The sequence below is a fragment of the Escherichia sp. MR genome (assembly GCF_005280595.1).
Classification (GTDB): Bacteria; Pseudomonadota; Gammaproteobacteria; order Enterobacterales; family Enterobacteriaceae; genus Escherichia; species Escherichia ruysiae.
Genome location: NZ_SZVK01000002.1, coordinates 115,344 through 173,014 on the forward strand (window position 1 = coordinate 115,344; position 57,671 = coordinate 173,014).

Annotated in this window: 52 protein-coding genes and 3 pseudogenes (2 of these 55 cut by a window edge); 27 read left to right on the plus strand and 28 right to left on the minus strand. The window is 51.7% G+C overall.

Annotated elements, in window-relative coordinates:
* The 3 genes from lptG to ytgA all read right to left on the minus strand — a co-directional run.
* A protein-coding gene (lptG, locus tag FC814_RS01650) for an LPS export ABC transporter permease LptG (RefSeq protein ID WP_010346283.1) crosses the window boundary here: on the minus strand, positions 1–801 show its 5' portion. The gene continues 282 nt to the left of window position 1, outside the view; the window shows 801 of its 1,083 coding nt (coding positions 1–801); its start codon is at positions 799–801; its stop codon lies off the left edge, out of view.
* On the minus strand, positions 801–1,901 hold the full coding sequence (gene lptF, locus FC814_RS01655) for an LPS export ABC transporter permease LptF (protein ID WP_000584137.1): 1,101 nt from the start codon (positions 1,899–1,901) through the stop codon (positions 801–803). The genes lptG and lptF overlap by 1 nt, the downstream gene beginning before the upstream one ends.
* Positions 1,902–1,963: 62 nt before the next feature.
* Positions 1,964–2,014: a protein YtgA gene (gene ytgA / locus FC814_RS23025; protein ID WP_211180521.1), complete on the minus strand. Its 51-nt coding sequence runs from the start codon at positions 2,012–2,014 to the stop codon at positions 1,964–1,966.
* Between the two features lie 153 nt (positions 2,015–2,167).
* Here ytgA and pepA point away from each other — a divergent pair, with 153 nt between their 5' ends.
* From pepA to valS, 3 genes are all read left to right on the plus strand, one after another.
* Positions 2,168–3,679, plus strand: coding sequence for a leucyl aminopeptidase (pepA, locus tag FC814_RS01660; RefSeq protein ID WP_000397144.1), 1,512 nt, complete (start codon positions 2,168–2,170; stop codon positions 3,677–3,679).
* 133 nt (positions 3,680–3,812) lie between these two features.
* Positions 3,813–4,256, plus strand: coding sequence for a DNA polymerase III subunit chi (gene holC / locus FC814_RS01665; RefSeq protein ID WP_000786399.1), 444 nt, complete (start codon positions 3,813–3,815; stop codon positions 4,254–4,256).
* On the plus strand, positions 4,256–7,111 hold the full coding sequence (gene valS, locus FC814_RS01670) for a valine--tRNA ligase (RefSeq protein WP_137325417.1): 2,856 nt from the start codon (positions 4,256–4,258) through the stop codon (positions 7,109–7,111). Before holC ends, valS begins: the two co-directional genes overlap by 1 nt.
* A 46-nt stretch (positions 7,112–7,157) precedes the next feature.
* Here the strand turns inward: valS and FC814_RS01675 are convergent, their stop codons facing one another.
* Entirely contained in the window at positions 7,158–8,345 is a 1,188-nt protein-coding gene (locus FC814_RS01675) for a YjgN family protein (protein WP_137325418.1), read from the minus strand.
* A gap of 192 nt (positions 8,346–8,537) precedes the next feature.
* On the opposite strand from FC814_RS01675, the gene FC814_RS01680 reads away from it, so the two are divergent.
* Positions 8,538–9,041, plus strand: coding sequence for a GNAT family N-acetyltransferase (locus tag FC814_RS01680; RefSeq protein WP_010346276.1), 504 nt, complete (start codon positions 8,538–8,540; stop codon positions 9,039–9,041).
* A 45-nt stretch (positions 9,042–9,086) separates the two neighbouring features.
* Here the strand turns inward: FC814_RS01680 and rraB are convergent, their stop codons facing one another.
* Positions 9,087–9,503, minus strand: coding sequence for a ribonuclease E inhibitor RraB (gene rraB, locus FC814_RS01685; RefSeq protein WP_000002947.1), 417 nt, complete (start codon positions 9,501–9,503; stop codon positions 9,087–9,089).
* A gap of 161 nt (positions 9,504–9,664) precedes the next feature.
* On the opposite strand from rraB, the gene argF reads away from it, so the two are divergent.
* Positions 9,665–10,669 (plus strand): ornithine carbamoyltransferase, encoded by a 1,005-nt coding sequence (gene argF / locus FC814_RS01690; RefSeq protein ID WP_137325419.1) that lies wholly within the window; start codon positions 9,665–9,667, stop codon positions 10,667–10,669.
* A 45-nt stretch (positions 10,670–10,714) separates the two neighbouring features.
* On the opposite strand, the gene tabA is transcribed toward argF, so the two are convergent.
* On the minus strand, positions 10,715–11,167 hold the full coding sequence (tabA, locus tag FC814_RS01695) for a toxin-antitoxin biofilm protein TabA (protein WP_000583474.1): 453 nt from the start codon (positions 11,165–11,167) through the stop codon (positions 10,715–10,717).
* Positions 11,168–11,428: 261 nt separating this feature from the next.
* On the opposite strand from tabA, the gene pyrL reads away from it, so the two are divergent.
* From pyrL to ridA, 4 genes are all read left to right on the plus strand, one after another.
* Entirely contained in the window at positions 11,429–11,563 is a 135-nt protein-coding gene (gene pyrL, locus FC814_RS01700; RefSeq protein WP_001296693.1) for a pyr operon leader peptide, read from the plus strand.
* Between the two features lie 2 nt (positions 11,564–11,565).
* Positions 11,566–12,501 (plus strand): aspartate carbamoyltransferase, encoded by a 936-nt coding sequence (gene pyrB / locus FC814_RS01705; protein ID WP_137325420.1) that lies wholly within the window; start codon positions 11,566–11,568, stop codon positions 12,499–12,501.
* A gap of 12 nt (positions 12,502–12,513) precedes the next feature.
* Positions 12,514–12,975: an aspartate carbamoyltransferase regulatory subunit gene (pyrI, locus tag FC814_RS01710; protein ID WP_000148581.1), complete on the plus strand. Its 462-nt coding sequence runs from the start codon at positions 12,514–12,516 to the stop codon at positions 12,973–12,975.
* 72 nt (positions 12,976–13,047) lie between these two features.
* Entirely contained in the window at positions 13,048–13,434 is a 387-nt protein-coding gene (ridA, locus tag FC814_RS01715) for a 2-iminobutanoate/2-iminopropanoate deaminase (RefSeq protein ID WP_000047539.1), read from the plus strand.
* A gap of 205 nt (positions 13,435–13,639) precedes the next feature.
* Here the strand turns inward: ridA and mgtA are convergent, their stop codons facing one another.
* Together mgtA and mgtL are read right to left on the minus strand one after the other, a co-directional pair.
* Positions 13,640–16,336: a magnesium-translocating P-type ATPase gene (gene mgtA, locus FC814_RS01720; RefSeq protein WP_137325421.1), complete on the minus strand. Its 2,697-nt coding sequence runs from the start codon at positions 16,334–16,336 to the stop codon at positions 13,640–13,642.
* Between the two features lie 140 nt (positions 16,337–16,476).
* Positions 16,477–16,530, minus strand: coding sequence for a mgtA regulatory leader peptide MgtL (mgtL, locus tag FC814_RS01725; RefSeq protein WP_001387276.1), 54 nt, complete (start codon positions 16,528–16,530; stop codon positions 16,477–16,479).
* A gap of 171 nt (positions 16,531–16,701) precedes the next feature.
* On the opposite strand from mgtL, the pseudogene treR reads away from it, so the two are divergent.
* From treR to nrdG, 5 genes and pseudogenes are all read left to right on the plus strand, one after another.
* Positions 16,702–17,652, plus strand: a pseudogene (treR, locus tag FC814_RS01730) (trehalose operon repressor TreR); the annotation flags it as partial.
* Between the two features lie 118 nt (positions 17,653–17,770).
* On the plus strand, positions 17,771–19,192 hold the full coding sequence (gene treB / locus FC814_RS01735) for a PTS trehalose transporter subunit IIBC (protein WP_137325423.1): 1,422 nt from the start codon (positions 17,771–17,773) through the stop codon (positions 19,190–19,192).
* A 49-nt stretch (positions 19,193–19,241) separates the two neighbouring features.
* Complete coding sequence (gene treC / locus FC814_RS01740; RefSeq protein ID WP_000183360.1) at positions 19,242–20,897, plus strand: alpha,alpha-phosphotrehalase; 1,656 nt, start codon at positions 19,242–19,244, stop codon at positions 20,895–20,897.
* Positions 20,898–21,290: 393 nt separating this feature from the next.
* Entirely contained in the window at positions 21,291–23,429 is a 2,139-nt protein-coding gene (gene nrdD, locus FC814_RS01745) for an anaerobic ribonucleoside-triphosphate reductase (protein ID WP_000187801.1), read from the plus strand.
* 186 nt (positions 23,430–23,615) lie between these two features.
* Complete coding sequence (gene nrdG / locus FC814_RS01750) at positions 23,616–24,080, plus strand: anaerobic ribonucleoside-triphosphate reductase-activating protein (protein ID WP_001106233.1); 465 nt, start codon at positions 23,616–23,618, stop codon at positions 24,078–24,080.
* Here nrdG and FC814_RS01755 read toward each other — a convergent pair whose 3' ends face one another.
* From FC814_RS01755 to pmbA, 4 genes are all read right to left on the minus strand, one after another.
* Entirely contained in the window at positions 24,081–24,371 is a 291-nt protein-coding gene (locus FC814_RS01755) for a type II toxin-antitoxin system RelE/ParE family toxin (protein WP_137325424.1), read from the minus strand.
* Positions 24,361–24,603 carry a type II toxin-antitoxin system RelB/DinJ family antitoxin gene (locus FC814_RS01760; RefSeq protein WP_000212715.1) on the minus strand — a complete coding sequence of 81 codons (243 nt, stop codon included), beginning with the start codon at positions 24,601–24,603 and terminating at the stop codon, positions 24,361–24,363. Before FC814_RS01760 ends, FC814_RS01755 begins: the two co-directional genes overlap by 11 nt.
* A 191-nt stretch (positions 24,604–24,794) precedes the next feature.
* Positions 24,795–25,181, minus strand: a complete 387-nt coding sequence (gene cybC, locus FC814_RS01770) for a cytochrome b562 (RefSeq protein ID WP_001232258.1) — start codon at positions 25,179–25,181, stop codon at positions 24,795–24,797.
* Positions 25,182–25,362: 181 nt separating this feature from the next.
* Positions 25,363–26,715 carry a metalloprotease PmbA gene (gene pmbA, locus FC814_RS01775; RefSeq protein WP_001162186.1) on the minus strand — a complete coding sequence of 451 codons (1,353 nt, stop codon included), beginning with the start codon at positions 26,713–26,715 and terminating at the stop codon, positions 25,363–25,365.
* A 93-nt stretch (positions 26,716–26,808) separates the two neighbouring features.
* Between pmbA and yjgA the strand changes: the two genes are divergently transcribed.
* The gene (gene yjgA, locus FC814_RS01780) at positions 26,809–27,360 is read left to right on the plus strand and encodes a ribosome biogenesis factor YjgA (protein ID WP_021551486.1); all 552 of its coding nucleotides are present in this window, start codon (positions 26,809–26,811) and stop codon (positions 27,358–27,360) included.
* 85 nt (positions 27,361–27,445) lie between these two features.
* Here yjgA and mpl read toward each other — a convergent pair whose 3' ends face one another.
* The gene (gene mpl, locus FC814_RS01785) at positions 27,446–28,819 is read right to left on the minus strand and encodes a UDP-N-acetylmuramate:L-alanyl-gamma-D-glutamyl-meso-diaminopimelate ligase (RefSeq protein ID WP_001219777.1); all 1,374 of its coding nucleotides are present in this window, start codon (positions 28,817–28,819) and stop codon (positions 27,446–27,448) included.
* A 175-nt stretch (positions 28,820–28,994) separates the two neighbouring features.
* Between mpl and fbp the strand changes: the two genes are divergently transcribed.
* Positions 28,995–29,993 carry a class 1 fructose-bisphosphatase gene (fbp, locus tag FC814_RS01790; RefSeq protein WP_000853753.1) on the plus strand — a complete coding sequence of 333 codons (999 nt, stop codon included), beginning with the start codon at positions 28,995–28,997 and terminating at the stop codon, positions 29,991–29,993.
* A 32-nt stretch (positions 29,994–30,025) separates the two neighbouring features.
* Here the strand turns inward: fbp and yjfF are convergent, their stop codons facing one another.
* The 4 genes from yjfF to ytfQ form a co-directional block, all read right to left on the minus strand.
* Positions 30,026–31,021 (minus strand): galactofuranose ABC transporter, permease protein YjfF, encoded by a 996-nt coding sequence (yjfF, locus tag FC814_RS01795; protein ID WP_000596004.1) that lies wholly within the window; start codon positions 31,019–31,021, stop codon positions 30,026–30,028.
* On the minus strand, positions 31,008–32,030 hold the full coding sequence (gene ytfT, locus FC814_RS01800; RefSeq protein WP_137325437.1) for a galactofuranose ABC transporter, ATP-binding protein YtfT: 1,023 nt from the start codon (positions 32,028–32,030) through the stop codon (positions 31,008–31,010). The genes yjfF and ytfT overlap by 14 nt, the downstream gene beginning before the upstream one ends.
* A gap of 13 nt (positions 32,031–32,043) precedes the next feature.
* Positions 32,044–33,546 carry a galactofuranose ABC transporter, ATP-binding protein YtfR gene (ytfR, locus tag FC814_RS01805; protein WP_000205843.1) on the minus strand — a complete coding sequence of 501 codons (1,503 nt, stop codon included), beginning with the start codon at positions 33,544–33,546 and terminating at the stop codon, positions 32,044–32,046.
* Between the two features lie 212 nt (positions 33,547–33,758).
* Positions 33,759–34,715, minus strand: coding sequence for a galactofuranose ABC transporter substrate-binding protein YtfQ (ytfQ, locus tag FC814_RS01810; RefSeq protein ID WP_000265953.1), 957 nt, complete (start codon positions 34,713–34,715; stop codon positions 33,759–33,761).
* 308 nt (positions 34,716–35,023) lie between these two features.
* Here ytfQ and ppa point away from each other — a divergent pair, with 308 nt between their 5' ends.
* Positions 35,024–35,554 carry an inorganic diphosphatase gene (gene ppa, locus FC814_RS01815; protein ID WP_000055074.1) on the plus strand — a complete coding sequence of 177 codons (531 nt, stop codon included), beginning with the start codon at positions 35,024–35,026 and terminating at the stop codon, positions 35,552–35,554.
* Positions 35,555–35,632: 78 nt separating this feature from the next.
* On the opposite strand, the gene FC814_RS01820 is transcribed toward ppa, so the two are convergent.
* The 5 genes from FC814_RS01820 to tamA form a co-directional block, all read right to left on the minus strand.
* The gene (locus FC814_RS01820; RefSeq protein ID WP_085461236.1) at positions 35,633–35,983 is read right to left on the minus strand and encodes a type II toxin-antitoxin system ChpB family toxin; all 351 of its coding nucleotides are present in this window, start codon (positions 35,981–35,983) and stop codon (positions 35,633–35,635) included.
* Entirely contained in the window at positions 35,977–36,228 is a 252-nt protein-coding gene (gene chpS, locus FC814_RS01825; RefSeq protein ID WP_001223205.1) for a type II toxin-antitoxin system antitoxin ChpS, read from the minus strand. The genes FC814_RS01820 and chpS overlap by 7 nt, the downstream gene beginning before the upstream one ends.
* A 207-nt stretch (positions 36,229–36,435) precedes the next feature.
* Complete coding sequence (locus FC814_RS01830) at positions 36,436–36,780, minus strand: gamma-glutamylcyclotransferase (RefSeq protein ID WP_001219162.1); 345 nt, start codon at positions 36,778–36,780, stop codon at positions 36,436–36,438.
* Positions 36,781–36,782: 2 nt separating this feature from the next.
* Positions 36,783–40,562 (minus strand): autotransporter assembly complex protein TamB, encoded by a 3,780-nt coding sequence (tamB, locus tag FC814_RS01835; protein ID WP_137325425.1) that lies wholly within the window; start codon positions 40,560–40,562, stop codon positions 36,783–36,785.
* Positions 40,559–42,292: an autotransporter assembly complex protein TamA gene (gene tamA, locus FC814_RS01840; RefSeq protein WP_032226403.1), complete on the minus strand. Its 1,734-nt coding sequence runs from the start codon at positions 42,290–42,292 to the stop codon at positions 40,559–40,561. Before tamA ends, tamB begins: the two co-directional genes overlap by 4 nt.
* A 204-nt stretch (positions 42,293–42,496) precedes the next feature.
* Between tamA and msrA the strand changes: the two genes are divergently transcribed.
* On the plus strand, positions 42,497–43,135 hold the full coding sequence (gene msrA / locus FC814_RS01845) for a peptide-methionine (S)-S-oxide reductase MsrA (protein ID WP_000051459.1): 639 nt from the start codon (positions 42,497–42,499) through the stop codon (positions 43,133–43,135).
* A 187-nt stretch (positions 43,136–43,322) separates the two neighbouring features.
* Positions 43,323–44,666 (plus strand): hemolysin family protein, encoded by a 1,344-nt coding sequence (locus tag FC814_RS01850; protein ID WP_000935031.1) that lies wholly within the window; start codon positions 43,323–43,325, stop codon positions 44,664–44,666.
* A 59-nt stretch (positions 44,667–44,725) separates the two neighbouring features.
* Here the strand turns inward: FC814_RS01850 and FC814_RS01855 are convergent, their stop codons facing one another.
* A complete protein-coding gene (locus FC814_RS01855; RefSeq protein ID WP_000689228.1) occupies positions 44,726–44,932 on the minus strand; it encodes a DUF1107 domain-containing protein in 207 nt (68 codons plus the stop codon).
* Positions 44,933–45,256: 324 nt separating this feature from the next.
* On the opposite strand from FC814_RS01855, the gene FC814_RS01860 reads away from it, so the two are divergent.
* Positions 45,257–45,814 (plus strand): YtfJ family protein, encoded by a 558-nt coding sequence (locus tag FC814_RS01860; protein ID WP_137325426.1) that lies wholly within the window; start codon positions 45,257–45,259, stop codon positions 45,812–45,814.
* Here FC814_RS01860 and cysQ read toward each other — a convergent pair.
* Positions 45,804–46,544, minus strand: a complete 741-nt coding sequence (gene cysQ, locus FC814_RS01865; protein WP_000893402.1) for a 3'(2'),5'-bisphosphate nucleotidase CysQ — start codon at positions 46,542–46,544, stop codon at positions 45,804–45,806. The two genes, FC814_RS01860 and cysQ, sit on opposite strands and share 11 nt — an antisense overlap.
* A gap of 170 nt (positions 46,545–46,714) precedes the next feature.
* On the opposite strand from cysQ, the pseudogene cpdB reads away from it, so the two are divergent.
* Positions 46,715–48,671 (plus strand): annotated as a pseudogene (gene cpdB / locus FC814_RS01870) (2',3'-cyclic-nucleotide 2'-phosphodiesterase).
* A 128-nt stretch (positions 48,672–48,799) separates the two neighbouring features.
* Here the strand turns inward: cpdB and FC814_RS01880 are convergent.
* A complete protein-coding gene (locus tag FC814_RS01880) occupies positions 48,800–49,180 on the minus strand; it encodes a helix-turn-helix domain-containing protein (RefSeq protein ID WP_137325428.1) in 381 nt (126 codons plus the stop codon).
* A gap of 88 nt (positions 49,181–49,268) precedes the next feature.
* Between FC814_RS01880 and qorB the strand changes: the two genes are divergently transcribed.
* The 3 genes from qorB to ytfE all read left to right on the plus strand — a co-directional run bounded on the left by qorB (position 49,269) and on the right by ytfE (position 51,972).
* Positions 49,269–50,129, plus strand: coding sequence for an NAD(P)H:quinone oxidoreductase (gene qorB, locus FC814_RS01885; protein ID WP_137325429.1), 861 nt, complete (start codon positions 49,269–49,271; stop codon positions 50,127–50,129).
* A gap of 107 nt (positions 50,130–50,236) precedes the next feature.
* The gene (locus FC814_RS01890) at positions 50,237–51,202 is read left to right on the plus strand and encodes a DMT family transporter (protein ID WP_024212604.1); all 966 of its coding nucleotides are present in this window, start codon (positions 50,237–50,239) and stop codon (positions 51,200–51,202) included.
* 107 nt (positions 51,203–51,309) lie between these two features.
* On the plus strand, positions 51,310–51,972 hold the full coding sequence (ytfE, locus tag FC814_RS01895; protein WP_000331449.1) for an iron-sulfur cluster repair protein YtfE: 663 nt from the start codon (positions 51,310–51,312) through the stop codon (positions 51,970–51,972).
* 44 nt (positions 51,973–52,016) lie between these two features.
* Here the strand turns inward: ytfE and cycA are convergent, their stop codons facing one another.
* The gene (cycA, locus tag FC814_RS01900) at positions 52,017–53,429 is read right to left on the minus strand and encodes a D-serine/D-alanine/glycine transporter (protein WP_000228360.1); all 1,413 of its coding nucleotides are present in this window, start codon (positions 53,427–53,429) and stop codon (positions 52,017–52,019) included.
* Positions 53,430–53,737: 308 nt separating this feature from the next.
* Positions 53,738–54,358 carry an FKBP-type peptidyl-prolyl cis-trans isomerase gene (gene fklB / locus FC814_RS01905; RefSeq protein ID WP_000211237.1) on the minus strand — a complete coding sequence of 207 codons (621 nt, stop codon included), beginning with the start codon at positions 54,356–54,358 and terminating at the stop codon, positions 53,738–53,740.
* A gap of 217 nt (positions 54,359–54,575) precedes the next feature.
* Between fklB and ytfB the strand changes: the two genes are divergently transcribed.
* Positions 54,576–55,214 (plus strand): cell division protein YtfB, encoded by a 639-nt coding sequence (gene ytfB, locus FC814_RS01910; RefSeq protein ID WP_032226412.1) that lies wholly within the window; start codon positions 54,576–54,578, stop codon positions 55,212–55,214.
* Here ytfB and FC814_RS01915 read toward each other — a convergent pair.
* Positions 55,198–55,845: a TetR/AcrR family transcriptional regulator gene (locus tag FC814_RS01915; RefSeq protein ID WP_010348212.1), complete on the minus strand. Its 648-nt coding sequence runs from the start codon at positions 55,843–55,845 to the stop codon at positions 55,198–55,200. The genes ytfB and FC814_RS01915 overlap by 17 nt on opposite strands.
* A gap of 211 nt (positions 55,846–56,056) precedes the next feature.
* On the opposite strand from FC814_RS01915, the gene FC814_RS01920 reads away from it, so the two are divergent.
* Together FC814_RS01920 and FC814_RS01925 are read left to right on the plus strand one after the other, a co-directional pair.
* Positions 56,057–56,848 (plus strand): 3-ketoacyl-ACP reductase, encoded by a 792-nt coding sequence (locus FC814_RS01920; protein WP_137325430.1) that lies wholly within the window; start codon positions 56,057–56,059, stop codon positions 56,846–56,848.
* A gap of 9 nt (positions 56,849–56,857) precedes the next feature.
* Positions 56,858–57,671, plus strand: a pseudogene (locus tag FC814_RS01925) (sugar phosphate isomerase/epimerase family protein); it runs 29 nt beyond the window's last position.

Sequence of the window (57,671 nt, forward strand, 5' to 3'; positions counted from 1 at the left end):
GTCCTGACCGCTCGACTTCAGATACTTCACATAGTTGTGCAAACCGCTGATGGAGAGTGCATCCGGATCCAGCGCCACCACGCCCAGTTTGTCTGGCGTGAGGTTGGTTTTCCAGGTGCCGCTCACGGTCTGAGAACCGGTGATTTGTTTTGGATTGGTCAGGTCAGATTCATCAACCTGCGACAGACGCCAGACTTTATGTTCAGGATCAAACTTCGCGGAAGCGGCATAGCGTACGGATTGCAGACGACGATTTTCGTTAAAGGCATAAATACTAATACCCCCTAACTCTTCGTCACCTTTAACCCGCTCAATGTAAACAAAGTTGTTGCCATCTTTTGCCCATAAGCCTTGCTGGGTAGAGAGCAACGAGCCGCCGTACATCGCCTGCGCACGGTAGTTACGTGCCATCTGCTCGCCCTGCGGCGCGACCCATTCTCCGATCGCCATCGTCAGCAATACCAGCGGAATGGCGGTTTTCATTACCGACAACGCTACCTGCATACGGGTAAAACCAGAAGCCTGCATCACCACCAGTTCGCTGCGTTGCGCCAACATCCCAAGACCAAGCAACGCACCCAGCAGAGCCGCCATCGGGAAGAAGATTTGCACATCTTTCGGCACGCTCAGCAGGGTATACATTCCTGCGCCTAACGCGTCGTAACTCCCCTGCCCGGCTTTTTTCAGCTGATCGACAAATTTGATAATGCCGGAGAGTGACACCAGCATGAACAGCGTCATCATGATGGTGGTGAAAATAGTTTTACCGATATAGCGGTCAAGTACGCCAAAAGGTTGCATCACACCGCTCCTTTACGCGAAAAACTGGCGCGCAGGCGGCGAACCGGCACCGTATCCCAAAGGTTGAGAACAATCGCCAAAGCCAGATAAATCAGGTTAACGGTCCACATCCACAGCGTCGGATCCAGCTTACCTTTGCCGCCGTTCGATTTCAGGGAGGTCTGGATCAGGAAGAAAAGCAGATACAGCAGCATGGCAGGCAGCATCGACAGTACACGCCCCTGACGCGGGTTAACCACACTCAGCGGTACGACCATCAACGCCATCATAAACACGGTGAATACCAGCGTGATACGCCAGTTTAGCTCCGCACGGGCGCGATCGGTGTCGGTGTTCCACAGTGTACGCATGTCCATCTGGTCGGTATCGTTCGGGTCGAGCGCCACCGCCTGGTGACCAATGATCGCCTGATAATCCTGGAAGTCAGTGATGCGGAAATCACGTAACAGTGCAGTGCCTTCGAAACGCGTTCCCTGATTGAGAGTCACCACCTGAGAGCCATCCCGCAACTGAGTTAAATGTCCGGAATCGGCCACTACCACGGAAGGACGTGCATTACCTTTTGGTCGGATTTGCGCGAGGAACACATCTTTGAAGTCGCTGCCGTCAACGCTTTCGATGAACAGCACCGAGCTGCCATTGGTCGCTTGCTGGAATTGCCCTTGCGCCAGCGCCGCCATGCCTGGGTTAGCTTTCGCTTCTGCCAGCACCTCATCCTGATGACGCGATGACCACGGCCCCGCCCACATGACGTTAACCGCCGCGACAATCGCCGTGAACACCGCGAGAACCATTGCCGCTTTCACCAGAACCGCTTTGCTCAGGCCGCAGGCATGCATTACCGTAATTTCACTTTCGGTATACAGTTTACCCAACGTCATCAGCAGCCCGAGGAACAGGCTTAATGGCAGGATAAGCTGCGCCATTTCCGGCACGCCCAACCCGAGAAGGGAGAGCACCAGGTTCGCCGGAATGTCGCCGTCAACCGCTGCGCCGAGGATCCTCACTAACTTTTGACAGAAGAAGATCAAAAGCAAGATGAAGAGTATCGCCAGCTGGCTTTTGAGCGTCTCCCGAACCAGATATCTTATGATTATCACTTTAAATACGCCCGTAAAAACTCGTCTTTTGCAGGATTTTAGCTTGTTTCATGGCTTAAACGTCATTTATTCTCTTGAGTCGTCGAAATCGTCGCTAAGATAATTATACTCAACGGATTCACCTCTCAGATTTTGTTCTGACGTGCCAATGCCGTAATAACGTTAAGATTAACACGAAGTCATCGCAACAGCGGACATGAGTTACGAAAGCTTGCAATTCTATCTGTAGCCACCGCCGTTGTCTTTAAGATTCAGGAGCGTAGTGCATGGAGTTTAGTGTAAAAAGCGGTAGCCCGGAGAAACAGCGGAGTGCCTGCATCGTCGTGGGCGTCTTCGAACCACGTCGCCTTTCTCCGATTGCAGAACAGCTCGATAAAATCAGCGATGGGTACATCAGCGCCCTGCTACGTCGGGGCGAACTGGAAGGAAAACCGGGGCAGACATTGTTGCTACACCATGTTCCGAATGTACTTTCCGAGCGAATTCTCCTTATTGGTTGCGGCAAAGAACGTGAGCTGGATGAGCGTCAGTACAAGCAGGTTATTCAGAAAACCATTAATACACTGAATGATACTGGCTCAATGGAAGCGGTCTGTTTCCTGACTGAACTGCACGTTAAAGGCCGTAACAACTACTGGAAAGTGCGTCAGGCGGTCGAGACAGCAAAAGAGACGCTCTACAGCTTTGACCAGCTTAAAACGAATAAGAGCGAGCCGCGTCGTCCGCTGCGTAAAATGGTGTTCAACGTGCCGACCCGCCGTGAGCTGACCAGCGGTGAGCGCGCGATCCAGCACGGTCTGGCGATTGCGGCCGGGATCAAAGCCGCGAAAGATCTCGGCAATATGCCGCCGAATATCTGTAACGCCGCTTACCTCGCTTCACAAGCGCGCCAGTTAGCTGACAGCTACAGCAAGAATGTCATCACCCGCGTTATCGGCGAACAGCAAATGAAAGAGCTGGGGATGCACTCCTATCTGGCGGTGGGGCAGGGTTCGCAAAACGAATCGCTGATGTCGGTGATTGAGTACAAAGGCAACGCGTCGGAAGATGCGCGCCCGATTGTGCTGGTGGGTAAAGGTTTAACCTTCGACTCCGGCGGTATATCCATCAAGCCTTCAGAAGGCATGGATGAGATGAAGTACGATATGTGCGGCGCGGCGGCGGTTTACGGCGTGATGCGCATGGTTGCAGAGCTGCAACTGCCGATTAACGTTATCGGCGTACTGGCAGGCTGCGAAAACATGCCTGGCGGTCGTGCCTATCGTCCGGGCGATGTGTTAACCACTATGTCCGGTCAAACCGTAGAAGTGCTGAACACCGACGCCGAAGGCCGTCTGGTGCTGTGCGATGTATTAACTTATGTTGAACGTTTTGAGCCGGAAGCGGTAATTGATGTGGCGACGCTGACCGGTGCCTGCGTGATCGCGCTGGGTCATCACATCACCGGCCTGATGGCGAACCATAATCCGCTGGCCCATGAGCTGATTGCCGCGTCTGAGCAGTCTGGCGACCGCGCATGGCGTTTACCGCTGGGTGACGAGTACCAGGAACAACTGGAATCCAATTTTGCCGATATGGCGAACATTGGCGGACGTCCTGGCGGGGCGATTACCGCAGGTTGCTTCCTGTCGCGCTTTACCCGTAAGTACAACTGGGCGCACCTGGATATCGCGGGAACCGCCTGGCGTTCTGGTAAAGCAAAAGGCGCAACCGGTCGTCCGGTAGCGTTGCTGGCACAGTTCCTGCTGAACCGCGCCGGATTTAACGGCGAAGAGTAAGTTTGCGTTTTACCCTCACCCTAACCCTCTCCCTAAGGGAGAGGGAACCGATCGAGCGCAATAGAAATTCATTGCTCATCTTTCAGGGTGAGGAATGCAGCAATATTTAAATCCACCACAAGAAGCCCCATATATGAAAAACGCAACGTTCTACCTTCTGGACAATGACACCACCGTCGATGGCTTAAGCGCCGTTGAGCAACTGGTGTGTGAAATTGCCGCAGAACGTTGGCGCAGCGGTAAGCGCGTGCTCATCGCCTGTGAAGATGAAAAACAGGCTTACCGGCTGGATGAAGCCCTGTGGGCGCGTCCGGCAGAAAGTTTTGTTCCGCACAATTTAGCGGGAGAAGGACCGCGCGGCGGCGCGCCGGTGGAGATCGCCTGGCCGCAAAAACGTAGCAGCAGCCCGCGCGATATATTGATTAGTCTGCGAACAAGCTTTGCAGATTTTGCCACCGCTTTCACAGAAGTGGTAGACTTCGTTCCTTATGAAGATTCTCTGAAACAACTGGCGCGCGAACGCTATAAAGCCTACCGCGTGGCTGGTTTCAACCTGAATACGGCAACCTGGAAATAATGGAAAAGACATATAACCCACAAGATATCGAACAGCCGCTTTACGAGCACTGGGAAAAGCAGGGCTACTTTAAGCCTAATGGCGATGAAAGCCAGGAAAGTTTCTGCATCATGATCCCGCCGCCGAACGTCACCGGCAGTTTGCATATGGGTCACGCCTTCCAGCAAACCATCATGGATACCATGATCCGCTATCAGCGTATGCAGGGTAAAAATACCCTGTGGCAGGTCGGTACTGACCACGCAGGGATCGCTACCCAGATGGTCGTTGAGCGCAAGATTGCCGCAGAAGAAGGTAAAACCCGTCACGACTACGGCCGCGAAGCTTTCATCGACAAAATTTGGGAATGGAAAGCGGAATCCGGCGGTACGATTACCCGTCAGATGCGCCGTCTCGGCAACTCCGTCGACTGGGAGCGTGAACGCTTCACCATGGACGAAGGCCTGTCCAATGCGGTGAAAGAAGTTTTCGTTCGTCTGTATAAAGAAGATCTGATTTACCGTGGTAAGCGCCTGGTAAACTGGGATCCGAAACTGCGCACCGCTATCTCTGACCTGGAAGTGGAAAACCGCGAATCGAAAGGTTCGATGTGGCATATCCGCTATCCGCTGGCTGACGGCGCGAAAACTGCTGATGGCAAAGATTATCTGGTCGTTGCGACTACCCGTCCGGAAACCCTGCTGGGCGACACCGGCGTGGCTGTTAACCCGGAAGATCCGCGTTACAAAGATCTGATTGGCAAATTTGTCATTCTGCCGCTGGTTAACCGTCGTATTCCGATCGTTGGTGACGAACACGCCGACATGGAAAAAGGCACCGGCTGTGTGAAGATCACTCCGGCGCACGACTTTAACGACTATGAAGTGGGTAAACGTCACGCCCTGCCGATGATCAACATCCTGACCTTTGACGGTGATATCCGTGAAAGCGCCCAGGTGTTCGATACCAAAGGCAACGAATCCGACGTTTATTCCAGCGAAATCCCGGCAGAGTTCCAGAAACTCGAGCGTTTTGCTGCGCGTAAAGCAGTCGTTGCTGCGGTTGACGCGCTCGGCCTGCTGGAAGAAATTAAACCGCACGATTTGACCGTTCCTTACGGCGACCGTGGCGGCGTGGTTATCGAACCGATGCTGACTGACCAGTGGTACGTGCGTGCCGATGTACTGGCGAAACCGGCAGTTGAAGCGGTTGAGAACGGCGATATTCAGTTCGTACCGAAGCAGTACGAAAACATGTACTTCTCCTGGATGCGCGATATTCAGGACTGGTGTATCTCTCGTCAACTGTGGTGGGGTCACCGTATCCCGGCATGGTATGACGAAGCGGGTAACGTTTATGTTGGCCGCAACGAAGACGAAGTGCGTAAAGAAAATAACCTCGGTGCCGACGTTGCCCTGCGTCAGGACGAAGACGTTCTCGACACCTGGTTCTCTTCCGCGCTGTGGACTTTCTCTACGCTCGGCTGGCCGGAAAACACCGACGCCCTGCGTCAGTTCCACCCGACCAGCGTGATGGTTTCTGGCTTCGACATCATCTTCTTCTGGATTGCCCGCATGATCATGATGACCATGCACTTCATCAAAGATGAAAATGGCAAACCGCAGGTGCCGTTCCACACTGTTTACATGACCGGTCTGATTCGTGACGACGAAGGCCAGAAGATGTCTAAATCCAAGGGTAACGTGATTGACCCGCTGGATATGGTCGACGGTATTTCGCTGCCAGAACTGCTGGAAAAACGTACCGGTAATATGATGCAGCCGCAGCTGGCGGACAAAATCCGTAAGCGCACCGAGAAGCAGTTCCCGAACGGCATTGAGCCGCACGGTACTGACGCGCTGCGCTTCACCCTGGCGGCGCTGGCTTCTACCGGTCGTGACATCAACTGGGATATGAAGCGTCTGGAAGGTTACCGTAACTTCTGTAACAAACTGTGGAACGCCAGCCGCTTTGTGCTGATGAACACAGAAGGTCAGGATTGCGGCTTCAACGGTGGCGAAATGACGCTGTCGCTGGCGGATCGCTGGATTCTGGCGGAGTTCAACCAAACCATCAAAGCGTACCGCGAAGCACTGGATAGTTTCCGCTTCGATATCGCCGCAGGCATTCTGTATGAATTCACCTGGAACCAGTTCTGTGACTGGTATCTGGAGCTGACCAAGCCGGTAATGAACGGTGGAACTGAAGCCGAATTGCGCGGTACTCGCCACACGCTGGTTACGGTACTGGAAGGTCTGCTGCGCCTCGCGCATCCGATCATTCCGTTCATCACCGAAACTATCTGGCAGCGTGTGAAAGTGCTTTGCGGCATCACCGCTGACACCATCATGCTGCAGCCGTTCCCGCAGTACGATGCATCTCAGGTTGATGAAGCGGCGCTGGTCGACACCGAGTGGCTGAAACAGGCGATCGTTGCGGTACGTAACATCCGTGCAGAAATGAACATCGCGCCGGGCAAACCGCTGGAGCTGCTGCTGCGTGGTTGCAGCGCGGATGCAGAACGTCGCGTAAATGAAAACCGTGGCTTCCTGCAAACGCTGGCACGTCTGGAAAGCATCACCGTGCTGCCTGCCGATGACAAAGGTCCGGTTTCCGTTACTAAGATCGTCGACGGCGCTGAGCTGCTGATCCCGATGGCTGGACTCATCAACAAAGAAGATGAGCTGGCGCGTCTGGCAAAAGAAGTGGCGAAGATCGAAGGTGAAATCAGCCGTATCGAGAACAAGCTGGCGAACGAAGGCTTTGTCGCACGTGCACCGGAAGCGGTCATCGCGAAAGAGCGTGAGAAGCTGGAAGGTTATGCGGAAGCGAAAGCGAAGCTGATTGAACAACAGGCGGTTATTGCCGCGCTGTAATACGCACAGTGAAAACGAAGGCCGGAGAATGCTCCGGCCTTTTTATTTAGATAAACGGAACATACGGCATAATACCGCGAGATATCCACATTAACGGACCGCTATCCTGCGGTTTTTCATCATTCGCTAACGCCAGTGAATCAAGGTCACCCTGCACATGGGTATTATTGGCAATCCAGCTAATCATCCACATTTTCAGCCAGGGATAAGCCAGTCCACAGGTAATTGAAGAACCCATTAATACCGCAAACATGCGTAAAAGCACACCGAACGTGGAAACGGACGAATGAAAACGAATTGTTCCATTTGCCAGTGTCAGGTTATTCAGAAACAAACTACGTAACGTGACATAGAGATAACTGGCAAAAACAAGAATCGCAACAAAATAAAGGAAATAAGAAGCCATAATCTGCGGGTAATATTGCAATACAAGCTCACCACCAGCATCAGACCTACCCAACATGGTCATCATCATTACCTGCTGAAATACTGGCGCAATCATAATACCAATCACAATGATGAAAGGAACCATGGTTAATATTGCGAGCATACAACCTTTAATGCATTCTTTTACGTTTACCTGAACAGAAAACTTATGAATGCCAAAAGTTGCATTGTTACCCAGCAATGGCATCCATTTACTGTAGGTTATACCATTGACGACACCCAGCCCGATGGCAGAAAGCAAACTTAACGCGACTAAGTTAAAGAATAATCCTCCTATCGATGTCGTCAATTGCGCAATAAGATACAGTGCGAACCAAAACGCTAACGCCAACAAAACAGGCAGACCTAACATAACCCACCATGCACGGAGCATCGAGCAGTTAAAGCCAAAGCGAATGCCATTCAGTGAGGTCATGTTCGCCTGATATTGTAGACTCTTCACTGCCATGCAAGGAATACCGCAGCTCAAGAGAGCAAACAGGAGAAAACCAAGAACAAAGTGCTGGCCTGAAAAACAAGAAATACTGAGAAGATAAACGACAATAATAAGGAACATGCTAACGAAAATGGCACCACCAGTTCCCTTATAACTAAATGGTTGCCCATTGAGTGTCACATGTTGATAAATATAACGACGGCATTTCACCAATGCCCACGGCCCATATATTCCCAGAGTAATAATTGTCAGTAAAAAATTCACAAGACAAATAAGAAAATACTCACCACCTTTGCCTGTAAAAACAAACGCGTGACGAGAATTATCTTTCCCGACGTTTACACCATTCATGAATCATATCCCTAAAATAAATTCCATTCATATAGATAATAATCCCAGTAAATTAATACTGGTACGCCTAGAATACGCTTTCTCAAAGAGATATATGCTTAATATTTTCTGATTTATCTTCTTCTTGCACCGCATAAGCGAGGGTGGTATTAAAGTGAGCTATAAATCATACATTTGAAATTGAGCTATGCTATGAATGTTGTCACTTCTCCCGCGCTCCGTTTGCGCAAACTTACTGCCGCCGATAATCCCGCCATCGCCAGCGTCATCCGCCAGGTATCCGCAGAATACGGTCTTACCGCTGATAAAGGCTACACCGTCGCCGATCCCAATCTCGACGAATTGTATCAAGTGTATAGTCAGCCCAGTCATGCGTATTGGGTAGTTGAATACAATGGCGAAGTGGTGGGTGGCGGCGGGATTGCGCCATTAGCAGGTAGTGAATCGGACATTTGCGAACTGCAAAAGATGTATTTTCTTCCTGCTATTCGCGGTAAAGGACTGGCGAAAAAACTGGCCTTAATGGCGATGGAGCAGGCGCGAGAAATGGGCTTCAAACGCTGCTATCTGGAAACGACCGCTTTTTTAAAAGAAGCGATTGGTTTGTATGAACATTTAGGTTTTCAACATATCGATTACGCACTTGGTTGCACGGGCCATGTCGATTGTGAAGTGCGGATGCTGCGTAAACTCTAAAAAAATGCCCGCTAGTGTGTACTAGCGGGCATTTTAATCAATTAATTAGTGACGAACACCGTCATCATCTTCGTCGACATAATCTTCATCGTCGCCATCTTCGCCGTTAGGATCTTCAAAGTAAGTGCCCCAACCGTCGTATTCAACGTCGAACTTCTCTGCCAGGTTCATCAATTGCTCAACCTGGGCGTCGATAAGATCGGCATTCAACGCGCATTCGCTGAGGATGTCACAGCAAATTACGATATCGCCATCTTCCACTTCCAACTCTTCCGGATCGGTCACTTCGTAACCAAGTTTAAACGCTTCAACCGCTGCTTTTTCCAGGGTTTCCAGATCGTCTGCGGAAAGGTGATGTTCGATGGTGTACAGCGCGTCCGGATCGCTGCCATCTTCCAGTAATTCTTCAATAATCAAACGCGTTTCTTCACGCTGTTCTTCCAGTTGTTCCGGGTTTGCCATGGCTCATTCCTCTTAATGTCCTGCCGATACTCTTATTGTCACACACCACTGACATTGCCTCCACCTTTGTGACAAAGATTTATGTTTTAGGCTTGCAAATGAATAATCATCCATATAAATTGAATTTTAATTCATTACGGCGTTAGCCACAGGAGGGATCTATGTCCGGGTTTTATCATAAACATTTCCTGAAATTACTCGATTTCACGCCAGCTGAACTCAACAGCCTGCTGCAGTTAGCTGCGAAGCTGAAAGCCGATAAGAAAAACGGCAAAGAAGAAGCCAGACTCACAGGTAAAAATATCGCGCTCATCTTCGAAAAAGACTCGACCCGTACCCGATGCTCTTTCGAAGTTGCCGCATATGACCAGGGTGCTCGCGTCACTTATCTCGGCCCCAGCGGCAGCCAGATTGGCCATAAAGAGTCGATTAAAGATACCGCCAGCGTGCTTGGTCGCATGTATGACGGTATTCAGTATCGCGGCTATGGTCAGGAGATTGTCGAAACGCTGGCGGAATATGCAGGTGTGCCGGTATGGAACGGCCTGACTAATGAGTTTCATCCTACACAGCTTCTGGCGGATTTGCTGACCATGCAGGAGCATTTACCAGGTAAAGCGTTCAATGAGATGACGCTGGTTTATGCCGGAGATGCACGCAACAACATGGGTAACTCAATGCTGGAAGCTGCGGCGTTGACCGGTCTGGATTTACGCCTGGTAGCGCCACAAGCGTGCTGGCCGGAAGCTTCGCTGGTTACGGAATGCCGCGCCCTGGCACAGCAAAATGGCGGGAATATAACGCTGACAGAAGATATCGCAGCAGGCGTTAAAGGTGCCGACTTTATTTACACCGATGTGTGGGTGTCGATGGGGGAAGCGAAAGAGAAATGGGCAGAACGTATTGCATTACTGCGTGATTATCAGGTGAATAGCAAAATGATGCAGTTAACCGGTAATCCAGACGTCAAATTCCTGCACTGCCTGCCCGCGTTTCATGACGACCAAACGACGCTAGGTAAAAAGATGGCAGAAGAGTTTGGCCTGCACGGTGGGATGGAAGTGACGGATGAGGTCTTTGAATCTGCCGCCAGTATTGTTTTTGATCAGGCGGAAAACCGCATGCATACCATCAAAGCGGTAATGGTTGCGACGCTCGCCCAATAACGCCAGTACCGGAGGCGGCGTAACGTCGCCTCCGGCATAATCCACTTACGCCATCAGCATTTTCACAACCGCTTTGCGAACCTGGGCTGGCTCGCCCACTGCGCACAGTGGCTTGTGTACTTCACCCGGATAGAACACGACAAAGTCGCCTTCATTGAGGATAACTGTTTTCTCCTCAACACCTTCTGGCAAAAAGGCGATGTCTTTATCGGCTAACCAATCGGTATCCGGCGTGCCCGCAGGTTGTGTGCTGAAGGTCATGCCTTCCTGCCCCTTTAGCACAATCTGAATATCGAGATAGCGGGCATGGTACTCGGCGCGGCGTGCTTCATACGGCTCGGTCATATCTTCAGAGATAAGATAAAACAGACGGTTGCCTTCGATGTCGTGCTTACCTTTTGGCGTTTCTGCCGTAACGTGCGCTTTAATATACTCAATCGCCTGACGTAATTCTTCCGGCAACCATTGCTGGAGATTATGAATATTTCCGATGATCATTTTTTTCATTCCCTCAATTAAAACATCGTTTCATTTCTATTGTTATACGTAATTCCTTACTGCCATACCAGCATTTTTTGCCGCCTGATTGCGCCAGCGCATATTTTCCCCCACATTCCCCACCAAAATTCATTTCGTTATAAATTCAAATTTGAAGCATATAAATTCACAACAATCGTTTACCTTGGAAGTTTCTTGCATTAATCGCTTGATCCCACTTTCTGGCTGAGTATAATGCCGGACAATTTGCCGGGAGGATGTATGGTTCAGTGTGTTCGACATTTTGTCTTACCGCGTCTGAAAAAAGACGCTGGCCTGCCGTTTTTCTTCCCGTTGATCACCCATTCCCAGCCCCTCAATCGAGGGGCTTTTTTTTGCCCAGGCGTCAGGAGATAAACATGGCTAATCCGCTATATCAAAAACACATCATTTCCATAAATGACCTTAGTCGCGATGACCTTAATCTGGTGCTGGCGACAGCGGCGAAACTGAAAGCAAACCCGCAACCAGAGTTGTTGAAACATAAAGTGATTGCCAGTTGCTTCTTCGAAGCATCAACCCGCACCCGCCTCTCTTTCGAAACCTCGATGCACCGCCTGGGCGCTAGTGTGGTGGGATTCTCTGACAGCGCAAACACCTCACTGGGAAAAAAAGGTGAAACGCTGGCTGATACCATCTCGGTTATCAGCACTTACGTCGATGCAATTGTGATGCGCCATCCGCAGGAAGGTGCGGCGCGCCTGGCAACCGAGTTTTCCAGCAATGTGCCGGTGCTGAACGCCGGTGATGGTTCCAACCAACATCCGACGCAAACCTTGCTGGATCTGTTCACCATTCAGGAAACCCAGGGACGTCTGGACAATCTTCGTGTCGCAATGGTCGGCGACCTGAAATATGGTCGCACCGTTCACTCCCTGACCCAGGCGCTGGCGAAATTCGACGGCAACCGTTTCTACTTCATCGCCCCGGATGCGCTGGCAATGCCGCAGTACATTCTGGACATGCTTGATGATAAAGGTATCGCCTGGAGCCTGCATAGTTCCATTGAAGAAGTGATGACGGAAGTGGACATTTTGTATATGACCCGCGTGCAAAAAGAGCGCCTGGACCCGTCCGAATACGCCAACGTAAAAGCGCAGTTTGTCCTGCGCGCCAGCGATCTTCACAACGCCAAAGCCAATATGAAAGTGCTGCATCCGCTGCCGCGTATTGATGAAATTGCGACAGATGTCGATAAAACGCCGCACGCCTGGTACTTCCAGCAAGCAGGCAATGGGATTTTCGCTCGCCAGGCGTTACTGGCACTGGTTCTGAATCGCGATCTGGTACTGTAAGGGGAAATTGAGATGACACACGATAATAAATTGCAGGTTGAAGCTATTAAACGCGGCACGGTAATTGACCATATCCCCGCCCAGATCGGTTTTAAGCTATTGAGTCTGTTCAAGCTGACCGAAACGGATCAGCGTATCACCATCGGTCTGAACCTGCCTTCTGGCGAGATGGGGCGCAAGGATCTGATCAAGATCGAAAATACCTTTTTGAGTGAAGATCAGGTAGACCAACTGGCGCTGTACGCACCGCAAGCCACGGTAAATCGTATCGACAACTATGAAGTGGTTGGTAAATCGCGCCCCAGCCTGCCGGAGCGCATCGACAATGTGCTGGTTTGCCCGAACAGCAACTGTATCAGCCATGCCGAACCGGTTTCTTCCAGCTTTGCCGTGCGAAAACGCGCCAATGACATCGCGCTCAAATGTAAATACTGTGAAAAAGAGTTTTCCCATAATGTGGTGCTGGCCAATTAATTGCGGTTGGTAATAAAAGTCTGGCTCCCTATAATGAGCCAGACTTTTTACCGCTGTAATAAAGGAGAAATCATGAGCAAAACTATCGCGACGGAAAATGCACCGGCAGCTATCGGTCCTTACGTACAGGGCGTTGATCTGGGCAATATGATCATCACCTCCGGTCAGATCCCGGTAAATCCGAAAACGGGCGAAGTACCGGCAGACGTCGCTGCACAGGCACGTCAGTCGCTGGATAACGTAAAAGCGATCGTCGAAGCCGCTGGCCTGAAAGTGGGCGACATCGTTAAAACCACCGTGTTTGTGAAAGATCTGAACGACTTCGCAACCGTAAATGCCACTTACGAAGCCTTCTTCACCGAACACAACGCCACCTTCCCGGCACGTTCTTGCGTTGAAGTTGCCCGTCTGCCGAAAGACGTGAAGATTGAGATCGAAGCGATCGCTGTTCGTCGCTAATCTTGATGGAAATCCGGGCTATCGTGCCCGGATTAAGTCTGATGACAAAAGCAAAATCGCCTGATGCGCTACGCTTATCAGGCCTGGGTGATTCCTGCAATTTATTGAATTTGTAGGCTGGATAAGGCGTTTACGCCGCATCCGGCATGAACAAAGCTCACTTTATCTGCAATCTGAATCCGGGCTACCATGCCCAGCTTATTCTTTACTGCCAACCATAACGACGGCTATAGAACCCTTTCACCAACTGCGTTAACGTCATATATCCTGCCAGAATCGCAATCAGCCACGGGAAGTAACTTAACGGTAGCGCCTGCAATTGCAGATAACTGGCCAGCGGCGAAAACGGCAACGCGATCCCGACAATCATCACGATTACGGTCATGATCATTAACGGCCACGATGCACGACTCTGAATAAACGGTACACGACGGGTACGGATCATATGCACAATCAGCGTTTGAGACAGTAATCCCACCACGAACCAGCCCGACTGGAACAGTGTTTGCGTTTCCGGCGTGTTGGCATGGAATACCCACCACATCAGGCAAAACGTCAGAATATCGAAGATCGAACTGATCGGTCCGAAGAAGATCATAAAACGCCCCAGATCCGCCGGATTCCAACGCTGCGGCTTTTGAATTTGCTCGTCATCAACGTTATCAAACGGGATCGCCACCTGTGACACATCGTACAGCAGGTTCTGGATCAGTAAGTGTAACGGCAGCATCGGCAGAAAGGGCAAGAAAGCACTCGCCACCAGCACGCTGAACACATTACCGAAGTTAGAACTCGCCGTCATTTTGATGTATTTCAGCATGTTAGAGAAAGTCCGGCGCCCTTCAATAACCCCCTCTTCCAGCACCATCAGGCTTTTTTCCAGCAGGATGATATCAGCCGCTTCACGGGCAATATCTACCGCGCCGTCCACAGAAATGCCGATATCCGCAGCGCGTAAGGCGGGCGCATCATTAATACCATCGCCCATAAAGCCAACCACATGCCCTTCGCGCTTTAGCAACGTTACGATGCGTTCCTTATGCATCGGCGTCAGGCGAGCAAACAGCGTGGTGCGCTGTGCGAGATTTGCCAGTTCGTCATCAGATAGCGTTTCAATATCACTACCAATGACCACCTCTCCCGCGTCCAGCCCCACTTCATGGCACACTTTCGCCGCCACTAATTCACTGTCACCAGTGAGGATTTTCACGGTAATTCCACTCGCTTTTAATGCCCGCAGCGCCGGAGCGGTTGTCTCTTTTGGCGGATCAAGAAAAGCGATATATCCTTCGAGGATCAGGTCGGATTCATCCGCCCGCTGGTAATCTCCTTCACGCGCGGGCAGATATTTCGTCGCCACCGCAACCACGCGCAGCCCCTGACGATTCAGCGTATCAGTAACCCGCTTAATCTTACGCAGCATGGTGTCATCGAGCGGCACAATCTCGTCATTGTGGCGCACCTGTGAACACACATTAAGGATCTCCTGCAATGCGCCTTTGCACACCAGCTGATGATGTTCGGTATTTTCTGCCACTACCACCGACATCCGGCGACGCTCAAAATCAAACGGAATCTCATCAATTTTCTGCCAACGGCTGGCCAGCGAACGCGCCGACTCTTCATCCGTACCTTCGAGCACCGCTGTATCAAGCAGGTTTTTAAGCCCGGTCTGGTAATGACTGTTCAACCACGCGCTATGCAGCACGCGTTCGCTGGTTTTACCGGAGATATCGGTATGATTCTCCAGCACAATTTTATCCTGCGTCAGGGTGCCGGTTTTATCGGTACACAGAATATCCATAGCGCCAAAGTTCTGAATGGCATCCAGATGTTTGACGATCACCTTCTGTTTCGACAGCTTTACTGCGCCACGCGCCAGCGTTGAGGTGACAATCATCGGCAACATTTCCGGCGTTAAACCCACCGCTACCGAAAGCGCAAACAGCGCCGCTTCCCACCAGTCGCCTTTGGTGTAACCGTTGATCAACAGCACCACCGGTGCCATCACCAGCATAAAGCGAATCAGCAGCATACTGACGCGGCTGATCCCTTGCTGAAAGGCATTCGGCTCGCTTTCCTGCTCACTAACACGCCCCGCCAGTTGACCAAACCAGGTGTTGGCACCTGTGGCAATCACCATCGCTTGTGCCGTGCCGCTCACCACGGTGGTGCCCATAAAACACAGGGTGTCACACTCCAGCGGATTGCTGTGCTCCGGCTGGCGAGTGGTTGCAGCTTTTTCTACGGGCAGAGACTCACCGGTTAACGACGCCTGAGCGACGAACAGATCCCGCGCCTGCAAAATACGCAAATCTGCCGGGATCATATCCCCCGCCGCCAGTTTAATAATATCACCGGGCACCAGCTGGTCGATCGGGATCTCCAGCCAGCCATTTTCGCCTTTGCTGTTAATAACGCGCAGCACCGTCGCGGTATTGCTGACCATCGCTTTCAGGGCATCTGCCGCTTTGGTGGAACGCGCTTCCTGAATAAAGTTCAGCAGCGTGGAAATAGCCACCATTAACGCGATAACGCCTGCGGCAAATAAATCTTCCGTGGCGTAAGAAATGCCGCCAAGGATCGTGAGCAAAATATTAAAGGGGTTGCGATAGCAGACCCACAAATGTACCCACCACGGCGATGGTTGTTGCGCAGGTAATTTATTTTCGCCATGTTTTTCACGGGCAACTTCCACTTCCGCCTGATTCAACCCTTCCGGGTGGGTGTCGAACGTGTTCCATAATTCTTCTTCGGGCATCACCGCCATTTTCAGGCAATGCGCGCTTAAGGAAGGCGGGATTGGTGCATTCGCTGTCTGCTGCGCACCCGGTAGCGGATCGCGACGGATCAGACGGGAAGGTAAATGGCGAATGAGCCGGGTAAAAATTTCTTTAAACATAGGGTGTCCCTCCGCACTGTCTGGAACAGTGCAGAAATATCTTCAGGCGTGGCGAAGCCTTACCTGAAGGTAATAAATATGAGCAGGGACGTTAAAACGTCACGGCCTTACGCATCCGGTAACGCCGTGAAAAGAGGGGCTTACCGGAAAAGTTTTAATCTCCGTCGAGGGAGAGGCGTGGGATCAGGTTCCATATAACCTCCGGTAAGTGAATAAATAGCGCCGCGAATCCAATAATATTCGTAGCATTTATGCCGATATAATACCTGTCGGCAACTAAACCAACGATAAACCAGACTTTGCCCATTGCTGAATGCGCGGGTAAAGTTAGTCTCTAATAATTAAACAACACGTTACGGGATAACAGGATGCAAAATCGGCTGACCATCAAAGACATCGCGCGCTTGAGCGGCGTGGGAAAATCCACTGTTTCCCGGGTGCTGAATAACGAAAGCGGCGTGAGCCAGCGCACACGTGAACGTGTTGAAGCAGTGATGAATCAGCATGGATTTTCCCCTTCCCGCTCTGCGCGCGCCATGCGTGGGCAAAGCGATAAAGTGGTCGCCATCATCGTGACACGTCTGGATTCGCTGTCAGAAAATCTCGCGGTTCAGACCATGCTGCCGGCGTTCTATGAACAGGGTTACGACCCCATCATGATGGAAAGCCAGTTTTCACCACAATTAGTTGCCGAACATCTGGGCGTTTTGAAACGTCGTAATATCGACGGCGTAGTGCTGTTTGGTTTTACCGGTATAACCGAAGAGATGTTAGCCCACTGGCAGTCATCGCTGGTGCTGCTGGCACGCGACGCAAAGGGCTTTGCTTCAGTCTGTTATGACGACGAAGGGGCGATCAAAATCCTGATGCAACGACTGTATGACCAGGGGCATCGCAATATCAGTTATCTCGGCGTGCCGCACAGTGACGTGACGACCGGTAAGCGACGTCATGAAGCCTACCTTGCGTTCTGCAAAGCGCATAAACTGCATCCCGTCGCCGCTCTGCCTGGCCTCGCCATGAAGCAAGGTTATGAGAACGTGGCAAAAGTCATTACCCATGAAACCACCGCGTTGCTGTGCGCAACTGACACGCTGGCACTTGGCGCAAGTAAATACCTGCAAGAGCAACGCATCGATACCTTACAGCTGGCGAGCGTTGGTAATACACCGTTGATGAAGTTCCTCCATCCGGAGATCGTCACCGTTGACCCAGGCTACGCAGAAGCCGGACGCCAGGCGGCCTGCCAGTTAATCAAACAGATAACCGGGCGCAGCGAACCGCAACAAATCATCATCCCCGCCACCCTGTCCTGATCGTTTCCTGAACGATAAATTGTGATCTTTGCCGTATTTCGGGAACGTTCCCGTTTTTAATTTTTCCTTCCCACTATATTCTGCCGTCAACCTAATATGTCATCTGCCACGGGGCCTTATGATGAGCAAAGTGAACCAAACGGATATCGATCGGTTGATTGAACTGGTCGGTGGGCGCGGCAATATTGCGACGGTGAGCCACTGTATTACTCGCCTGCGCTTTGTCCTCAACCAACCGGCCAATGCCAGACCGAAAGAAATTGAACAACTCCCCATGGTGAAAGGTTGTTTCACCAATGCCGGACAATTTCAGGTGGTGATTGGCACCAACGTTGGCGATTACTATCAAGCACTGATAGCGACCACCGGACAGGCGCAGGTCGATAAAGAGCAGGTGAAAAAAGCCGCCAGGCAGAATATGAAATGGCATGAGCAGTTGATCTCCCATTTCGCAGAGATCTTCTTCCCGTTACTGCCCGCGCTGATTAGCGGCGGTTTGATCCTCGGTTTTCGTAATGTGATCGGCGATCTGCCCATGAGCAACGGCCAGACATTGGCGCAAATGTACCCTTCCCTGCAAACGATCTACGATTTTCTGTGGTTGATCGGTGAGGCGATCTTCTTCTATCTGCCGGTCGGGATTTGCTGGTCGGCGGTGAAAAAGATGGGCGGCACGCCGATCCTCGGTATCGTGCTTGGCGTAACGCTGGTTTCTCCACAACTGATGAACGCCTATCTACTCGGGCAGCAGGTGCCGGAAGTGTGGGACTTTGGCATGTTCAGTATTGCGAAAGTAGGCTATCAGGCGCAGGTGATCCCGGCGCTGTTAGCCGGGCTGGCGCTGGGCTTTATTGAAACTCGCCTTAAGCGCATCGTGCCGGATTATCTCTATCTGGTGGTTGTACCGGTCTGCTCGCTGATCCTCGCGGTGTTCCTCGCCCATGCGCTGATTGGTCCGTTTGGTCGCATGATTGGCGATGGCGTTGCCTTTGCGGTACGTCACCTGATGACTGGCAGCTTTGCCCCTATTGGCGCGGCATTGTTTGGCGTCCTCTATGCGCCGCTGGTCATTACCGGCGTACACCAGACCACGCTTGCCATTGATATGCAGATGATTCAAAGCATGGGCGGTACGCCAGTCTGGCCGCTGATTGCCCTTTCGAATATTGCTCAGGCGTCGGCAGTGGTAGGAATTATTATCGCCAGCCGTAAACAGAACGAGCGGGAAATTTCGGTTCCAGCGGCGATCTCCGCTTATCTTGGGGTTACTGAGCCGGCAATGTACGGCATCAACCTGAAATATCGCTTCCCGATGCTGTGCGCGATGATTGGTTCCGGTCTGGCGGGATTGCTCTGCGGCCTGAACGGCGTTATGGCGAATGGCATCGGCGTTGGTGGTCTGCCTGGTATTCTCTCCATTCAGCCGAGCTACTGGCAGGTATTTGCGCTGGCAATGGCTATCGCCATCATCATCCCGATTGTGCTCACCTCGTTTATCTACCAGCGAAAACACCGCCTGGGCACGCTGAACATTGTTTAATTTTCTTCGGGGCGCACTTGCGCCCCCTCGCATTTGCAGGAATGACGTAATGACTAATCTTCCCCACTGGTGGCAAAACGGCGTTATCTACCAGATTTATCCAAAGAGTTTTCAGGACACCACGGGCAGCGGCACCGGCGATCTGCGAGGAGTCACCCTGCGCCTCGACTATCTACAAAAACTGGGCGTTAATGCTATCTGGTTGACACCTTTTTATGTCTCCCCACAGATCGATAACGGATACGACGTAGCGAACTATACGGCGATTGATCCCACCTACGGTACGCTGGACGACTTTGATGAACTGGTGGCGCAGGCGAAATCGCGCGGTATTCGCATTATCCTTGATATGGTGTTTAACCATACTTCTACCCAACACGCCTGGTTTCGCGAGGCGCAGAACAAAGAAAGTCCTTATCGTCAGTTTTATATCTGGCGTGACGGCGAACCAGGAATACCACCAAATAACTGGCGTTCTAAATTCGGTGGCAATGCCTGGCGCTGGCACGCAGAAAGCGAACAGTATTACTTGCATCTGTTTGCACCAGAACAGGCCGATCTCAACTGGGAAAACCCAGCAGTACGCACAGAACTGAAAAAAGTCTGTGAGTTCTGGGCCGATCGCGGGGTAGACGGGCTGCGCCTGGATGTGGTGAATCTGATTTCCAAAGACCAGAACTTCCCCAACGATCTGGATGGCGACGGGCGTCGCTTCTACACCGACGGACCACGAGCACACGAGTTTTTGCACGAAATGAACCGCGATGTCTTTACGCCACGCGGATTAATGACTGTGGGTGAAATGTCCTCCACCAGCCTTGAACATTGTCAGCGATACGCGGCACTGACAGGCAGTGAATTGTCGATGACCTTTAATTTTCATCACCTGAAGGTCGATTATCCCGGCGGTGAAAAATGGACGCTGGCTAAACCTGACTTTGTGGCGTTAAAAACATTGTTCCGCCACTGGCAACAGGGAATGCACAACGTTGCGTGGAATGCTTTGTTCTGGTGTAACCACGATCAGCCGCGCATTGTTTCTCGCTTTGGTGATGAAGGTGAATACCGCGTGCCTGCGGCAAAAATGCTGGCGATGGTGCTGCATGGTATGCAGGGAACGCCGTATATCTACCAGGGCGAAGAGATTGGTATGACCAACCCACATTTCACGCGCATTACTGACTATCGCGACGTGGAGAGCCTCAATATGTTTGCCGAGCTGCGCAACGATGGGCGTGACGCCGAAGAGCTATTGGCAATCCTCGCCAGTAAATCCCGTGACAACAGCCGCACGCCAATGCAATGGAGCAACGGCGATAACGCAGGGTTTACTACCGGCAAGCCGTGGATTGGTCTGTGTGATAACTATCGCGAAATCAACGTAGAATCTGCGCTGGCCGATGAATCTTCGGTGTTTTACACCTACCAGAAGTTAATCACGTTGCGTAAACAAGAACCCATTCTGACATGGGGCAATTACCAGGATCTCCTGCCAAACAGTCCTGTATTGTGGTGCTATCGCCGCGAATGGCTGGGGCAAACTTTATTGGTGATTGCCAACCTTAGCCGTGACGTACAGCCCTGGCAACCAACGCAAATCAGCGGCGACTGGCAACTGTTAATGCATAACTATGAAGAAGCCTCCTCTCAACCGGGAGCCATGACATTGCGGCCATTTGAGGCTGTCTGGTGGTTGCAGAGATAATTCTTCTCCAGGCCCCGGTAAAGCGAGTATTTCCGGGGCCTTATCTGTCAGCGCATTGTTTTTGTTGGTTTTTTGAACAGAAAATTATTAAAAAATTTACACATCGCTGTAGCGCCCGTCATCCGTACACTCTGCTTTTTACTTTGAGCTAAATCAAAAAAACCTTAAACATCCTTAATGCAAAGCACTATATATAGACTTTAAAATGCCTCTCAACCCAATATGTTGTATCCGTCGACTATACTTGCACCAAGACACACGCCAACAAAGCCGACAAAATTGTGGATAAAGCGGATTGGGATTGCAGTAACTCCCCGTAAAAAGAGCTAAATAAAGCGGGGCGCACTTCCCAACTTTCTGTGTATAACCTGTTCTTAAAAATATGGAGCGATCATGACACCGCATGTGATGAAACGAGACGGCTGCAAAGTGCCGTTTAAATCAGAGCGCATCAAAGAAGCCATTCTGCGTGCAGCTAAAGCAGCGGAAGTCGATGATGCAGATTATTGTGCCACTGTTGCCGCTGTCGTCAGCGAGCAAATGCAAGGCCGCAACCAGGTCGATATCAACGAAATCCAGACCGCAGTTGAAAACCAGCTGATGTCAGGCCCGTACAAACAACTGGCTCGTGCTTACATCGAGTACCGTCACGATCGCGACATCGAACGTGAAAAACGCGGTCGCCTGAACCAGGAGATCCGTGGCCTGGTCGAGCAGACCAACTCTTCGTTACTCAATGAAAACGCCAACAAAGACAGCAAGGTAATTCCAACCCAGCGCGACCTGCTGGCCGGTATTGTTGCTAAACACTATGCACGCCAGCACCTGCTGCCGCGTGACGTGGTGCAGGCGCATGAGCGTGGCGATATTCACTACCACGACCTCGATTACTCGCCGTTCTTCCCGATGTTCAACTGCATGTTGATCGACCTGAAAGGTATGCTAACTCAGGGCTTTAAGATGGGGAACGCCGAGATCGAACCACCGAAGTCGATCTCCACTGCCACCGCAGTAACTGCGCAGATTATCGCCCAGGTTGCCAGCCATATTTATGGCGGCACCACCATTAACCGTATCGACGAAGTTCTGGCTCCGTTTGTCACCGCCAGCTACAACAAGCACCGTAAAACGGCGGAGGAGTGGAGCATTCCGGATGCTGAAGGCTACGCCAACTCTCGTACCATCAAAGAGTGCTACGACGCCTTCCAGTCGCTGGAGTACGAAGTAAATACCCTGCACACCGCCAACGGTCAAACACCGTTTGTAACCTTTGGCTTTGGTCTGGGCACCAGCTGGGAGTCGCGCCTGATTCAGGAATCCATCCTGCGTAACCGCATCGCAGGCTTGGGTAAAAACCGCAAAACCGCCGTGTTCCCGAAACTGGTGTTTGCGATTCGCGATGGCCTGAACCATAAAAAAGGCGATCCGAACTACGACATCAAACAGCTGGCGCTGGAGTGCGCAAGCAAGCGCATGTATCCGGATATCCTGAACTACGATCAGGTAGTGAAAGTCACCGGTTCGTTTAAAACCCCGATGGGTTGCCGCAGCTTCCTCGGCGTATGGGAAAACGAAAACGGCGAGCAGATCCACGATGGTCGCAACAACCTCGGCGTGATCAGCCTGAACCTGCCACGTATTGCGCTGGAAGCGAAAGGCGATGAAGCCACCTTCTGGAAGTTGCTGGATGAACGTCTGCTGCTGGCACGTAAGGCGCTGATGACCCGTATCGCTCGTCTCGAAGGCGTGAAAGCGCGCGTGGCTCCTATCCTCTATATGGAAGGTGCTTGTGGCGTGCGTCTGAATGCCGACGATGATGTTTCTGAAATCTTCAAAAACGGTCGTGCGTCTATTTCGCTGGGTTACATCGGTATCCACGAAACCATTAACGCGCTGTTCGGCGGCGAGCATGTTTATGACAACGAGCAGCTTCGCGCGAAAGGTATTGCGATTGTTGAACGTCTGCGTCAGGCGGTGGATCAGTGGAAAGAAGAGACTGGCTACGGTTTCAGCCTTTACAGCACGCCAAGTGAAAACCTGTGCGACCGCTTCTGCCGTCTCGATACCGCTGAGTTTGGCGTGGTGCCGGGCGTGACCGATAAAGGTTACTACACCAACAGTTTCCACCTTGATGTGGAGAAAAAGGTGAACCCTTACGACAAGATCGACTTTGAAGCACCTTACCCGCCGCTGGCTAACGGTGGTTTCATTTGCTACGGCGAGTATCCAAACATTCAGCACAACCTGAAGGCGCTGGAAGATGTCTGGGATTACAGCTATCAGCATGTACCGTATTACGGCACCAATACACCGATTGATGAGTGCTACGAGTGTGGCTTTACCGGTGAGTTTGAGTGCACCAGCAAAGGCTTCACCTGCCCGAAATGTGGTAACCATGACACCTCCCGTGTGTCGGTGACTCGCCGCGTGTGCGGATATTTAGGTAGCCCGGATGCGCGTCCGTTTAACGCCGGTAAGCAGGAAGAAGTTAAGCGCCGCGTTAAACATTTGGGAAATGGGCAGATAGGTTAAGCCTTCCCCCCTCACCCTAACCCTCTCCCTCAGGGAGAGGGGACCGTTCCGTGCCCCTTCTTGACTCCCGACATAATGAGTTGCCTCTAGCCAGTTGGTGTCGTCGCAAGGTGGCAAATGCGTAAGCCTCAGAGGACTTCGCCCCGTACGCACCAGAGCAGTCATGGCGTCAATTGAGAAGCGAAAATGAATTATCATCAGTACTATCCTGTCGACATCGTCAACGGCCCCGGCACTCGCTGCACTCTGTTTGTCTCCGGGTGTGTTCATGAATGCCCCGGTTGCTACAACAAAAGCACCTGGCGGGTAAATTCCGGTCAGCCATTTACCAAAGCAATGGAAGACCAGATCATTAACGATCTGAATGACACTCGCATCAAACGCCAGGGTATTTCCCTCTCCGGCGGCGATCCGCTGCATCCGCAAAACGTGCCGGATATTCTGAAACTGGTACAACGCATCCGCGCCGAGTGTCCGGGTAAAGACATCTGGGTGTGGACAGGCTATAAACTCGACGAACTCAACGCTGCGCAAATGCAGGTTGTTGATTTGATTAACGTGCTGGTCGACGGCAAATTTGTGCAGGATTTAAAAGACCCTTCCTTGATCTGGCGCGGCAGCAGCAATCAGGTGGTGCATCATTTGCGTTAATCACTCATCCAGCCGTTTAGTCGCGTCTTCATAAACGGCTGAGTTCTCTCTCTTACCAATAGCTATCACCAACACGAGCAACTCTTTATCGTTAACCTGATAAACCAGGCGATATCCCAGTGTGTGCAGCTTAATTTTGTAGCAGTCCGGTAAATCCCGCAGTTTAGCCGATGGATTGCGCGGCCTTTTCAGCACATCCTCAAGCTTTTTTTTAAATTGTTCCAGGACTGTCACGCCCAGTTTTTGCCACTCTTTCAGCGCCCGCAGATCAAAAGCCAGCTCATAGTTCATCCAGTCGGACCTTAATGGCCTCTTGTGGGTTGGCCAGTCGTTCCCTGACAGTGCGTAACAAGGCTTCTTCACTATCACTGACAGTGAGCGTTTTTACCGGCATTCGTCCATTTTCCGCAACGTACTGAAACAGCAGCCGCACTGCTTCAGTAGGCGTGATATTTAATTTTTCCAGCACCGCATAAGCCTCATTTTTCAGTTTGTCATCCAGGCGGACGTTAAGTGTGGCCATTATGCCTCCGGTAATTATGAAAAGTGTAATGCATTATAGCATTACATATGCATTACATTCATTTCTGGAAAACGCCTCGCAAAAATGAGGACGACACGCAGGAATATGCCGTGGTGAAGATAGATATTGCGGTGATTTTACGAAGGGAGAAGAAAGCGTTGGGCGGTAACGTTTCACCGCCCAATAAGGAATTAACGATACTTCTGGTGATAGGCGTTGCGGGTCGTTTTCAGTTGCTCTGCGGCGGCCTGTGCTTCTTTGACTTTACCTTCATTAGCCAGCTTCAGCGCGTCGTCAATCTGACCGACCAGAATGTCGAAACCGTGGCGGAAGTCTTTCATCTCCGGGCTGTCCGGTGATTTGCCTTCCAGCTTCGGTGGCGTCGCTTTTTGCGCATCCAGCGCCGCAGCACGCATTTTGGTTAACGCGTCTTTGACTTGCGCCGCGTTATCGGCTTTTTCGACCACTTTTAAATTGTCGTTGAGGGTTTCCATATTGTCTTCCAGCTCAGCGGCAAACGACGCCGAACTGAATACCAACGAGGAGACTGCAAGAATAGCTAACAGGCTTTTACGCATTGCTCACTTCCTTTTTTATTTACACTTCATCCTTCACACTACCTCATCGACGGCTACGCTCATTCGCCCGAGTCACGTACTACGAGTACGCTCCCCGGCTCTCATTCACTTTCCGTCTCGATGCAGTGCGAATGATTTTGTGTAATTTTTTAGTTTAAGCGCGGCAGGTCGCGCCAGTTTTTTACTGTCCGGCGATTTTCATCTCCGGTAACAGAACAGAACCACACTGTATATTACTGCGTGTTTCAATATCGTTACCAACAGTGACGATATTGCGCCACATATCTTTCAAATTACCTGCGATGGTGATTTCGCTAACCGGATATTGAATTTCGCCATTCTCTACCCAGAAGCCCGCTGCACCACGGGAATAATCACCGGTAATTGCACTCACGCCCTGGCCCATCAGTTCCGTCACCACCAGGCCGGTGCCCATTTCTTTGAGCATCTGCTCAAAGCTGAGTCCTTGCCCGGCAATACGCCAGTTGTGGATGCCGCCCGCATGACCGGTACTTTTCAGCCCCAGTTTGCGCGCGGAATAGCTGGTCAGCAGCCACTGAGTCAGGATGCCATCTTTAATAATATCGCGACGCTCGGTACGTACCCCTTCGCTGTCGAATGGAGTAGATGCCAGCCCTTTCAGCAGATGCGGATGTTCTTCAATGGTCAGCCAGTCCGGCAGAATTTGTTTACCCAGCGAGTCGAGCAGGAAGGTGGATTTACGGTAGACAGCACCACCGGCAATTGCGCCAACCAAATGACCAAACAATCCGGTTGCGACTTCATTGGCAAAAATCACCGGCGCTTTCATGGTGGAAAGTTTACGCGGCGACAAGCGCGATAAAGTGCGGCGGGCGCAATCTGCCCCAACCCACTCCGGCGTTTGTAGATCGCTCATCGCACGGCCAATGGTGTAGGCGTAATCACGTTCCATATCGCCATTTTCTTCGGCAATCACACAGCTGGAGAGTGAATGACGCGTTGAGCAGTATCCCTGCAACATGCCGTGGCTGTTGCCAAATACTTTGACGCCGTAGTGGCTGTTAAAGCTGCCGCCTTCGGTATTGGTGATGCGTTTGTCCGCCTGCAATGCCGCCTGTTCAGCACGAGCCGCCAGTTCAATGGCTTCATCCGGGGAAACGTCCGCAGGGTGGAACAAGTCGAGATCCGGCGCGTCAAAGGCCAGCAGCTCTTTATCTGCCACGCCTGCGTAAGGATCTGGCGAGGTATAACGGGCAATATCCAGCGCCGCCTGTACGGTGCGGGCAATAGCCTGCGGGCTTAAATCGGTGGATGATGCGCTACCTTTGCGGTTCTGGTGATAAACGGTGATCCCCAGCGCGCCATCGCTATTGAATTCGACATTCTCCACTTCACCATAGCGCGTGCTTACGCTAATGCCGGTGGTCTTGCTGACGGCAACTTCCGCACCGTCCGATTTGCCTGAGGCCAACTCCAGCGCAGTCGAAACTGCTTCTTCCAGAATCTTGCGCTGCGCTTCAACTTGAGAGATTACTTTCATTGCAAGTGCCATAATGTAGAGAGTTTCTCTGAAGTCTAACAGAGAACCGTTTTTCAGTGCGCATCTTAACTGGTAACATTAGCCTCTTTTTTTAAGGAGCCTGACATGACTAAGCAGCCCGAAGACTGGCTCGACGACGTTCCCGGTGATGATATCGAAGACGAAGACGATGAAATTATCTGGGTCAGTAAAAGTGAAATTAAACGTGATGCCGAGGAGCTAAAACGCCTGGGCGCGGAAATTGTTGATCTGGGGAAAAACGCGCTGGATAAGATCCCGTTAGATGCGGATCTGCGTGCGGCTATCGAGTTAGCCCAGCGTATTAAAATGGAAGGTCGCCGCCGCCAGTTGCAGCTCATCGGTAAGATGCTGCGCCAGCGCGACGTAGAGCCTATTCGTCAGGCGCTGGATAAGCTAAAAAACCGCCACAACCAGCAGGTGGTGCTGTTCCATAAACTGGAAAACCTGCGCGATCGTCTGATCGATCAAGGTGATGATGCCATCGCTGATGTATTGAATCTGTGGCCCGATGCCGATCGTCAGCAGTTGCGTACTCTGATCCGCAACGCGAAGAAAGAGAAAGAAGGGAATAAGCCGCCGAAATCTGCACGCCAGATTTTCCAGTATCTGCGCGAGCTGGCAGAGAACGAAGGGTAAGTTTTGTTGTTGATATGAGTATGGTTTGCCGGATGCGGCGTAAACGCCTTATCCGGCAATGCTACCCCAGGCTGAAGCTTCAGAATTACTGCGCAGCTTCCGCCTTCTTCGCCAGACCATCCAGCAGTTTCTGATGAATCCCACCAAAACCGCCGTTGCTCATCACCAGAATATGGTCGCCAGGCTGGGCGGTTTTCACCACCATATCTGCCAACGCATCGACATCACCACTCCAGTGCGCAGGCTGAATACAGGCTTCTGCCACTTCAGCTACCTGCCACGGAATATGCGCCGGTTGCAGCAGGAAGACTTCATCGGCACGACCTAATGACGGTGCCAAATCGTCTTTGCAGACGCCCATCTTCATGGTGTTTGAGCGCGGTTCCAGCACGGCAATAATACGCGCCGTACCACCGACTTTACCGCGCAGCGCCGCCAGCGTTGCCAGAATCGCCGTCGGATGATGGGCAAAATCGTCATACACCGTCACGCCATTCGCTTCACCGCGTAACTCCAGACGACGACGAGCGTTGATAAACGACCCCAGCGCATTAGCAGCATCTGCCGGCGCAACACCAACATGGCGAGCCGCAGCAATCGCCATCAGGCCGTTGTGCATGTTATGTTCGCCAACCAGTGACCATTTCACCTCACCCACTTTTTCGCCGTCCAGCAATACTTCCCATTCGGAAGCATCGGTGGTCAGCTTTTTCGCCTGCCAGCGCCCCTGCTCGCCCACCTGTTCCTGATCGCTCCAGCAGCCCATCGCCATGGTCTGTTTCAGGTTGATGTCGTTTTCCGGCCAGATAATACGCCCCTGCCCAGGAACAATACGCACCAGATGATGGAATTGTTTCTGGATCGCTTTCAGGTCGTCAAAGATATCGGCATGATCGAACTCAAGGTTGTTGAGGATCAGCGTGCGCGGGCAGTAATGGACAAATTTGGAGCGTTTGTCGAAGAAGGCGCAGTCATACTCGTCCGCTTCGATAACAAAGAAGTCGCTTTCGCCCAGACGCGCCGAAACCTCAAAGTTTCCAGGCACACCGCCAATAACAAAACCCGGTTTATAGCCGCACTGTTCCAGAATCCAGGTCGCCATTCCCGCCGTGGTGGTTTTGCCGTGTGTACCGGCAACGGCCAGCACCCAGCGGTCGCGCAGCACGAAATCGTGCAACCACTGCGGCCCCGACATATACGGAATGTTTTTTTCCAGTACCGCTTCCACACACGGATTTCCACGGGTCATGGCATTACCAATAATCACCAGATCCGGCTGCGGATCGAGTTGGCTGGCATCGTAACCCTGAATCAGCTCAATGCCTTGCTTCTCAAGTAAGGTGCTCATCGGCGGATACACATTGGCGTCCGAACCCGTTACTTCATGGCCTAACTGGCGTGCCAGAATCGCCAGACCACCCATAAACGTGCCACAAATTCCTAAAATATGAATGCGCATACGTCATTATCCTTTTTTAATCTACCGCTCATTTTACGCATATGTCGGGCAAGTGAGAAACGCATTTCAGGATAATCCGTAATTTGCTGGCGCGATTCACCTGAGCGCAACATTCAGATTATTTGTTAAGATTGTTGCGGTCGCTTTACTCCATAAACATTGCAGGGAAAGTTTTATGAAAACGTTAGGTGAATTTATTGTCGAAAAGCAGCACGAGTTTTCTCATGCTACCGGTGAACTCACTGCTTTGCTGTCGGCAATAAAACTGGGCGCCAAGATTATCCATCGCGATATCAACAAAGCAGGACTGGTTGATATCCTGGGTGCCAGCGGTGCTGAGAACGTGCAGGGCGAGGTTCAGCAGAAACTCGATCTGTTCGCTAATGAAAAACTGAAAGCCGCATTGAAAGCGCGCGATATCGTTGCGGGCATTGCATCTGAAGAAGAAGATGAGATTGTCGTCTTTGAAGGCTGTGAACACGCAAAATACGTTGTGCTGATGGATCCACTGGATGGCTCGTCCAACATCGATGTTAACGTCTCTGTCGGTACGATTTTCTCCATCTACCGCCGCGTTACACCTGTCGGTACGCCGGTAACGGAAGAAGATTTCCTCCAGCCTGGTAACAAACAGGTTGCCGCAGGTTACGTGGTATACGGCTCCTCTACCATGCTGGTTTACACCACCGGATGCGGTGTTCACGCCTTTACTTACGATCCTTCGCTCGGCGTTTTCTGTCTGTGCCAGGAACGGATGCGCTTCCCGGAGAAAGGCAAAACCTACTCCATCAACGAAGGAAACTACATTAAGTTTCCGAACGGGGTGAAGAAGTACATTAAATTCTGCCAGGAAGAAGATAAATCCACCAACCGCCCGTATACCTCACGTTATATCGGCTCACTGGTTGCGGATTTCCACCGTAACCTGCTGAAAGGTGGAATTTATCTCTACCCAAGCACCGCCAGCCACCCGGACGGCAAACTGCGTTTGCTGTATGAGTGCAACCCGATGGCATTCCTGGCGGAACAAGCGGGCGGTAAAGCGAGCGATGGCAAAGAGCGTATTCTGGATATCATCCCGGAAACCCTGCACCAGCGCCGGTCGTTCTTCGTCGGCAATGACCATATGGTTGAAGATGTCGAACGCTTTATCCGTGAGTTCCCGGACGCGTAATCTCCTGCGCCTCTCCACACGGAGAGGCGTTTTTATCGCTGCGCAATGTTGACTCTTGTCACTGGTGAACTCTGACGATTCTCCCACAGCACCGTTAGCCCACGCTGTAAGGCAATAAAAATAAACAACAAAATGCCGATGGCGATTTTCGTCCACCATGAACTCAGCGTACCGTCAAAGTTTATGTAAGTCTGAATGAGTCCCTGAATCGCCACGCCAAAAAGCGTCCCCAATACCGTCCCTACCCCACCACTTAACAACGTGCCGCCAATCACCACCGACGCGATAGCGTCCAGTTCCACACCTACGCCTGCCAGCGCGTATCCGGCCTGGGTGTAAATCGAGAAGACAATCCCCGCCAGCGTTGCCAGTCCGGTGGAAAGCATATAAATGCGAATCGTGGTGCTGCGGGTAGAAATCCCCATCAGGTTTGCCGACGTCGCGTTGCCGCCAATGGCATACACCTGATTACCAAAGCGGGTGCGATGCGCGAGGAAAATACCGATAACCACGACCGCCAGCATCAGTAATCCCATCGCGCTTAAACGCCCACCGCCGGGAATTTTCCACGCAAGGCTTGAGAGTGTGTCGTAAATCGGATGGTTAATCGGGATCGACTCTTCCGAAACGAGATAGCTGACGCCACGCAAAAAGAACATTCCCGCAAGGGTAATAATGAATGCCGGGATCTTCAGCGCGTCGATCAGAAGCCCCATAAATGCGCCGAATGCACACCCCATCAGCAGCACCAGCGGGAAGGCCAATAGTGGTGAAATCCCAAAGTCGCCAATCACTTTTGCCAGAAACACGCCGGTAAAAGCGATCACCGAACCGACGGAAAGATCGATCCCGCCGGAGAGGATCACAAAGGTCATACCGACAGCAATAATCCCCAAAAAGGCGTTATCGGTCAGGATATTGCATATCACTCGCGTGGAAGCAAAACCGGGAAACTGCGTCAAGCAGTAGAGATAGCCCAGCACAAAAACGCCGATGGTGATCATCAGTGGCAAGTTACGTTTTATCACGGCTACGCACTCCTTTAATCAGACTGATAAAGCGTTGCGACTGGACAATCAGCACGCAAAGCACCACCACCGCTTTCACCACCTGGTTCATCTCTGGCGGAAAGCCCGAAAGTAAAATCCCGGTGTTCATTCCCTGAATGATCAGCGCCCCCACTACCGAAAGCAGCAGGTTAAAACGCCCGCCCATCAGCGATCCACCGCCGATCACCACCGCGAGTATAGCGTCCAGTTCCAGCCATAATCCGGCGTTGTTGGCATCGGCACCGCGAATATCCGCCGCCACGATAATGCCCGCGATTGCCGCACACAGCCCGCTCAACACGTAGGTAAGCATGACGATGATCCGCGTGTTTACTCCGGCATTTTTTGCCGCCCGAATGTTGATACCAACGGCTTCGATAAACATCCCCAGCGCCGTTTTGCGGGCCAACAGCCAGAACAGGAGAAGCGTCAGCACGGCGATAATGACTGGCGTTGGCAGGAACAGCAGCGATCCACTGCCGAACCACGAGAGATCCGGCGAGTTAAACGTGACGATCTGCCCGGAGGTGATCAGTTGCGCCACGCCGCGCCCGGCGACCATCAGGATCAGAGTGGCGACAAACGGCTGAATTTTGAGGATCGCTACCAGTATGCCGTTCCACAATCCCGCCAGCATGCCGGTGCCCAGGGCGCTTAACAAAACAATCGGCAGGCTGAATCCCGCCACCGTCATCGCGGCAGTTGTGGCTCCTGCGATAGCCATCACCGCGCCTACTGAAAGATCGATACCGCCAGTGGCGATCACCAGCGTCATGCCAATCGCCAACAGCGCAACGGGTGCTGCACGGTTAAGAATGTCGATGGGGCTACCGAACAAACGCCCATCCTGAAGTACCACCTGCCAGAAATGTGGGGCGACCAGACTATCGACCAGCAACACCAGCAACAGCGCCGCCAGTTGCGGCATTCCCGTCGGCCAGCGAAAACGCCTTTTCGACGACGCGGTGTCAGGGAGAGATTGAGGCATCACACTGTTCTCCTTACGCCGCAATGGCATTCATGATCGCCGGAACGGAAAGCTCTGCCAGCGGGATCTCCGCCACCTGTTTGCGATCGCGCATGATGATCACCCGATCGGCATAGCCCACCAGCTCTTCCAGTTCTGAGGAGATCACCAGCAGCGCCAGGCCATCGGCACACAGCGTTTCAATCAGGCGGATGATCTCAGCATGGGCGCCAACGTCAATGCCGCGCGTTGGCTCGTCGAGGATCAGAAATTGCGGACGAGTCAGCAGCCAGCGTGAGAGCAACACTTTTTGCTGATTGCCACCAGAGAGAAACTCTATCGGTTGTTCAGTTGAAGGTGTGCGAATGCCAAGCTGGCGGATAAAACGTTCGGCAATCTCTTGCTGTTCTTTGCGGGAAATTGGTCGCAGCCAGCCGCGCTGGGCCTGTAGCGCCAGGATGATATTTTCCCGCACCGAGGCGGCGGCGATGATGCCATCGGTTTTCCTGTCTTCCGGACAAAAACCAATGCCCAGTACTGAAGCCTGATGTGGCGATCGCAGGGTTTGTGGTTGGCCTTTGATCAGCGCAGTACCGCTGTCAGCGGGTTTGATACCGAAGATAACTTCAGCGGTTTCGGTACGCCCTGATCCCAGCAATCCTGCCAGACCGACGATCTCGCCGGGGCGTACTTCGAGATCAAACGGTGCGATCGTGCCTTTTTTACCGTAATTTTTGAACGCGGCAACGGGTTTGTCGCTAAGTAATGTCCGCCCGGCACGTTGTAGCGCGTGGGTGTCGAGTTCGCGCCCAAGCATCATTTTGACCAGTTCGATCTGCGGTAGCTCGCGGGTTTCCCGACAGCCAACGAAGTTGCCGTTGCGTAAGACGGTGATCCGATCGCTGACTTGATAAACCTGATCGAGAAAGTGCGTAACAAAGATCAGGCTGACGCCGCGATCGCGCAACTGGCGCATCAGGCCAAACAGCAACTCTACTTCCTGAGTGTCGAGGCTGGCGGTAGGTTCATCAAGGATCAGCACTTTGGCGGAGAGAGCGATAGCCCGACAAATGGCGACGATTTGCTGCATCGCCACCGAAAAACGGTTGAGCGGTTCACGCACGTCGAGGGAGAAGCCATACGATGCCATCAGTTCTGTAGCGCGCTTTTCCATCTCTTTACGGCGTAGCAGGCCAAAACGCCTGGGTTCGCGGCCTATGAATAGATTGTCGGCTACCGACATGTTGGGTAACAGGTTGACTTCCTGATAGACGGTGCCGATGCCAAGTTGTTGTGCGTGGGCGGTGTTTTTTGGTGAAATAGTCTGACCATCCAACCAGATAGTACCGCGATCGGCGTGGTAGACACCGGTAAGTGCTTTGATCAGCGTCGATTTACCGGCTCCGTTTTCACCGAGCAGCGCCATAATTTCACCGCGCCGTAGGCTGAAGTCGACGCTGTCTAACGCTTTGACGCCGGGGAAAAATTTACTTAATCCTTCGGTACGGAGGATTTCCTGGTGTTGGTCGGTCGTCATGGTTTCCCCCTTAGCCACGCTCTAAAAGTCTGGGAATAGATCGTGCCTGATGTTAAGAGCTGCGCCGTTTGTCCCCCTCACCCTAACCCTCTCCCCGAAGGGGCGAGGGGACAGATTGTGCATGGTGTTAAGTCCGGTACTGCACAACTGCCGGATGCGGCCTAAACGCCTTATCCGGCGGCGTACAAGTTGGCATCAGGTATTGATGTCCCTCAATACCCCATATTTTTCTTCTTCTCTAACTCTTCTTTTGCAGTATCAGGCAGGTAAAGGGTGGATTTGGTCAGGGTCAACTTTTCAGGCATAGTGCCGTCTTTTTTGTATTTCTCCAGCGCATCAAAAGCGGGGCCTGCCATATTCGGCGTCAGTTCAACGCTGGCGTTCGCTTCGCCATCAATCATCGCTTTGTAGATATCCGGTACGCCGTCAATGGAACCCGTGAGGATATCTTTACCCGGCTTCAGACCCGCTTCTTTAATTGCCTGAATTGCACCAATCACCATGTCGTCGTTATGGGCGTAAACCATGCAGATATTTTTGCCGTTGTTTTCCGCTTTGATAAAGCTCTCCATAACTTCTTTGCCTTTACTGCGGGTGAAGTCACCGGACTGTGAGCGGATGATTTTGATGTTTGGCGCATTCTTAATAGCTTCGGCAAAGCCTTTTTTACGGTCGATGGCAACACTTGCCCCAACAGTACCCTGCAACTCAACCACGTTACATGGTTTACCGTTGACCTCTTTCACCAGCCAGTCACCAATCAACTTGCCTTCCAGAATGTTGTCGGCAGTAACGGTGGTCATATAGAGAGATTTGTCTTTCACGTCGATGGAACGGTCGAGCAAAAAGACCGGAATTTCGGCATCTTTCGCCTCTTTTAATACCGGTTCCCAACCCGTCGCCACCACTGGAGCAATAAAGATTGCATCTACCCCTTGTGCAACAAAGGAACGTACCGCTTTAATCTGGTTTTCCTGCTTTTGCTGACCATCGGCAATTTTCAGCGTGATACCGCGTTTTTCGGCCTCACTTTTCGCCACGTTGGTTTCTGCGGCGCGCCAGCCGGATTCTGATCCGACCTGCGAAAATCCTACGGTTAATGGAGCGGCCAACACCATAGACGACATGGCTGCCGAGACTGCAGAGACTACAAGTAAGCGTTTCCACATAGGGTTGTCCTCGTCGGGATAGTTATTATTGGTGAAAAGATGTTCGCGAAAAAACTATAGACAATTCGTTATGTAACGGATTGCGTTACATCACACTTCAAAAAAGTAAATAAAACGTTAATCACAAGTTTGTAATCGCTTTCATATCACTATGAAAAATGCGGCTACGGTTATGGATTTTCCTGCTCCACAAGCCGTCTTAAAACTGGCGAAAAAGGAATATGAGGACGAAAACAAGCGAAGACATTCGGCGCGAGTTGGCTATAATACTCGGCACTTGTTTGCCACATATTTTAAAGGAAACAGACATGAGCTTACTCAACGTCCCTGCGGGTAAAGATCTGCCGGAAGACATCTACGTTGTTATCGAAATCCCGGCTAACGCAGATCCGATCAAATACGAAATCGACAAAGAGAGCGGCGCACTGTTCGTTGACCGCTTCATGTCCACCGCGATGTTCTATCCGTGCAACTACGGTTACATCAACCACACCCTGTCTCTGGACGGTGATCCGGTTGACGTACTGGTTCCGACTCCGTACCCGCTGCAGCCGGGTTCTGTGATCCGTTGCCGTCCGGTTGGCGTTCTGAAAATGACCGACGAAGCCGGTGAAGATGCGAAACTGGTTGCTGTTCCGCACAGCAAGCTGAGCAAAGAATACGATCACATCAAAGACGTTAACGATCTGCCGGAACTGCTGAAGGCTCAGATCGCTCACTTCTTCGAGCACTACAAAGACCTCGAAAAAGGCAAATGGGTTAAAGTTGACGGCTGGGATAACGCCGAAGCCGCTAAAGCTGAAATCGTTGCTTCCTTCGAGCGCGCAAAGAATAAATAAGTTCTTCTAGCGCAATAACCCTGAACGCCGGGCTTCGGTTAGTAAGGGTTTTTTATGTCCGCGATAAATAAACACATCTTATTCTATCACCGCCTGCAAACGTAATAACACGTCTTCCACCACCTCGTCCGCAGCCAGACCAATACGTTTTGCCTGACAGGCGCGTAAATCCATCATTCGTACCTGATTCACCAATACTACGCCATACACATCGCCTTCTTCGCAATGTAACGGAACGCTAAATCCGGCATAACGGGCAAAATTTCCGCCCTGAGTAATGGGAGCAACCAACGTCATTCCCAGTTGATTAAAGGCTTGAACGGAGAGCACAAGCGCAGGCCGACCAGCACCTTGCTGTTCATGGCCGCTTGCTGGATCAAAGCCGACCAGCACAATGTCTCCCCGTTCAAATTCACTTTTCTTTACCATATTTCGTCACCCGCAGGGGTGGATTTACCCCAGACATCCTGCTCGCTAAGTTCCGGGGCGTTCATGTCGCACTGCATCAGCAGTTCATCAAGCGAGTAGCGCCTGGAGATGGGGGTCAGAATCAGTTGATTGTTGCTCACCTGTGCCTCAACGCTCTGCCCCGGCTGCAAGTTAAGCTCTTTCATCACAATATTGGGAATGACCATACCTGCACTGTTCCCCCATTTTTTTATGGTTATACGCATCCGCACCTCCTTAGGTTATACAAAGTATAACTCACGGTGCGACAGGAAACGTTTTACCCCTGCGCATTTGTGAACACCAGCAGAGTTTTTTATGCGTTAACAGATATGGAAAGCGGCTCGGAAGGAAAAGAAACAGGCGGGGAAGTTACAAAAAAGAATGCGAGATACCTCGAAAAAACAACGCCACCCGAAGGTGGCGTGTTTATATTATGACTTATCCCTGTCTAACCAGTCGCCGCTTTCAATCAGCGTTAATCCATCGACGGGTCGTTGATAAACGTACATCCATGCACTCCCGTACGGCGTCTGAATCAACTGCCGCGCGTATTCACCGCCCCTGGTGCGCAAGGCATCAAGTTCGGCCAGCGTGGCGTTGTCAATACGATAAACTTCACCGTGTACCGTTCCGTTGCCCGGAACTGCGCCTGGATAGTGGCCCAGGCTGTACAGTTGATAGTTATCGATACTGAAATCGCCCAGCAACTGGGCATTGGTCATCCAGTGGCTGTTGCCTTGTTTGTGACGTAAACTGCCGTAGACAAATATTCGCATCGCTAAAACTCGAACTGATAGAGCAAATCCAGTGCCTGATCTACACCAGACACGGCTTCCAGATATAGCTTTGGCATCAGGCGATAACGTAACGTGAGTGTTGCTATAGAGTCAAATATCCCCACGCCGTATTTCACTTGTAGACCTGGTAATACATAGCCGCTGACCACCACCTGGGAGGAGTCGCCTACTCCCTCGGTGTCGAGAGCTAAATTACTTACGCCAAATGTCTCGCCGATTTTACCCACAATCTGACCACTTTGTGCAACCCCCAGACCAATCAGCATCGAGGTCATCGCCGCGCTGTCGCTCTGATCGCTTTCCAGCCCTTGTCCACGCAACAAGTAAGACAACGCAGCCTGTTGCGACATCGCCGGGTCAGAGAAGATCTCCGCTTTCGGTTCATCCGCCAGTCCGGTGACGCGAACACCGGCGATTACGTCGTCTTCTGTAGCATCCGGGTTACGAATTGCTTCGATATTAAGATACGGTTGATCCGGTGGACCAGAGAACAGCAACTCGCCTTTGCGAACGATCAGATCCTGACCATAGGCATGGAAGCGACCTTCCGGAATGTTGATCTGTCCGTTCAGCCCCAGTCCCTGTTTGTCCTGTACGACATTGAGATCGCCCGTCAGCCGCGCTTTCAGGCCAAAGGCATCAATGCGCACATTGTTGCCGACGTGGACAATCAGGTTGCTGTTAATCGGAATCGACGCAGTTTTCGCCTCCTCCGGTTGTAGGTTATCGTTGAGCATCACGACATCGCTGGAGACGCCCACCGCACTTTCTGGCAGATCGTGCACCACAATGCGCGCCCACGGTACGTCAACGCGACCATCAAGGGTAAACAGGCTTGGTGTGGCTTCGAATACGACATCTGGCGACACATCCATACGCACCATCGGCGGTACGGTGATCCGCACCTTACTGCCTTTTGCCGTCACCCGCGCACGCCAGTTTTCAATCTGACTCCAGTCTGCATCCCCGTTCAGGTAAATGTCACCCTGCTGGGTTCGCACGGTGCCCGCAAGCGTCGAGCGCATACCGTTAAAGTTGACCGCAAGCTGGCTCGGCTGCATATCAAACGGCATAAAGTTGCCATCGATATCCACACCCGTAACCTGGAGCTGACCAAAGAGCTGCGGGCTTTGTACATCACCGCCCAGACGTAAATTAGCACTCACCATCCCCGCCGCTTTTTCCCCACGCGTAAAGATGGGGTTTACCATCGCGAGGTTAAAGTTGCGGATGTTGACGTTGCCACCGAGATTGCGGCGGCCTTGTGGATCGGTCACCTGCACCTGACCATCGAACTGACCATTATTAGCCAGGCGGATGGTCCAGCCCAGTTCAGCGCGGTTGTTGCGCAGTTCCGCCGTCAGATTCAGTGTCTGAAACGCCACCGGCAGCGCCGCGTCGTTGACGGTTTGCGTTACCTGCACGTTACGCCCCGAAAGGGTGATACTGCCCTGCGGCAGCCCCTCTTTCGTGGTGTCCCAGGCAACGTCCGCTTTACCCGTGAAGATACCGCTGGCCTGAGTGGTTTCTGGCATAAACGGTTTCAGCATGGCCAGGTCGAAGCGGTTGAGATTCACCACCGCACGCCCTTCAGCCCCGGCATCAATGGTTTGCGGTACGCACAGCTCCGCATTCGGGTTAAGCCAGCAGTGTGGCCCAATGCTGATTTTTTGCTCCTTATTGCGGTAATCCAGCGCAATATCGCTGGTCAACGACCACGGGCCGACCGGCGTCTGGAAGCGGGTATTACTCAGCGTTCCCTTCCAGCGTTCTTCTTTGCGATCAAAACTGCCCGCCAGATTGAGCTGTCCGGAAACCGGCTCGCCCTGAATCCGCAGTTGTAGCTCGTGCTGCTTTTCGCTGCCTTTCGCATTCAGGGTGACGAGGTTGATATTCACATCCGGCTGCGAAATTTGCTCAACGCGCACATCGAGTTTACCCGCAATCTGATCGGTGGATTTTATATCGCCTTCCACGCGAACCTGCGCCACGGAGAGTTCCTGCCAGCGCAGGCTGCGCGCGGTGATATCCGCCAGCAACTGCGGCGCGTCCACCGTACCGCGAACCTTCACCAACCCTTTCGCTGTACCGCCCAGCCCTGGCAGCGCGTTATCCAGACCCGGCGCGTTGATCGTGGCATCAAGATTGAGATCTTTTACTCCCAGTTCACCTTTCACTTCGGCACTGTTAGCTCCCAGTTCCAGATGCAGACCAGGGATCATCCACTGCATATAACTGTTGCCTTTCAGCGTACCGTCAACGTTCACTTTGTTCTGTTTAACGTTACCAGTCAGCTTCAACTCCGGCACGTCCATCTGCCAGGTGCCGCCGTACAGGCTGCCGCGCGTTTTGATCAAACCATTGAGTTTCGACGGCCAGTCCGGAAACTCTTTCGCGGTGTTAATGCCGTTAAGCGTTAACTCACCACGCCAGCTAATCGCCTGCTGCCAGTCGAGCAACGCTTTCAACTCAGTTTTCCCTTCCAGCGCCGCGACGGTGAGTTTGTCGAGATTCACCTGCTGTTCATTACCTTTCGCATCGAGGGTAATGGTGGCTGGCGGGATCTCCTGTCCCTTCACTGCCGTGCGCATAGAGAGCGTGTAATCGGTCATTTTGCCGGTGAGTTTCAGTTTCAGATCGTCCGCCTGATACTGCTTCTCGCCGGTAAACGGCCAGTAAAGTTGCTTGCTGTTGACTTCGACATTGAGCGGCAGTCCAGCCTCCGCCAGCCGCGTCTGAGCACGCAGATCCATATCCACCTGACCAGAAAGGTTAACGCCAATCTCCAGTTGTTCGCGCAGCGCACCGCCCACTTTCAGCTTCACTTTTTCACCCTTCAACGGCTCCACGTTCAGTGTGCTGTTGAGGGTGATATCTACCGGCCAGTTACCGGACAGCTGCGCCGTACCGCTGGCGTTAACGCTCCCCTGGTTAGAGTCGATGTCCAGCGCGTCCAGTTTGGTATTGCCGTCGATGCTGCTCACTTTCAGCAACATGGTGCGCACGGTGATGTCCGTGTCGCCCGTCACGCGCAGCTGCTCGCCCTTAAACTCTTCAATATTCAGGTTGAGCGGCAAATGCACGTCGGTCATTTCCGGCAATACCGGGCGAGAAAAGAGATCTTTCAGCGTTTCGCCGAGCGGTTTTTCATCCGGCTGCGGATTTTCAATTTTCGGTTCGACGACTTCTTCCTGCGCCACTTCCGCCACTTTCGGCAGGGCAATCAGCAGGCCTTTCAGCAATGTCGGTTTCAGGGTCAGGGTTTTCTCCTGCCAGTTCAGACCGGAGGTGAAGTCCATCACCGACACCGTGGTGTCATCAATCTTGATGTTGACGTTATCCAGCGCCACCCGCGTCAGGGTGATGGGATACGGCGTGGAGAGATCCAGCGGGCCGCTGTCTTCCTCTTCTTCAACCTGCTCTGAAGGGGGCATTTTTTTGCTGTCTATATTGACCTGAATGTCTTTCAGCGCCAGGTCATTAATACAAACGCTGCTGTCCCACAGGCACTCCAGCCCAACCGCCAGATGCAGATTACCCGCTTTAACCGCCACACCTGGCTGCTCATAACGAACGTCAGACAGAGTAAGGTCGCTCCAGCCGCCGGTCACCTTACCGATATCCAGCCCTGGCACCCAGCGATCTGCCGCTTTAAATACCAGATGCAAACCACTGGTGGTGCCCACCAGAAATGCCACCGATCCCAGCAACAGTAAGAGGACGACAACCGCGCCGAGGCTGATTTTTTTCCATAAACTCATAATTCTGGCCCCAGACCGATGTAAAACTGTAAACCATGCTCGTCTTTGTCAGCGACCGGAACCGCGAAATCGAGCTTGATCGGCCCGACTGGCGATTCCCAGCGCACGCCAACCCCGGTGCCAGTTTTAAAGTCACTGCGGCGAATATCGCTTACCGCTTCGCCGCTATCGACAAACACCGCGCCCCACCATTTTCCGGTCACGTTGTACTGATACTCCAGCGATCCGGTTATCAGTTTTGATGCCCCTTTCAGGTCACCATTGGCGTATTTCGGCGCAATAGATTTGTATTTATAGCCGCGAATGCTACGGTCACCCCCGGCAAAGAAACGCAGATCAGGCGGCACTTTGTCGAAGTCACCCGTTTCAATCCAGCCCAACGTGCCGCGCGTGACAAAACGATGGCGATCGTAGAGTGTGCGTATCCAGACGTTTTGCGCCTGAAACACAGAGAAATCGACGTCCGAGCCCCAGGCCGTGTTTGAATAGTCGATTGAGTAGCGTTGCGAGTCGCCCCAGGTCGGCATCAGGCCGCCGCGTGAACGCGTGCGGCTAATCATCACGCCTGGATAAAACAGCATCGTGGTGTTGGTAATTTCACCCTGGGTAAAGTGGTCAAGACTCCAGCGTAAGTTAATGGCGCGCTGCCAGCCGCTGGAGAGATCCCAATAACGAGAGGCCACCAGAGTTGTAGAGTCGGATTCCGTATCGTTCAGATCGGTGCGCTTAAAACCACCCTGTACCAGATAATATTGTTCCAGCGGGTTCTTAAGCAGCGGCATTTTATAGCTAAAGTCGAGAGTCTGTTCCGGTGCAGAGATACTTGTGCTGGTGGTCAGGCTGTGACCGTAAGAGTTCATCCACGGCTTTTTCCACGTTGCTTTAACACGTGGACCTACGTCCGTTGAGTACCCTACCCCGGTTTCAATCGTGTTTTCCGTGCGCGGCGAAACGACGCCGGTAAGCGGCAATACTTTTGTTTCTCGCGCTTTATCAAACTGCGGTGCGACCACCACCGAGTTAAACCAACCAGTGGCGGAGAGACGGCGGTTCAGCTCTGCCAGGTCTTTTGACTCGTATTCATCACCTTCTTTAAACGGAACAAGGTTTTGCAGATACTCATCGCGGATCTGTGAGCCTTCGAAGGTCACATGCCCAAAGCGGTAGCGTTCGCCACTGTTGTAATCAATATCCCAGTAGGCTTTATGCAAGCCAAGTGCAATACCCAACTGGGCTTTGGTAAATTCACTATCGAAATAGCCTTTGCGCAACGCGATGCTGGTTAAGGACTTTTTGAAATTTTCGTAGTCACCCTGATTCAGCACCGTGCCTATAGCCGGGCGAGTATCGAGCAACTTCAAATAGTCTTTATCGGTCCGTGCACCACCGCGCAGCACAACATCGGTGCCGCCAATCAAAATGGGTACGCCGGGCGTGACTTTGGCGATCAAAACCTGTCGCCCTTTCTTTGGCGGTGGTCGGAGATCAAATTCAATGGTCGGCTGGTAATAGCCCAGCGCCTTCAGGCCTTCGCGGATGGCATCATCGACACGCGCGCGAAATCGCCGGTCTGGCGTCACTTCATCACTTTCAATCGTAGAAAGCTGTGCACGAACATTTTTTTCCAGCTGTCCTGATAACCCTTCGACCTGTAGACGGACGTTCGCGGCGATAGCAGAACCACCAAAGCAGAGTAAGCTTACACAACATAACTGTCGGATATAGCGCACATTTTCTCCTGAATATCCTTTGTTCCTGCCCCTGGAACCCCGTTAAACGGCTTAACAAAAAACCAGCAATATGGATTTAAAAGCAGACTAAATCCAAAATATTTCTTATGTTTTACTTTATACACATTCACGAGAGTTATTGTGTGCAAATACGTCTCTTGTTACAACCTAAACCCCAAAGACCGATTTCGGGAGAGCGATACCATGAGTTTATTTGATAAAAAGCATCTGGTTTCCCCCGCCGATGCCCTTCCTGGACGTAATACCCCGATGCCCGTAGCCACGTTGAATGCAGTCAACGGTCACTCAATGACAAATGTGCCTGACGGAATGGAAATCGCCATTTTTGCTATGGGCTGTTTCTGGGGCGTGGAACGCCTTTTCTGGCAACTTCCCGGTGTTTACAGCACCGCCGCAGGTTATACCGGCGGCTACACGCCAAACCCGACTTATCGGGAAGTGTGTTCTGGTGATACCGGCCACGCCGAAGCGGTACGCGTGGTTTACGATCCGTCAGTGATCAGCTACGAACAACTGTTACAAGTATTCTGGGAGAATCACGATCCCGCACAAGGGATGCGTCAGGGCAATGACCATGGCACGCAGTATCGTTCCGCGATTTATCCGCTAACACCAGAACAGGATGCTGCCGCCCGCGCCAGTCTGGAACGTTTCCAGGCCGCGATGCTTGCCGCCGATGACGATCGTCACATCACCACGGAAATCGCTAACGCGACACCGTTTTATTATGCCGAAGATGACCACCAGCAATATCTGCATAAAAACCCGTATGGTTATTGCGGAATTGGTGGGATCGGCGTTTGCCTGCCGCCTGAAGCGTAGCAATAAAAGGCCGAACTAAAGCGAAATGAAGCAAAAATTTAACCCTCTGGCGACTTTACAGTACCTTACGCTATACTAGCCACTGAAAATGTCGGTTCACTCTCTTCGAACCGGCTTTCAATGTGTATTTCACACAAATTAATCAACTTCCCCTTCCGAGGATCTGACCTGAACGGTCGGATAAGATATGTTAAACAGTATTTTAGTCATACTCTGCTTGATCGCTGTGAGTGCGTTCTTCTCGATATCCGAGATCTCGCTTGCCGCCTCACGCAAAATCAAACTTAAACTGCTGGCTGATGAAGGCAATATAAACGCCCAGCGCGTTCTGGATATGCAGGAAAATCCCGGCATGTTCTTTACCGTGGTGCAAATTGGTCTGAACGCGGTGGCAATACTCGGCGGTATCGTCGGTGATGCGGCGTTCTCTCCGGCTTTTAATAGCCTGTTCTCCCGCTATATATCGGCGGAACTCTCTGAGCAACTGAGCTTTATTCTCTCTTTCTCGTTAGTGACTGGCATGTTTATTCTGTTTGCGGATTTAACCCCGAAACGCATCGGTATGATTGCGCCAGAAGCTGTGGCTTTGCGTATCATCAACCCGATGCGCTTCTGCCTGTTCGTCTGCACCCCTCTGGTGTGGTTTTTCAACGGCCTGGCGAACATGATCTTCCGTATCTTTAAATTGCCAATGGTACGTAAAGATGACATCACATCTGATGACATCTACGCAGTCGTGGAGGCCGGTGCGCTGGCTGGGGTATTGCGTAAACAGGAACACGAACTGATCGAAAACGTGTTTGAACTGGAATCCCGTACCGTGCCGTCTTCCATGACGCCGCGTGAAAACGTGATTTGGTTCGATCTCCATGAAGATGAGCAAAGCCTGAAGAATAAAGTGGCGGAGCATCCGCACTCGAAATTCCTCGTCTGTAATGAAGATATCGATCACATTATCGGTTATGTCGATTCAAAAGATCTGCTGAACCGCGTGCTGGCCAATCAAAGCCTGGCACTGAACAGCGGCGTGCAAATTCGCAATACGCTGATCGTGCCTGATACGCTGACCCTCTCTGAGGCGCTGGAAAGTTTTAAAGCTGCGGGTGAAGACTTTGCGGTAATCATGAACGAGTACGCACTGGTGGTGGGGATCATCACCCTCAACGACGTGATGACCACGTTGATGGGCGATCTGGTCGGTCAGGGGCTGGAAGAACAGATTGTGGCGCGTGATGAGAATTCATGGCTAATCGATGGCGGTACGCCGATTGACGACGTGATGCGCGTGCTGGATATCGACGAGTTCCCGCAGTCGGGCAACTACGAAACCATCGGCGGCTTTATGATGTTTATGTTGCGTAAGATCCCGAAACGCACTGATTCGGTGAAGTTCTCCGGTTACAAATTTGAAGTGGTGGATATTGATAACTACCGCATCGACCAGCTACTGGTTACGCGAATCGACAGTAAAGCCACCGCCCTTTCGCCAAAACTGCCTGACGCCAAAGATAAAGAAGAAAGCGTCGCATAACCCCAGAAACATCAACGGCTCCTGAATCAGGAGCCGTCTTATTACTGCATAGCACTTGGTTAAGCCATCTCTGTTTGCAGACGCATAACCTGACGGTTAACTTCGGACATCACTGACAAATGCAGTTTATCCTTCACTTTTGGGATAAGAATCTTACCCTTATCAAATTCAAAAGCGCCAACGTCCTTGATGTATAACCGTCCACGGAACAGGATCTTCACGTACTTCGCCACCTGAAGTGGGTTGTACCGTTGGAAAATTTTCATTGTTGTCTCCTGCTGAGTATTACGCCTTTGCGGTGCCACAATCGGCCCAACTATTATGAGGCGCAAATTTTAATGCCTAATGACTATAGACTATCGGGGTAATGTTTCCAGCATGTATAAATTTTTTTACCCCACTGTTACAATTATTCAGAATTATCTCTTCACCTAACCACAATCTTCAGTATAAACATTCATTTTTCATATGATTTGTGCGCTTGTCCGCAAACTGGCACCGCACTTGCGGGAAATTCGATAAATAGCACATATGATTAAAAGCCAGACCCAAGTGGTCGGATCACCTGCATACGATAAGAAGGAAACACTATGACCCTACGCAAGATCCTCGCGCTGACTTGCTTGCTACTGCCGATGATGGCCTCCGCGCATAAATTCGAAACTGGTCAGCGCGTACCGCCGATTGGTATTACCGATCGTGGCGAGTTGGTGTTTGATAAAGATCAGTTTAGCTACAAAACATGGAACAGCGCGCAGTTAGTGGGAAAAGTACGAGTGCTGCAACATATTGCCGGTCGCACCTCCGCAAAAGAGAAAAATGCGACGCTGATTGAAGCAATTAAATCGGCGAAATTGCCGCACGACCGCTACCAGACCACCACCATTGTCAACACCGACGACGCTATTCCCGGCTCAGGTATGTTTGTACGCAGCAGCCTGGAGAGTAATAAAAAGCTCTATCCGTGGTCGCAGTTTATTGTCGACAGTAATGGCGTCGCACGCGGAGCCTGGCAACTGGATGAAGAGAGTTCTTCCATTGCAGTGCTGGATAAAGACGGTCGCGTGCAATGGGCGAAGGACGGGGCGTTAACCCAGCAAGAAGTGCAGCAAGTCATGGACTTGCTGCAAAAATTGCTTAATAAATAGAAACCCGGAATCCAGGATTCAGGAAGGATTCGCGCGGAGTGTAATCCAGCGGTTTGCCCTGCCAGTCGTGAACATGTGCTCCGGCGGCGGCGGCCACGGCATGACCGGCAGCGGTATCCCAAATATTTGTCGGCCCGAAACGCGGGTAGAGCTGCGCCTGACCTTCCGCCACCAGGCAGAATTTCAGTGAAGAGCCGATAGATGTCGTCTGGTGTTCACCAAGCTGTTGCAGATACTCTTTCAGCTCGGCATCCGCATGGGAACGGCTAATGACCACCAGCGGCGGACGGGCGTCGCGTACCTGAATCTGCTTGCGCACGCCGCACTCTTCTTTCCAGGCTTTGCCTTCCGCCGCGCTGTACATGACGTTCATTACCGGTGCATACACCACACCTAATACCGGTTTGCCTTTGTCAATCAGCGCAATGTTAACGGTAAATTCACCATTTCGTTTAATAAACTCTTTGGTGCCGTCCAGCGGATCTACCAGCCAGTAACGTTGCCAGTGCTGGCGGACTTCCCAACCGGGAGGATCTTCTTCGGAAAGAACCGGAATATCCGGCGTTAGTGTACGTAAACCGTCCATGATTACGGTGTGCGCGGCAATGTCCGCCGCCGTCACCGGTGAGTTATCCGCTTTGCTGACGACGTCCATCGGTTTTGTCCCGTCGTAGACCTGCATAATGGCATCGCCCGCATTCCGTGCGAGTTGACATACTTGTTCTAACATTCTCCACCTCTTTTGTTTCAGTGGTGTTAACTTGTTGTTTTACTTATACCCTATCGTTAAAGAATCCGCCAACTGTGATGGCGTCATCGTTTCCTGATTTATTATTTATGGCATCCTTCACGCTCCGTATGAAAGACGTCTCATCTTCTCGTTCATAAAAGGATGCCCAGATGGTTAAGTTTAGTGCAACGCTTCTTGCTACGCTGATTGCCGCCAGTGTGAATGCGGCAACAGTCGATCTCCGCATAATGGAAACCTCTGATTTGCATAGCAACATGATGGATTTCGATTATTACAAAGATACATCCACAGAAAAATTTGGACTGGTACGCACTGCGAGCCTGATTAATGACGCGCGCAATGAAGTGAAAAATAGCGTACTGGTCGATAACGGTGACCTGATCCAGGGTAGCCCGCTGGCGGATTACATGTCGGCGAAAGGATTAAAAGCGGGTGATGTTCATCCGGTCTATAAGGTGCTGAATACGCTGGATTATACCGTCGGCACGCTTGGCAACCACGAGTTTAACTACGGTCTGGATTACCTGAAAAATGCGCTGGCGGGAGCGAATTTCCCCTATGTGAATGCCAACGTCATCGACACTAAAACCAAACAGCCGATGTTCACACCGTATTTAATTAAAGATACCGAAGTGGTCGATCGAAGTGGTCGATAAAGACGGAAAAAAACAGACGCTGAAGATTGGCTATATTGGCGTCGTGCCGCCGCAAATCATGGGCTGGGATAAAGCTAATTTATCCGGAAAAGTGACGGTGAATGATATTACCGAAACCGTGCGCAAATACGTGCCTGAAATGCGCGAGAAAGGTGCCGATGTTGTTGTCGTTCTGGCGCACTCTGGTTTGTCTGCCGACCCGTATAAAGTGATGGCGGAAAACTCAGTTTATTATCTCAGTGAAATTCCTGGCGTTGACGCCATTATGTTTGGCCATGCTCACGCCGTTTTCCCGAGTAAAGATTTTGCTGATATCAAAGGGGCTGATATCGCCAAAGGTACGCTGAACGGTGTTCCGGCAGTGATGCCTGGCATATGGGGCGATCATCTCGGTGTGGTCGATCTGCAACTCAGTAATGACAGCGGTAAATGGCAGGTGACGCAGGCAAAAGCGGAAGCACGACCGATTTACGACATCGCCAACAAAAAATCACTGGCTGCGGAAGACAGCAAGCTGGTCGAAACGCTGAAAGCCGATCACGATGCCACCCGCCAGTTTGTCAGCAAACCTATCGGAAAATCTGCCGACAATATGTATAGCTATCTGGCGCTGGTGCAGGACGATCCGACCGTTCAGGTGGTGAACAACGCGCAGAAAGCGTATGTCGAACGTTACATTCAGGGCGATCCGGATCTGGCAAAACTGCCGGTGCTCTCTGCTGCCGCGCCGTTTAAAGTTGGCGGTCGCAAAAATGACCCTGCCAGCTATGTTGAAGTGTAAAAAGGTCAGCTAACCTTCCGCAACGCCGCCGATCTTTATCTCTACCCCAATACGCTGATTGTGGTAAAAGCCAGCGGTAAAGAGGTGAAAGAGTGGCTGGAGTGCTCCGCTGGACAGTTTAACCAGATTGATCCCAACAGCACTCAACCGCAGTCTTTAATTAACTGGGACGGTTTCCGCACCTATAACTTTGATGTTATTGATGGCGTGAATTACCAGATTGACGTCACCCAGCCCGCCCGCTATGACGGTGAATGTCAGGTGATTAATGCCAATGCGGAAAGGATTAAGAACCTGACCTTTAACGGCAAACCGATTGATCCGAACGCGATGTTCCTCGTTGCCACCAATAACTATCGTGCTTATGGCGGCAAATTTGCCGGAACCGGCGATAGCCATATTGCTTTTGCTTCTCCGGATGAGAACCGCTCGGTGCTGGCAGCGTGGATTGCTGAAGAGTCGAAGCGTGCGGGGGAAATTCACCCGGCAGCAGATAACAACTGGCGTTTGGCACCGATCCCCGGCGATAAGAAACTGGATATCCGTTTCGAAACCTCTCCGTCAGATAAAGCCGCAGCGTTTATTAAAGAGAAGGGGCAGTATCCGATGAATAAAGTCGCGACCGATGATATCGGGTTTGCGATTTATCAGGTGGATTTGAGTCAGTAATAGACATCTTTTTCGGGCTACAAATCATCAACCGCATCCGGCATTTATTGGCGGATGCGATGCTACCGTATCTTATCCGCCCTACAAGCCATGCACCGTAGGCCGGATAAGCGCAGCGCATCCGGCAGTTATGCCACACGTTCATCCCGCACCGCCAGCACCTCTGGCAGATGAATCTCAATCCAGTCCGCCAGCGCAGCAACCTTTTCACTCACCTGCTCGCCCAGCGGCGTGAGGCTATATTCCACATGCGGCGGCACCACCGGATACGAGATACGGTTAACAAAACCATCCTGCTCCAGCGCCTGTAGCGACTGCGCAAGCATCTTTTCACTCACCCCACCGATTTTGCGCCGCAGGTCGCTAAAGCGATGAGTACCTTCGCGTAGCGCCACCAGAATCAACACCCCCCAACGGCTGGTGACGTGTTTCAACACCTCGCGCGACGGGCACTGTTCCGCAAAGAGATTGCCCTCTTTCAGTTGTTGCGACAGGCTAACCTGACTCATTTCATACTTACCTTTTTGCACGTACTTACTAAAAGTAAGTTTAGGTGTTAGCGTATTTAAACACAAGACAAAACGATGGAGACTTCCCATGATCGCTATTACTGGTGCCACTGGCCAACTTGGTCACTATGTTATTGAATCCTTGATGAAAACTGTTCCTGCCAGCCAAATAGTGGCTATCGTTCGTAATCCGGCAAAAGCCCAGGCCCTGGCAGCACAAGGCATTACCGTGCGTCAGGCTGACTACGGCGATGAAGCCGCACTGACATCTGCGCTACAGGGCGTGGAAAAACTACTGCTGATCTCTTCCAGCGAAGTGGGTCAACGTGCCCCGCAGCATCGTAATGTTATTAATGCCGCAAAGACGGCTGGCGTGAAATTTATCGCTTATACCAGCCTGCTACATGCAGATACCTCCCCGCTCGGCCTCGCCGATGAGCACATCGAGACGGAGAAAATGCTGGCTGATTCTGGCATCGTTTACACCCTTCTGCGCAACGGCTGGTACACCGAAAACTACCTCGCCAGCGCCCCGGCAGCACTGGAACACGGCGTATTTATCGGTGCGGCGGGCAATGGCAAAATTGCCTCAGCAACGCGGGCAGATTATGCGGCAGCTGCGGCACGCGTGATTAGCGAAGCCGGTCACGAAGGCAAGGTTTACGAACTGGCGGGCGACAGCGCCTGGACGCTGACACAGTTAGCGGCAGAGCTAAGCAAACAGAGCGGCAAGCAGGTTACCTACCAGAACCTGAGCGAAGCCGATTTCGCCGCTGCGCTGAAAGGCGTTGGTCTTCCTGCCGGACTGGCGGACATGCTGGCTGATTCTGACGTTGGCGCATCGAAAGGGGGTCTGTTTGATGACAGCAAAACGCTGAGCAAATTGATTGGTCGCCCAACGACAACGTTAGCCGAAAGCGTAAGCAATCTGTTTAATGTTAATAACTAGTTAATTAAAGTGGCATCCTCCCGCATCCTCTCTGATAATGACGGGATGCCGGGAGCAATCATGTCTGCTTCCTGAACTTTCTTCTGACAGACCAATGGATGCCAGTAATGATTAGCGGCGTGCTGTACGCCCTGTTAGCAGGGTTGATGTGGGGGCTTATTTTTGTCGGGCCGTTGATTGTGCCGGAATACCCGGCGATGTTGCAGTCGATGGGGCGTTATCTGGCGTTAGGGTTAATTGCGCTACCCATTGCCTGGCTGGGACGCGTGCGTTTGCGTCAGTTGGCGCGTCGGGACTGGCTTACCGCCTTGATGCTCACTATGATGGGCAACCTCATTTATTACTTCTGCCTTGCCAGTGCCATTCAACGTACTGGCGCGCCTGTTTCCACGATGATTATCGGCACCCTGCCGGTGGTGATTCCTGTCTTTGCCAATCTGCTTTATAGCCAGCGCGACGGCAAACTCGCGTGGGGAAGACTCGCCCCGGCACTGATTTGTATTGGCATCGGCCTGGCGTGTGTGAATATTGCTGAGTTAAACCACGGACTCCCCGATTTTGACTGGGCACGTTATACCTCTGGCATCGTGCTGGCGTTAGTTTCCGTGGTCTGCTGGGCATGGTATGCCCTGCGCAACGCCCGCTGGCTGCGGGAAAATCCCGACAAACATCCGATGATGTGGGCAACGGCGCAGGCGCTGGTCACACTGCCGGTTTCACTTATCGGCTATCTCGTCGCTTGTTACTGGCTGAATACGCAAACGCCGGACTTCTCCCTACCCTTTGGCCCCCGCCCGCTGGTGTTTATTAGTCTGATGATTGCGATAGCCGTGCTTTGCTCATGGGTCGGCGCACTCTGCTGGAACGTCGCCAGCCAGCGATTACCAACCGTGATTCTCGGGCCGTTGATTGTTTTCGAAACGCTGGCAGGTTTGCTGTACACCTTTTTACTCCGCCAGCAAATGCCGCCGCTGATGACGCTGAGCGGTATCGTGCTGTTAGTGGTTGGCGTGGTCATTGCAGTCAGAGCAAAACCGGAAAAACCTTTAACTGAATCTGTCTCAGAAAGTTGACATGCTGGCTGTGAGTTAAATAAGCCTCTGCTACGTAAGGGTTATAGCATTTGCCTTAAAGATGCATTTAAAATGCACCTTATCTTATTAAGAATGAGGTATCAGCTATGGCTTATCGCGACCAACCTTTAGGTGAACTGGCGCTCTCTATTCCTCGCGCTTCGGCTCTGTTTCGTAAATATGATATGGATTACTGCTGCGGCGGTAAGCAGACGCTGGCGCGCGCGGCGGCACGTAAAGAGCTGGATGTTGACGTCATTGAAGCCGAACTGGCAAAGCTTGCTGAACAACCGATTGAGAAAGACTGGCGTAGCGCCCCGCTGGCAGAAATCATCGACCATATCATCGTGCGCTACCACGATCGTCACCGCGAACAACTGCCGGAACTGATTCTGCAAGCCACCAAAGTAGAGCGCGTTCACGCCGACAAACCGAGCGTGCCAAAAGGGCTGACAAAATACCTGACCATGCTGCATGAAGAGCTTTCCAGCCATATGATGAAAGAAGAGCAAATTCTCTTCCCGATGATTAAACAAGGCATGGGTAGCCAGGCAATGGGGCCTATCAGTGTGATGGAAAGCGAGCACGATGAAGCGGGCGAACTGCTGGAAGTGATTAAACACACGACCAATAACGTCACACCGCCGCCGGAAGCCTGCACCACCTGGAAAGCGATGTATAACGGCATTAATGAACTGATTGATGACCTGATGGATCACATCAGTCTGGAAAACAATGTACTGTTCCCACGCGCGCTGGCAGGTGAGTGATCTAAAAGCTGGATGGCATTGCGCCATCCAGCATGATAATGCGGTTATTTCCGCAGTTCAGCAGCCCGCTTCTTACCAATAAACAACCAGCCCAACCCCAGCGCGATAAACCACAGCGGGGTAACCAGCAGCGCCTGGCGGGTGTCCTCTTCCAGCGTCAGCAGCACGATGACGAATACAAAGAACGCCATACATACCCAACACATCAGCTTGCCGAGCGGCATCTTGTAGATCGACTTCTCATGCAGGTGCGGACGTTGTTTGCGGTACACCAGGTACGAACAAAGGATAATCGTCCAGACAAACATAAACAGAATCGCGGAAACGGTTGTGATCATCGTGAACGCACCAATCACGCTTGGATTCACGTACAACATCACCACGCCGCCGAGCAGACAGATGCAAGAGAAGGTCAGCCCTTTCGCGGGTACTGCGCGTTTAGAGAGTTTAGCGAATGCTTTCGGCGCGACGCCTTCCTGCGCCAGACCAAACAGCATACGGCTGGTAGAGAATACGCCGCTGTTAGCGGAAGACGCCGCAGAGGTCAGCACCACAAAGTTAATTACGCTGGCAGCAGCAGGCAAACCTACCAACACAAACAGTTCAACAAACGGGCTTTTCTCCGCGACCACAGAACTCCACGGCGTCACAGACATAATTACAATTAGCGCGAAGACGTAGAACATAATGATGCGGATCGGAATGGAGTTAATCGCGCGTGGCAGTGATTTCTCCGGATCTTTCGTTTCCGCAGCCGTTGTACCGACCAGTTCAATCCCCACGAAAGCGAAAACCGCAATCTGGAATCCGGCAAAGAAGCCGCTTAAGCCTTTCGGGAACCAGCCGCCGTCATTCCACAAATGCGCGAACGACGCTTCCACACCGGTCGGAGACTGGAAGTGCATCATCACCATGATCAGACCAACGACAATCAGCGACACGATGGCGACGATTTTGATCATCGCAAACCAGAACTCCATCTCACCAAACATTTTCACGGTGGCGAGATTAAGAACCAGCAACAGAATGATCACCGACAGCGACGCCACCCAGTCGGAAAGCCCAGGGAACCAGAACTGCGCATAAGCGGTAATAGCGACAACATCCGCCATACCGGTAACCACCCAACAGAACCAATAGGTCCAGCCAGTGAAATATCCTGCCCACGGTCCCAATAAATCGGAAGCGAAGTCACTAAAAGATTTGTATTCCAGATTCGAAAGCAGCAATTCCCCCATTGCCCGCATCACGAAAAAGAGCATAAAACCAATGATCATATAAACGAAAATGATCGACGGCCCGGCAAGACTGATTGTTTTACCGGAACCCATAAACAACCCTGTACCTATGGCACCGCCAATGGCAATAAGCTGAATATGTCGGTTTGTGAGATTGCGCCGTAGCGACTGTTCAGCCGGAGCCTGATCATCGGCAACGACTTTTACCTGATCTACCATGTTTTTTTCTTCCTGTACCTGTCTGTGTTGTTCAGGCTCTGCGGCCTTTAGTCAGTCTATGATACGACGAATCTGTATCGGGACTCATCGATATTAGGTAACAATACGCGGGATGAATACTAAGATTTAGATCTAATGTTAATTTTATGTTTAAAGTGGGTGTCATATCACGGTGATAACGCGAAACAGCTCACAAAAATACACGCTTACGGGGTCTTTTCAACACAAAATAGCGTCGTTTGGCAAACTGAAGGGTTTATTGCTGAATGCCTGCTCCCCTCTGGTTCGAGGGGAACAGAATGCGCTGCTTAGAGGATTTCCAGCAGTTCGACTTCAAACACCAGGGTGCTGAACGGAGGGATGGAGGCGCCAGCGCCGCGCTCGCCATATGCCAGTTCCTGCGGGATGGTCAGTTCCCATTTAGAACCTACCGGCATCAGAGTCAGTGCTTCAATCCAGCCAGGGATCACGCCGTTAACCGGGAATTCAGCCGGTTCGCCACGGGCAACGGAACTGTCAAATACAGTACCGTCGATCAATTTACCGGTGTAATGAACACGAACGCGGTCGGTACGTGCCGGTATTGCGCCTTCACCCTGGTTGATCACGCGGAATTGCAGGCCAGATTCGGTGCTATTCACACCCTCTTTTTTAGCGTTTTCTTCCAGGTATTTCACACCTTCAGCAGCCATCGCCTGGAAACGCTGACGACGAACGGCATCGGCACGTTCGTGAATTTCACGCAGCGCGCGGTGCACCACATCAACCGGAACAGCCGGATGTTTACCTTCCAGTGCATCGGCAATGCCTGCAACCAGTGCTTCTGGCAGCAACCCTTGCAGGCCAGATTCACTCAGTTGTTGCCCTACCTGCAAACCTATACCGTAGCTTGCTTGCGCTTCGATGGTGTCAAAAGTTGGGGTGGTCATCGTATTTCCTTTCTTAGGGTATAAAGTAGCGGGCAGCATATCAGCCACACTTCTTTGGGTAAAACTTTGTCGCGGGAATGATGACAAATCCCGGGGAAAAAGAAACAATAGCAATATCCCGTATGAATATAATAAAGGCGGGTTTACCACGGACATCATAGCGTTAGCTTATTCATAGGCTATGATTGAGGAACAAGACGCGGAGCAGGAGGAAACCATGCCCGGGCGCTTTGAACTAAAACCAACCCTGGAGAAAGTCTGGCACGCGCCGGATAATTTTCGCTTCATGGACCCGCTGCCGCCGATGCATCGTCGGGGGATCATTATTGCTGCCATTGTATTGGTGGTCGGTTTTCTGCTTCCGTCTGATGATACGCCCAACGCGCCGGTAGTGACGCGTGAAGCGCAGCTGGATATTCAGTCACAATCACAACCGCCAACGGAAGAGCAACTACGGGCGCAATTAGTTACCCCACAAAATGATCCTGATCAGGTAGCTCCAGTCGCCCCTGAACCGATACAGGAAGGCCAACCGGAAGATCAGCCACAAACCTCGCAAACGCAACCATTCCAGCCAGATAGTGGAATAGATAATCAGTGGCGCTCTTATCGTGTCGAACCAGGTAAAACGATGGCGCAGCTATTCCGCGACCACGGACTACCCGCCACCGATGTCTATGCCATGGCGCAGGTAGAAGGCGCGGATAAGCCACTGAGTAATTTGCAAAACGGGCAGATGGTGAAAATCCGCCAGAACGCCAGCGGCGTAGTGACGGGCTTAACCATTGATACGGGGAATAATCAACAGGTTCTGTTTACCCGCCAGCCGGATGGCAGTTTTATTCGTGCGCGGTAGATGAAGGGTCAACGAGAAGCCAGCTAAGGATTGTCTCTTTGATGACCTTACGTCTGGCTTCCAGCGCCTGCGGTGAAACCATACTGATGTGATAAACCAGGCCAAGCGTATGCTGGTTGATCAAATAATATCCCCCAAGCGCGGCAATATTAATATTCACCTGCAACGGGTCGATATCTGGCTTAAAAATATTGAGTCTCTTCCCTTCAGCCAACAAAGATTCCATTAACTGCAAGTGCGCATGGTTAATTTCTAAAAGACGCTGTGATTTTGCATAATGCACACCTTTGCTCTGGTTTTCACTATGCACAATTTTTAAAAACCAGGGGTTAGCAATGTAATAATCCCAGGTAAAATCGATGATTTTTTCAATTGCTTTTTGTGGAGGAAGACCTGAAACATCCAGGGATTTTTCTTTTTGCCGAATATCGTTCCAGGTATATTCCAGCACTTCGATAAATAAATTTTCTTTATTTCCAAAGTGGTGATAAACCGTCTGTTTACTGCACCCTGCGGCCTTCACAATATTATCGACTCTGGCCCCTTCATAACCATATTCGGCAAATTCATTAACCGCACATAATAATAGTTTTTCCTTCAGGCTTTGTACGTTGCTGGTATCAAGATACATAACGCTTCCCCATCTCCTCTTCATGATGTCTATCATAACCTGATTTGATTTCAGCTCCAGAAAAAAGGGCAAAAACTTTTACTTTCATCAGGTTATCAAATGTCCTGTGATCCTTATCGCAAATCAACCAACCAGATGGTTGATCTTTCTTGCCGCACGCCGCAAGCTAATCGTCACTTAGGGAAACAATATTTAAAAAGAGAGCTATTGTATGAAATCCACTCGTCCTGTTGCCGTTATCACTGGAGCCGCACGTGGCATTGGTAAGGGGTGTGCGCTGGAGCTTGCCCGTGGCGGATTTAATCTGTTGATTAACGATCGCCCCGATGCCGACAGCGTAGAAAAATTACATGCCACGCAACAGGAATGTCTGGCAGAAGGCGTGGAAGTGATTTGCTTCCCTGCCGATGTTGGCGATCTCTCCCTGCATGAAGAGATGCTCGACGCGGCGCAAAATCAGTGGGGGCGTCTGGACTGCCTGCTCAATAACACGGGCATTTCAGTGAAAAAGCGCGGTGACCTTCTCGACCTCGAACCGGACAGCTTCGACCAAAACATTGCCATTAATACCCGCGCGCCGTTCTTCCTCGCACAGGCATTCAGTAAACGTCTGCTCGCACAGCCAAAACCAGAAACAGAATTCCCGCACCGCTCAATTATTTTTGTCAGTTCCATCAACGCCATCATGCTGGCGATGAATCGCGGCGAATACACAATTGCCAAAACCGCCGTTTCTGCCGCTGCTCGTCTGTTTGCTGCTCGCCTTTGCAACGAACAAATTGGCGTCTATGAAGTGCGCCCTGGTCTCATCAAAACCGATATGACTATTCCGGCAACGGCTTATTACGACGAATTGATTGCCAAAGGACTGGTGCCGTGGGGACGTTGGGGTTATCCGGCGGATATCGCCTCCACTGTCCGCGCGATGGCGGAAGGCAAACTGATTTACACCTGTGGTCAGGCAGTCGCCATCGACGGTGGCTTAAGTATGCCGCGCTTCTGAGGCTAAACCATGAGAGATCTGTTACAACGCCCGGATTTATTCAGTATCAATACCGCGACGCTGGGCTATAAAGTGCCGCTGCCCGCCATTATTGATGCCTGTGCCGCACGCGGTATCGGTGCGATCGCCCCCTAGCGCAGAGAGTTGCAGGGTGAAGATCTTCAGCAGATCGCCCGCCAGCTTGCCGTCAATAACATGCGCGTTTCCGGTTTATGCCGTAGCACCTACTACACCGCGCCGACGCTGGCGGAACGCAAACTGGCAATTGATGATAACCGCCGGGCGCTGGACGACGCAGCGGTGCTGAACGCCGCCTGTTATATGCAGGTGGTTGGCGGTCTGCCAACGGGCACTAAAGATCTATATGAAGCGCGAGAACAAGTGAAACAAGGGATTCGCCAGTTGCTGCCACATTCGAAAGATGTCGGCGTGCCAATTGCGCTGGAGCCGCTGCACCCAATGACCGCCGCCGATCGCTCTTGCCTGTGCACGTTACACCAGGCGCTGGACTGGTGTGATGAACTCGATCCCGATGGCGAATTTGGCCTCGGCGTGGCTGTGGATGTTTACCATGTCTGGTGGGATCCGGATCTCGCCAGTCAAATCCAGCGTGCCGGAAAACGCATTCTCGCGTTTCATGTTTCCGACTGGTTAGTGCCGACCACCGATCTGGTCAATGGCCGGGGAATGCCGGGAGATGGCGTGATAAATATTCCGTCAATTCGTCGACTGGTTGAAAACGCCGGATTTAATGGCGCTATTGAACTGGAAATATTCTCACCGTACTGGTGGCAGAAAGATATTAACAGCACGCTGGATATTA

Excerpts from the sequence above, each read along its gene's own strand:
- pepA (WP_000397144.1), top strand. The coding sequence starts at position 2,168 with ATGGAGTTTAGTGTAAAAAGCGGTAGCCCGGAGAAACAGCGGAGTGCC.
- holC (WP_000786399.1), top strand. The coding sequence starts at position 3,813 with ATGAAAAACGCAACGTTCTACCTTCTGGACAATGACACCACCGTCGAT.
- valS (WP_137325417.1), top strand. The coding sequence starts at position 4,256 with ATGGAAAAGACATATAACCCACAAGATATCGAACAGCCGCTTTACGAG.
- FC814_RS01675 (WP_137325418.1), bottom strand. The coding sequence starts at position 8,345 with ATGAATGGTGTAAACGTCGGGAAAGATAATTCTCGTCACGCGTTTGTT.
- FC814_RS01680 (WP_010346276.1), top strand. The coding sequence starts at position 8,538 with ATGAATGTTGTCACTTCTCCCGCGCTCCGTTTGCGCAAACTTACTGCC.
- rraB (WP_000002947.1), bottom strand. The coding sequence starts at position 9,503 with ATGGCAAACCCGGAACAACTGGAAGAACAGCGTGAAGAAACGCGTTTG.
- argF (WP_137325419.1), top strand. The coding sequence starts at position 9,665 with ATGTCCGGGTTTTATCATAAACATTTCCTGAAATTACTCGATTTCACG.
- tabA (WP_000583474.1), bottom strand. The coding sequence starts at position 11,167 with ATGATCATCGGAAATATTCATAATCTCCAGCAATGGTTGCCGGAAGAA.
- pyrL (WP_001296693.1), top strand. The coding sequence starts at position 11,429 with ATGGTTCAGTGTGTTCGACATTTTGTCTTACCGCGTCTGAAAAAAGAC.
- pyrB (WP_137325420.1), top strand. The coding sequence starts at position 11,566 with ATGGCTAATCCGCTATATCAAAAACACATCATTTCCATAAATGACCTT.
- pyrI (WP_000148581.1), top strand. The coding sequence starts at position 12,514 with ATGACACACGATAATAAATTGCAGGTTGAAGCTATTAAACGCGGCACG.
- ridA (WP_000047539.1), top strand. The coding sequence starts at position 13,048 with ATGAGCAAAACTATCGCGACGGAAAATGCACCGGCAGCTATCGGTCCT.
- mgtA (WP_137325421.1), bottom strand. The coding sequence starts at position 16,336 with ATGTTTAAAGAAATTTTTACCCGGCTCATTCGCCATTTACCTTCCCGT.
- treB (WP_137325423.1), top strand. The coding sequence starts at position 17,771 with ATGATGAGCAAAGTGAACCAAACGGATATCGATCGGTTGATTGAACTG.
- treC (WP_000183360.1), top strand. The coding sequence starts at position 19,242 with ATGACTAATCTTCCCCACTGGTGGCAAAACGGCGTTATCTACCAGATT.
- nrdD (WP_000187801.1), top strand. The coding sequence starts at position 21,291 with ATGACACCGCATGTGATGAAACGAGACGGCTGCAAAGTGCCGTTTAAA.
- nrdG (WP_001106233.1), top strand. The coding sequence starts at position 23,616 with ATGAATTATCATCAGTACTATCCTGTCGACATCGTCAACGGCCCCGGC.
- FC814_RS01755 (WP_137325424.1), bottom strand. The coding sequence starts at position 24,371 with ATGAACTATGAGCTGGCTTTTGATCTGCGGGCGCTGAAAGAGTGGCAA.
- FC814_RS01760 (WP_000212715.1), bottom strand. The coding sequence starts at position 24,603 with ATGGCCACACTTAACGTCCGCCTGGATGACAAACTGAAAAATGAGGCT.
- cybC (WP_001232258.1), bottom strand. The coding sequence starts at position 25,181 with ATGCGTAAAAGCCTGTTAGCTATTCTTGCAGTCTCCTCGTTGGTATTC.
- pmbA (WP_001162186.1), bottom strand. The coding sequence starts at position 26,715 with ATGGCACTTGCAATGAAAGTAATCTCTCAAGTTGAAGCGCAGCGCAAG.
- yjgA (WP_021551486.1), top strand. The coding sequence starts at position 26,809 with ATGACTAAGCAGCCCGAAGACTGGCTCGACGACGTTCCCGGTGATGAT.
- mpl (WP_001219777.1), bottom strand. The coding sequence starts at position 28,819 with ATGCGCATTCATATTTTAGGAATTTGTGGCACGTTTATGGGTGGTCTG.
- fbp (WP_000853753.1), top strand. The coding sequence starts at position 28,995 with ATGAAAACGTTAGGTGAATTTATTGTCGAAAAGCAGCACGAGTTTTCT.
- ytfT (WP_137325437.1), bottom strand. The coding sequence starts at position 32,030 with ATGCCTCAATCTCTCCCTGACACCGCGTCGTCGAAAAGGCGTTTTCGC.
- ytfR (WP_000205843.1), bottom strand. The coding sequence starts at position 33,546 with ATGACGACCGACCAACACCAGGAAATCCTCCGTACCGAAGGATTAAGT.
- ytfQ (WP_000265953.1), bottom strand. The coding sequence starts at position 34,715 with ATGTGGAAACGCTTACTTGTAGTCTCTGCAGTCTCGGCAGCCATGTCG.
- ppa (WP_000055074.1), top strand. The coding sequence starts at position 35,024 with ATGAGCTTACTCAACGTCCCTGCGGGTAAAGATCTGCCGGAAGACATC.
- FC814_RS01820 (WP_085461236.1), bottom strand. The coding sequence starts at position 35,983 with ATGGTAAAGAAAAGTGAATTTGAACGGGGAGACATTGTGCTGGTCGGC.
- chpS (WP_001223205.1), bottom strand. The coding sequence starts at position 36,228 with ATGCGTATAACCATAAAAAAATGGGGGAACAGTGCAGGTATGGTCATT.
- FC814_RS01830 (WP_001219162.1), bottom strand. The coding sequence starts at position 36,780 with ATGCGAATATTTGTCTACGGCAGTTTACGTCACAAACAAGGCAACAGC.
- tamB (WP_137325425.1), bottom strand. The coding sequence starts at position 40,562 with ATGAGTTTATGGAAAAAAATCAGCCTCGGCGCGGTTGTCGTCCTCTTA.
- msrA (WP_000051459.1), top strand. The coding sequence starts at position 42,497 with ATGAGTTTATTTGATAAAAAGCATCTGGTTTCCCCCGCCGATGCCCTT.
- FC814_RS01850 (WP_000935031.1), top strand. The coding sequence starts at position 43,323 with ATGTTAAACAGTATTTTAGTCATACTCTGCTTGATCGCTGTGAGTGCG.
- FC814_RS01855 (WP_000689228.1), bottom strand. The coding sequence starts at position 44,932 with ATGAAAATTTTCCAACGGTACAACCCACTTCAGGTGGCGAAGTACGTG.
- FC814_RS01860 (WP_137325426.1), top strand. The coding sequence starts at position 45,257 with ATGACCCTACGCAAGATCCTCGCGCTGACTTGCTTGCTACTGCCGATG.
- cysQ (WP_000893402.1), bottom strand. The coding sequence starts at position 46,544 with ATGTTAGAACAAGTATGTCAACTCGCACGGAATGCGGGCGATGCCATT.
- FC814_RS01880 (WP_137325428.1), bottom strand. The coding sequence starts at position 49,180 with ATGAGTCAGGTTAGCCTGTCGCAACAACTGAAAGAGGGCAATCTCTTT.
- qorB (WP_137325429.1), top strand. The coding sequence starts at position 49,269 with ATGATCGCTATTACTGGTGCCACTGGCCAACTTGGTCACTATGTTATT.
- FC814_RS01890 (WP_024212604.1), top strand. The coding sequence starts at position 50,237 with ATGATTAGCGGCGTGCTGTACGCCCTGTTAGCAGGGTTGATGTGGGGG.
- ytfE (WP_000331449.1), top strand. The coding sequence starts at position 51,310 with ATGGCTTATCGCGACCAACCTTTAGGTGAACTGGCGCTCTCTATTCCT.
- cycA (WP_000228360.1), bottom strand. The coding sequence starts at position 53,429 with ATGGTAGATCAGGTAAAAGTCGTTGCCGATGATCAGGCTCCGGCTGAA.
- fklB (WP_000211237.1), bottom strand. The coding sequence starts at position 54,358 with ATGACCACCCCAACTTTTGACACCATCGAAGCGCAAGCAAGCTACGGT.
- ytfB (WP_032226412.1), top strand. The coding sequence starts at position 54,576 with ATGCCCGGGCGCTTTGAACTAAAACCAACCCTGGAGAAAGTCTGGCAC.
- FC814_RS01915 (WP_010348212.1), bottom strand. The coding sequence starts at position 55,845 with ATGTATCTTGATACCAGCAACGTACAAAGCCTGAAGGAAAAACTATTA.
- FC814_RS01920 (WP_137325430.1), top strand. The coding sequence starts at position 56,057 with ATGAAATCCACTCGTCCTGTTGCCGTTATCACTGGAGCCGCACGTGGC.